This is a genomic window from Actinomadura geliboluensis (assembly GCF_043197915.1).
Lineage (GTDB): Bacteria > Actinomycetota > Actinomycetes > Streptosporangiales > Streptosporangiaceae > Spirillospora > Spirillospora geliboluensis.
In genome coordinates this window covers 1-55,267 of the sequence record NZ_JBICUA010000016.1, presented here as the reverse complement: position 1 = coordinate 55,267, position 55,267 = coordinate 1, and the positions used below count along the sequence as shown (strand labels likewise).

Annotated in this window: 55 protein-coding genes, 1 tRNA gene and 1 pseudogene; 19 read left to right on the top strand and 38 right to left on the bottom strand. The window is 71.9% G+C overall.

Annotated features, from left to right (window positions below; translation table 11 throughout):
• Window positions 1-64 precede the first annotated feature (64 nt).
• The 4 genes from fmdA to ACGFI1_RS38765 form a co-directional block, all read right to left on the bottom strand.
• Window positions 65-1,312, bottom strand: coding sequence for a formamidase (fmdA, locus tag ACGFI1_RS38780; RefSeq protein ID WP_138641896.1), 1,248 nt, complete (start codon window positions 1,310-1,312; stop codon window positions 65-67).
• A gap of 44 nt (window positions 1,313-1,356) precedes the next feature.
• Complete coding sequence (locus ACGFI1_RS38775; RefSeq protein ID WP_449202388.1) at window positions 1,357-1,977, bottom strand: AmiS/UreI family transporter; 621 nt, start codon at window positions 1,975-1,977, stop codon at window positions 1,357-1,359.
• Between the two features lie 11 nt (window positions 1,978-1,988).
• Window positions 1,989-2,270: an FmdB family zinc ribbon protein gene (locus tag ACGFI1_RS38770; protein WP_392792670.1), complete on the bottom strand. Its 282-nt coding sequence runs from the start codon at window positions 2,268-2,270 to the stop codon at window positions 1,989-1,991.
• Window positions 2,271-2,489: 219 nt separating this feature from the next.
• Entirely contained in the window at window positions 2,490-3,536 is a 1,047-nt protein-coding gene (locus ACGFI1_RS38765) for a substrate-binding domain-containing protein (RefSeq protein WP_392792669.1), read from the bottom strand.
• A 66-nt stretch (window positions 3,537-3,602) separates the two neighbouring features.
• On the opposite strand from ACGFI1_RS38765, the gene ACGFI1_RS38760 reads away from it, so the two are divergent.
• A complete protein-coding gene (locus tag ACGFI1_RS38760; RefSeq protein WP_387076728.1) occupies window positions 3,603-4,040 on the top strand; it encodes a MarR family winged helix-turn-helix transcriptional regulator in 438 nt (145 codons plus the stop codon).
• Here ACGFI1_RS38760 and ACGFI1_RS38755 read toward each other — a convergent pair.
• Window positions 3,996-5,018 (bottom strand): NAD-dependent epimerase/dehydratase family protein, encoded by a 1,023-nt coding sequence (locus ACGFI1_RS38755; RefSeq protein ID WP_392792667.1) that lies wholly within the window; start codon window positions 5,016-5,018, stop codon window positions 3,996-3,998. The two genes, ACGFI1_RS38760 and ACGFI1_RS38755, sit on opposite strands and share 45 nt — an antisense overlap.
• 295 nt (window positions 5,019-5,313) lie before the next feature.
• Here ACGFI1_RS38755 and ACGFI1_RS38750 point away from each other — a divergent pair, with 295 nt between their 5' ends.
• The 4 genes from ACGFI1_RS38750 to ACGFI1_RS38735 all read left to right on the top strand — a co-directional run bounded on the left by ACGFI1_RS38750 (window position 5,314) and on the right by ACGFI1_RS38735 (window position 7,223).
• Window positions 5,314-5,691 carry a hypothetical protein gene (locus ACGFI1_RS38750; RefSeq protein WP_240807725.1) on the top strand — a complete coding sequence of 126 codons (378 nt, stop codon included), beginning with the start codon at window positions 5,314-5,316 and terminating at the stop codon, window positions 5,689-5,691.
• 67 nt (window positions 5,692-5,758) lie between these two features.
• Entirely contained in the window at window positions 5,759-6,373 is a 615-nt protein-coding gene (locus tag ACGFI1_RS38745; RefSeq protein ID WP_392792666.1) for a hypothetical protein, read from the top strand.
• A gap of 11 nt (window positions 6,374-6,384) precedes the next feature.
• Window positions 6,385-6,834, top strand: coding sequence for a roadblock/LC7 domain-containing protein (locus ACGFI1_RS38740; protein WP_301173765.1), 450 nt, complete (start codon window positions 6,385-6,387; stop codon window positions 6,832-6,834).
• A gap of 47 nt (window positions 6,835-6,881) precedes the next feature.
• Window positions 6,882-7,223, top strand: a complete 342-nt coding sequence (locus ACGFI1_RS38735; RefSeq protein ID WP_387078385.1) for a hypothetical protein — start codon at window positions 6,882-6,884, stop codon at window positions 7,221-7,223.
• Window positions 7,224-7,288: 65 nt separating this feature from the next.
• On the opposite strand, the gene ACGFI1_RS38730 is transcribed toward ACGFI1_RS38735, so the two are convergent.
• From ACGFI1_RS38730 to ACGFI1_RS38680, 11 genes are all read right to left on the bottom strand, one after another.
• Window positions 7,289-7,894: a DUF305 domain-containing protein gene (locus tag ACGFI1_RS38730; RefSeq protein WP_392792664.1), complete on the bottom strand. Its 606-nt coding sequence runs from the start codon at window positions 7,892-7,894 to the stop codon at window positions 7,289-7,291.
• Window positions 7,879-8,661: a lytic polysaccharide monooxygenase gene (locus ACGFI1_RS38725; protein WP_392792662.1), complete on the bottom strand. Its 783-nt coding sequence runs from the start codon at window positions 8,659-8,661 to the stop codon at window positions 7,879-7,881. Before ACGFI1_RS38725 ends, ACGFI1_RS38730 begins: the two co-directional genes overlap by 16 nt.
• A 200-nt stretch (window positions 8,662-8,861) precedes the next feature.
• Window positions 8,862-11,459 (bottom strand): ATP-dependent chaperone ClpB, encoded by a 2,598-nt coding sequence (gene clpB / locus ACGFI1_RS38720; RefSeq protein WP_392792661.1) that lies wholly within the window; start codon window positions 11,457-11,459, stop codon window positions 8,862-8,864.
• Window positions 11,460-11,482: 23 nt separating this feature from the next.
• Window positions 11,483-11,932 carry a heat shock protein transcriptional repressor HspR gene (locus ACGFI1_RS38715; protein ID WP_392792660.1) on the bottom strand — a complete coding sequence of 150 codons (450 nt, stop codon included), beginning with the start codon at window positions 11,930-11,932 and terminating at the stop codon, window positions 11,483-11,485.
• 122 nt (window positions 11,933-12,054) lie between these two features.
• The gene (gene dnaJ / locus ACGFI1_RS38710; RefSeq protein ID WP_392792659.1) at window positions 12,055-13,227 is read right to left on the bottom strand and encodes a molecular chaperone DnaJ; all 1,173 of its coding nucleotides are present in this window, start codon (window positions 13,225-13,227) and stop codon (window positions 12,055-12,057) included.
• A gap of 90 nt (window positions 13,228-13,317) precedes the next feature.
• Complete coding sequence (grpE, locus tag ACGFI1_RS38705; RefSeq protein WP_338072557.1) at window positions 13,318-13,959, bottom strand: nucleotide exchange factor GrpE; 642 nt, start codon at window positions 13,957-13,959, stop codon at window positions 13,318-13,320.
• Window positions 13,960-14,032: 73 nt separating this feature from the next.
• Entirely contained in the window at window positions 14,033-15,892 is a 1,860-nt protein-coding gene (gene dnaK, locus ACGFI1_RS38700; protein ID WP_301173766.1) for a molecular chaperone DnaK, read from the bottom strand.
• Window positions 15,893-16,214: 322 nt separating this feature from the next.
• Window positions 16,215-16,889 carry a response regulator gene (locus ACGFI1_RS38695; protein ID WP_387078373.1) on the bottom strand — a complete coding sequence of 225 codons (675 nt, stop codon included), beginning with the start codon at window positions 16,887-16,889 and terminating at the stop codon, window positions 16,215-16,217.
• Complete coding sequence (locus ACGFI1_RS38690; RefSeq protein WP_392792658.1) at window positions 16,886-18,010, bottom strand: sensor histidine kinase; 1,125 nt, start codon at window positions 18,008-18,010, stop codon at window positions 16,886-16,888. Before ACGFI1_RS38690 ends, ACGFI1_RS38695 begins: the two co-directional genes overlap by 4 nt.
• On the bottom strand, window positions 18,007-18,726 hold the full coding sequence (locus ACGFI1_RS38685; protein ID WP_392792657.1) for a hypothetical protein: 720 nt from the start codon (window positions 18,724-18,726) through the stop codon (window positions 18,007-18,009). The genes ACGFI1_RS38690 and ACGFI1_RS38685 overlap by 4 nt, the downstream gene beginning before the upstream one ends.
• Window positions 18,723-19,442 (bottom strand): ABC transporter ATP-binding protein, encoded by a 720-nt coding sequence (locus ACGFI1_RS38680; protein WP_387078364.1) that lies wholly within the window; start codon window positions 19,440-19,442, stop codon window positions 18,723-18,725. The genes ACGFI1_RS38685 and ACGFI1_RS38680 overlap by 4 nt, the downstream gene beginning before the upstream one ends.
• A 158-nt stretch (window positions 19,443-19,600) precedes the next feature.
• Between ACGFI1_RS38680 and ACGFI1_RS38675 the strand changes: the two genes are divergently transcribed.
• The 5 genes from ACGFI1_RS38675 (at window position 19,601) to ACGFI1_RS38655 (ending at window position 26,784) form a co-directional block, all read left to right on the top strand.
• Complete coding sequence (locus ACGFI1_RS38675) at window positions 19,601-22,954, top strand: S8 family serine peptidase (protein ID WP_392792655.1); 3,354 nt, start codon at window positions 19,601-19,603, stop codon at window positions 22,952-22,954.
• A gap of 77 nt (window positions 22,955-23,031) precedes the next feature.
• The gene (locus ACGFI1_RS38670) at window positions 23,032-23,643 is read left to right on the top strand and encodes an RNA polymerase sigma factor (RefSeq protein ID WP_138637343.1); all 612 of its coding nucleotides are present in this window, start codon (window positions 23,032-23,034) and stop codon (window positions 23,641-23,643) included.
• Window positions 23,636-24,835 carry a CU044_5270 family protein gene (locus ACGFI1_RS38665; RefSeq protein ID WP_392792654.1) on the top strand — a complete coding sequence of 400 codons (1,200 nt, stop codon included), beginning with the start codon at window positions 23,636-23,638 and terminating at the stop codon, window positions 24,833-24,835. The genes ACGFI1_RS38670 and ACGFI1_RS38665 overlap by 8 nt, the downstream gene beginning before the upstream one ends.
• A 126-nt stretch (window positions 24,836-24,961) precedes the next feature.
• Complete coding sequence (locus ACGFI1_RS38660) at window positions 24,962-25,567, top strand: RNA polymerase sigma factor (RefSeq protein ID WP_386874368.1); 606 nt, start codon at window positions 24,962-24,964, stop codon at window positions 25,565-25,567.
• Complete coding sequence (locus ACGFI1_RS38655; protein ID WP_392792652.1) at window positions 25,564-26,784, top strand: CU044_5270 family protein; 1,221 nt, start codon at window positions 25,564-25,566, stop codon at window positions 26,782-26,784. Before ACGFI1_RS38660 ends, ACGFI1_RS38655 begins: the two co-directional genes overlap by 4 nt.
• Before the next feature lie 110 nt (window positions 26,785-26,894).
• On the opposite strand, the gene ACGFI1_RS38650 is transcribed toward ACGFI1_RS38655, so the two are convergent.
• Window positions 26,895-27,626 (bottom strand): TetR/AcrR family transcriptional regulator, encoded by a 732-nt coding sequence (locus tag ACGFI1_RS38650; protein WP_386874370.1) that lies wholly within the window; start codon window positions 27,624-27,626, stop codon window positions 26,895-26,897.
• 108 nt (window positions 27,627-27,734) lie between these two features.
• On the opposite strand from ACGFI1_RS38650, the gene ACGFI1_RS38645 reads away from it, so the two are divergent.
• Window positions 27,735-29,216: an MFS transporter gene (locus tag ACGFI1_RS38645; protein ID WP_392792649.1), complete on the top strand. Its 1,482-nt coding sequence runs from the start codon at window positions 27,735-27,737 to the stop codon at window positions 29,214-29,216.
• An 18-nt stretch (window positions 29,217-29,234) separates the two neighbouring features.
• On the opposite strand, the gene ACGFI1_RS38640 is transcribed toward ACGFI1_RS38645, so the two are convergent.
• On the bottom strand, window positions 29,235-30,800 hold the full coding sequence (locus tag ACGFI1_RS38640) for a 3-hydroxyacyl-CoA dehydrogenase (RefSeq protein ID WP_392792647.1): 1,566 nt from the start codon (window positions 30,798-30,800) through the stop codon (window positions 29,235-29,237).
• A gap of 94 nt (window positions 30,801-30,894) precedes the next feature.
• Between ACGFI1_RS38640 and ACGFI1_RS38635 the strand changes: the two genes are divergently transcribed.
• Complete coding sequence (locus ACGFI1_RS38635) at window positions 30,895-32,103, top strand: acetyl-CoA C-acetyltransferase (RefSeq protein WP_392792646.1); 1,209 nt, start codon at window positions 30,895-30,897, stop codon at window positions 32,101-32,103.
• A gap of 19 nt (window positions 32,104-32,122) precedes the next feature.
• Here the strand turns inward: ACGFI1_RS38635 and ACGFI1_RS38630 are convergent, their stop codons facing one another.
• From ACGFI1_RS38630 to ACGFI1_RS38620, 3 genes are all read right to left on the bottom strand, one after another.
• Window positions 32,123-33,001, bottom strand: a complete 879-nt coding sequence (locus ACGFI1_RS38630) for a DUF2182 domain-containing protein (protein ID WP_392792645.1) — start codon at window positions 32,999-33,001, stop codon at window positions 32,123-32,125.
• Window positions 33,002-33,011: 10 nt separating this feature from the next.
• Window positions 33,012-33,662 carry a DUF1326 domain-containing protein gene (locus ACGFI1_RS38625; protein ID WP_392741041.1) on the bottom strand — a complete coding sequence of 217 codons (651 nt, stop codon included), beginning with the start codon at window positions 33,660-33,662 and terminating at the stop codon, window positions 33,012-33,014.
• A gap of 111 nt (window positions 33,663-33,773) precedes the next feature.
• Window positions 33,774-34,373: a TIGR03086 family metal-binding protein gene (locus ACGFI1_RS38620; protein WP_392792644.1), complete on the bottom strand. Its 600-nt coding sequence runs from the start codon at window positions 34,371-34,373 to the stop codon at window positions 33,774-33,776.
• A gap of 293 nt (window positions 34,374-34,666) precedes the next feature.
• Between ACGFI1_RS38620 and ACGFI1_RS38615 the strand changes: the two genes are divergently transcribed.
• A complete protein-coding gene (locus ACGFI1_RS38615) occupies window positions 34,667-36,823 on the top strand; it encodes a (Fe-S)-binding protein (RefSeq protein ID WP_392792643.1) in 2,157 nt (718 codons plus the stop codon).
• Between the two features lie 88 nt (window positions 36,824-36,911).
• On the opposite strand, the gene ACGFI1_RS38610 is transcribed toward ACGFI1_RS38615, so the two are convergent.
• Window positions 36,912-38,651 (bottom strand): BTAD domain-containing putative transcriptional regulator, encoded by a 1,740-nt coding sequence (locus ACGFI1_RS38610; protein WP_392792642.1) that lies wholly within the window; start codon window positions 38,649-38,651, stop codon window positions 36,912-36,914.
• A gap of 152 nt (window positions 38,652-38,803) precedes the next feature.
• On the opposite strand from ACGFI1_RS38610, the gene ACGFI1_RS38605 reads away from it, so the two are divergent.
• Both ACGFI1_RS38605 and ACGFI1_RS38600 read left to right on the top strand, forming a co-directional pair.
• Window positions 38,804-39,589, top strand: a complete 786-nt coding sequence (locus ACGFI1_RS38605; RefSeq protein WP_392792641.1) for a hypothetical protein — start codon at window positions 38,804-38,806, stop codon at window positions 39,587-39,589.
• A 129-nt stretch (window positions 39,590-39,718) separates the two neighbouring features.
• Window positions 39,719-40,462 (top strand): ZIP family metal transporter, encoded by a 744-nt coding sequence (locus ACGFI1_RS38600; protein ID WP_364544365.1) that lies wholly within the window; start codon window positions 39,719-39,721, stop codon window positions 40,460-40,462.
• 117 nt (window positions 40,463-40,579) lie between these two features.
• Here the strand turns inward: ACGFI1_RS38600 and ACGFI1_RS38595 are convergent, their stop codons facing one another.
• The 4 genes and pseudogenes from ACGFI1_RS38595 to dcd form a co-directional block, all read right to left on the bottom strand.
• Window positions 40,580-41,467 (bottom strand): glycine betaine ABC transporter substrate-binding protein, encoded by an 888-nt coding sequence (locus ACGFI1_RS38595; RefSeq protein WP_138639123.1) that lies wholly within the window; start codon window positions 41,465-41,467, stop codon window positions 40,580-40,582.
• 91 nt (window positions 41,468-41,558) lie between these two features.
• Window positions 41,559-42,275, bottom strand: a pseudogene (locus ACGFI1_RS38590) (ABC transporter permease); the annotation flags it as partial.
• Window positions 42,276-42,435: 160 nt separating this feature from the next.
• Entirely contained in the window at window positions 42,436-43,680 is a 1,245-nt protein-coding gene (locus ACGFI1_RS38585) for a quaternary amine ABC transporter ATP-binding protein (protein WP_392792640.1), read from the bottom strand.
• A gap of 191 nt (window positions 43,681-43,871) precedes the next feature.
• Window positions 43,872-44,447: a dCTP deaminase gene (gene dcd, locus ACGFI1_RS38580; protein WP_171069237.1), complete on the bottom strand. Its 576-nt coding sequence runs from the start codon at window positions 44,445-44,447 to the stop codon at window positions 43,872-43,874.
• An 81-nt stretch (window positions 44,448-44,528) separates the two neighbouring features.
• Between dcd and ACGFI1_RS38575 the strand changes: the two genes are divergently transcribed.
• A tRNA-Gly gene (locus tag ACGFI1_RS38575) sits at window positions 44,529-44,599 on the top strand.
• A 90-nt stretch (window positions 44,600-44,689) separates the two neighbouring features.
• On the opposite strand, the gene ACGFI1_RS38570 is transcribed toward ACGFI1_RS38575, so the two are convergent.
• The 9 genes from ACGFI1_RS38570 to ACGFI1_RS38530 form a co-directional block, all read right to left on the bottom strand.
• A complete protein-coding gene (locus ACGFI1_RS38570; RefSeq protein ID WP_392792639.1) occupies window positions 44,690-46,039 on the bottom strand; it encodes a tyrosine-type recombinase/integrase in 1,350 nt (449 codons plus the stop codon).
• Window positions 46,039-46,281 carry a helix-turn-helix domain-containing protein gene (locus tag ACGFI1_RS38565; RefSeq protein WP_240808220.1) on the bottom strand — a complete coding sequence of 81 codons (243 nt, stop codon included), beginning with the start codon at window positions 46,279-46,281 and terminating at the stop codon, window positions 46,039-46,041. Before ACGFI1_RS38565 ends, ACGFI1_RS38570 begins: the two co-directional genes overlap by 1 nt.
• Window positions 46,278-47,675 carry a replication initiator gene (locus ACGFI1_RS38560; RefSeq protein WP_392792638.1) on the bottom strand — a complete coding sequence of 466 codons (1,398 nt, stop codon included), beginning with the start codon at window positions 47,673-47,675 and terminating at the stop codon, window positions 46,278-46,280. The genes ACGFI1_RS38565 and ACGFI1_RS38560 overlap by 4 nt, the downstream gene beginning before the upstream one ends.
• A gap of 99 nt (window positions 47,676-47,774) precedes the next feature.
• A complete protein-coding gene (locus ACGFI1_RS38555) occupies window positions 47,775-48,065 on the bottom strand; it encodes a hypothetical protein (protein ID WP_392792637.1) in 291 nt (96 codons plus the stop codon).
• The gene (locus ACGFI1_RS38550) at window positions 48,065-48,490 is read right to left on the bottom strand and encodes a hypothetical protein (protein ID WP_392792636.1); all 426 of its coding nucleotides are present in this window, start codon (window positions 48,488-48,490) and stop codon (window positions 48,065-48,067) included. Before ACGFI1_RS38550 ends, ACGFI1_RS38555 begins: the two co-directional genes overlap by 1 nt.
• Window positions 48,491-48,508: 18 nt before the next feature.
• Window positions 48,509-49,342: a DUF2637 domain-containing protein gene (locus tag ACGFI1_RS38545; protein WP_392792634.1), complete on the bottom strand. Its 834-nt coding sequence runs from the start codon at window positions 49,340-49,342 to the stop codon at window positions 48,509-48,511.
• A complete protein-coding gene (locus tag ACGFI1_RS38540; RefSeq protein WP_392792633.1) occupies window positions 49,339-49,653 on the bottom strand; it encodes a hypothetical protein in 315 nt (104 codons plus the stop codon). Before ACGFI1_RS38540 ends, ACGFI1_RS38545 begins: the two co-directional genes overlap by 4 nt.
• A 108-nt stretch (window positions 49,654-49,761) precedes the next feature.
• On the bottom strand, window positions 49,762-51,102 hold the full coding sequence (locus ACGFI1_RS38535; protein ID WP_392792631.1) for an FtsK/SpoIIIE domain-containing protein: 1,341 nt from the start codon (window positions 51,100-51,102) through the stop codon (window positions 49,762-49,764).
• A gap of 14 nt (window positions 51,103-51,116) precedes the next feature.
• Window positions 51,117-51,503 (bottom strand): SCO3933 family regulatory protein, encoded by a 387-nt coding sequence (locus ACGFI1_RS38530; RefSeq protein ID WP_392792629.1) that lies wholly within the window; start codon window positions 51,501-51,503, stop codon window positions 51,117-51,119.
• Window positions 51,504-51,628: 125 nt separating this feature from the next.
• On the opposite strand from ACGFI1_RS38530, the gene ACGFI1_RS38525 reads away from it, so the two are divergent.
• Window positions 51,629-52,015, top strand: a complete 387-nt coding sequence (locus ACGFI1_RS38525) for a GntR family transcriptional regulator (RefSeq protein WP_392792628.1) — start codon at window positions 51,629-51,631, stop codon at window positions 52,013-52,015.
• 284 nt (window positions 52,016-52,299) lie between these two features.
• On the opposite strand, the gene ACGFI1_RS38520 is transcribed toward ACGFI1_RS38525, so the two are convergent.
• From ACGFI1_RS38520 to ACGFI1_RS38510, 3 genes are all read right to left on the bottom strand, one after another.
• A complete protein-coding gene (locus ACGFI1_RS38520; protein ID WP_392792627.1) occupies window positions 52,300-52,638 on the bottom strand; it encodes a hypothetical protein in 339 nt (112 codons plus the stop codon).
• Between the two features lie 86 nt (window positions 52,639-52,724).
• Window positions 52,725-52,967 (bottom strand): hypothetical protein, encoded by a 243-nt coding sequence (locus tag ACGFI1_RS38515; protein ID WP_392792626.1) that lies wholly within the window; start codon window positions 52,965-52,967, stop codon window positions 52,725-52,727.
• A 30-nt stretch (window positions 52,968-52,997) separates the two neighbouring features.
• Window positions 52,998-53,234: a hypothetical protein gene (locus ACGFI1_RS38510; RefSeq protein ID WP_392792624.1), complete on the bottom strand. Its 237-nt coding sequence runs from the start codon at window positions 53,232-53,234 to the stop codon at window positions 52,998-53,000.
• Window positions 53,235-53,351: 117 nt separating this feature from the next.
• On the opposite strand from ACGFI1_RS38510, the gene ACGFI1_RS38505 reads away from it, so the two are divergent.
• Both ACGFI1_RS38505 and ACGFI1_RS38500 read left to right on the top strand, forming a co-directional pair.
• On the top strand, window positions 53,352-54,131 hold the full coding sequence (locus ACGFI1_RS38505) for an aminotransferase class IV family protein (RefSeq protein WP_392792622.1): 780 nt from the start codon (window positions 53,352-53,354) through the stop codon (window positions 54,129-54,131).
• A gap of 27 nt (window positions 54,132-54,158) precedes the next feature.
• Window positions 54,159-55,151 (top strand): SUMF1/EgtB/PvdO family nonheme iron enzyme, encoded by a 993-nt coding sequence (locus ACGFI1_RS38500; protein ID WP_392792620.1) that lies wholly within the window; start codon window positions 54,159-54,161, stop codon window positions 55,149-55,151.
• Window positions 55,152-55,267: the final 116 nt, after the last annotated feature.

Here is a 55,267-nt window from a genome sequence, read left to right as displayed (position 1 = left end):
TCCCGTGCCGCGCGGCCCGGCCCCTGCCCGAGGGCACGGACCGGGCCGCGGTCTCAGAGGCGGGTCAGGACGAGACGGCGCACTGGCCGCGGTCGGCACGGCGCGGCCCGTCGGCCGTCGGCCGGATGTCGAAGTCGAAGATGGCCGTGGGCAGGTAGAGCGAGCAGCAGGCGTTCGGGATGTCGACGACGCCGCTGACGCGCCCCTCGATCGGCGCGGCGCCGAGCAGCAGGTACGCCTGCTCGCCGCTGTAGCCGAACGTCTTGAGGTACTCGATGGCGTTGAGGCAGGCGTTCCGGTAGGCGAGGGTGGCGTCGTTGTAGTGGTTGGTGTCGGTGCCGTGGTCGACGGAGATGCCGACGAAGCTGATGAACTCCGAGTAGCGCGGCTCCACGTTGCCCGGCATGAACACCGGGTTGGTGGTCACGCCGTACTTCTCCATGCCGCCCTTGATGATGTCGACGTGGAAGTCGATGAAGCCGCCCATCTCGATGGCGCCGCAGAAGGTGATCTCGCCGTCGCCCTGGCTGAAGTGCAGGTCGCCGCCGGACAGCATGCCGCCCGGCACGTGGACGGGGTAGAAGACGCGCGAGCCGCGGGTGAAGTTCTTGATGTCGTGGTTGCCGCCGTTCTCGCGGGGCGGGACGGTCCGGGCCCCTTCGGCGCCGACCTTCGCGAGGGCGTCGCCGGTGAGCGTCCCGGCGAGGGTGCCGTCCGTGAGGGGCGGCAGTGCGAGCGGTGGCACGCGCAGGGGGTCGGTGTCGATGAGGGCCTGTTCGCGGGCGTTCCAGCGGGCCAGCAGTTCTGGTGACGGGGCCGTGCCGAACAGGCCGGGGTGGGTGATGCCGGTGAAGCGCACTCCTGGGATGTGGCGCGAGGTCGCCTGCTGGCCGTGGAAGTCCCAGATGGCCTTGTAGGCGTCGGGGTAGTAGTCGGTGAGGAAACCGCCGCCGTTCTGCTTGGCGAAGATGCCGGTGTAGCCCCACCCCTGGCCGGCGATGCCTCCCGTCTCCTGCGGGATGGGGCCGAGGTCGAGGATGTCGACCACGAGGAGGTCACCGGGTTCGGCGCCCTCGACGGCGATGGGCCCGCTCAGCATGTGGCAGGGCGACAGGTCGACGTCGCGGATGTCATTCGCGGAGTCGTTGTTGCCGATCTGGCCGTCCGTCCACTCCCGGCACTCGACGCGGAACTCCGCGCCGGGCCGGACGGTCGCCGCCGCCGGGATGTCGGGGTGCCACCGGTTGTGGCCGGGCACGTTCTGGTCGCGCATGGACCGGGCCTGGTCGACGCTGAAGACGACTTCGGGCATGGGGTACCTCCTGAAGCGGATCGGGCGAGAAGAAGAAGACGAGATCAGGGGCCGGCGACGGGCTCCGGCGGCGCGCCGGCGGGCACCCGTCCGGGACGGGTCAGGACCCAGAGCCCGGCGAGGACGGCCACGGCGCAGCCGGCCAGGACGGCGGCGAACACGGCGGACGTCGAGTAAGTGTCGGTCAGCAGCAGGAACGCGGGCAGCGTCGTGGTGCCCGCGGCGTTGGCGAGCGTGACCCAGCCCGTGTAGCGGGTCAGCTCCTCCCGCTTGAGGCCGAGGACGAGGAAGAACAGGAACCAGAGGAACGACCAGCAGAGCCAGATGACCCCGAACGGGTGGTCCCGGACGTCGAGGAAGTTGATCGCGGCGAAGCCGAGCGCCGCCAGCGCGACGAACAGCGAGAACCAGCCGGCGCCGGTGGTGTCGAGCCCGGCGAGCAGGCCGATGCCGACATAGAGATAGGTGAACCCGAACAGGTAGATCCCGGCCGCCGCGGTGATCGCCGCGAGGTCGTCCCCGGCGGCGACGAGCAGCAGTGTCGGCAGCACCACCTGCAGCGCGCCGACGAAGAGGTTGAGGAGCGCCGCCGAGCGGGCCTCGACGCGTCCGAGCATCATCAGCGCGTTGACGAACAGGACCGCGCCGACGTAGAGCAGGCCCACGCTTCCCATGGTCAGGGCCGGGGGAGGAGCGCGTGCCGGGGATCGGCGGGCGGGGTGGGACGGGGGCGTCCCGGCGGCGGCGCCGAGACGATCTTCGGCTCGTGCCTGCTGGCCTCCTGGGCGTCCAGCGCCCGGGTCAGCGGCGCGCCGGGCCGGGTGAGCGCCGGGGCGGTGTAGACGCGGCGGGCGGTGCCGCCGCAGTCCGCGCACGGGTTCTCGGGGCGTGCGCCGCCCATCGGCAGCGCGAGGTCGAAGGGTCCGCACCGGGCGCAGCGGTACTGATAGATCACCATGACGGGCCTCCAGCCGCACGGATTACTTCCCACAGAAACTATTCGGATGTGAAGTAATAGTCAATGGGTGTGCGGCCGGATCCCGCCGGCCCGCCCCCGCGCCGGTCAGGCGGACGCGAGCGCGGCCTTCGCGCCCTCCAGGAAGACCTGACTGTGGTGGGTCGCCGCCATGATGGGGCTCTTAGTTTCTGCCGAAACTATTTCGACGGGAAGTAAGGGTCAAGGGGTGAGCTGGCACAGCACGTCGAACTCCAGCCCGTCGGCGGCGGCGAGGAAGACCCGCTGCCGCAGGTGCCGGTCCCGCACCTCGACGGGCCCGCGCGGCCCGTCGTAGCCGATGCCCTCGGCGACCGCGCTCATCCGGCGCACGTCCGGCTCGCCGCTGCGCCGGAACAGCTCGCCGAGCAGCCGCACCCCCTCGTAGCAGGACTCGCCCATGCTGTTGAGCGGCGGCGCCTGCGCGCCGAAGCGGCGGTGGTAGCGGGCGCCGAAGTCCAGGCCGTCCCCGGTCGGGAGCGTCTCGAAGAACCCCGCCGCCGCGTACAGCCCGCGCGTGCCCTCCACACCCGACGCGAGCAGCATGTTCTCGTCCATCAGCGGGCTGAACCGCAGGTGCGGCAGCCCCGCCGCGCCGAACGCCCGGTTGAACGCCACCGCGTCGTCGCCGACCAGCAGCATGAGGACGCCCTCGCAGCCGCTCGCGTCGATCCGGCGCAGCGGGCCGCTGAAGTCCTCTGTGCCGAGCCGGACGAAGATCTCGTCGCACAGCACCGCGCCCTGCTCCGCCAGGTACGACCGGACGGCGTGCGCCGAGACGCGCGGCCAGACGTAGTCGTCGCCGATGACCGTCCAGCGCCGGATGCCGAACTCCGCGGCGAGCCGCCGCAGCGCCGGCCGCAGCTGCCCGTCGGGCGTCTCCCCGGTGAGGAACACCCCCGGCGAGCGCTCGCCGCCCTCGTACAGCGCGGTGTAGACGTACGGGACGCGCCCGGCGAGGCGCGGCGCGAGGCACTGCCGGACGGCCGAGATGTGCCAGCCGGTGACCGCGTGCACGGCGCCCGAGCCGACCAGCGACCCGACCCGGTCGGCGACCACCGGCGGCGGCGCGCCCCCGTCCACGAGGACCAGCCGCAGCCGGCGGCCGAGCACGCCGCCCTCGGCATTGATTTCTTCCTGTGCCAATCGAGCGCACAGCTCGGCGGAGGGCCCGAAGAGTCCCGCGGGCCCCTGCAACGGCACCACCAGGGCGACGTTCAGGTCGTCCATATCCGGGACGGTAGCCCATGGGCGGCCGAAAATACTTTCTACGAGGCGGTAATCTTGGTTGTTGCGATGACTACGACAGGTGTTCCGCAGCACGAGCTGGACCTCCCGCGGGTGCTGGCGCGCGTCGAGCGCGACATCACCGCCCGGCTCGGCGCCGCCCTCAAGACCGCCGGCTCGACCGTGGAGGAGTGGCGCGTCACCTCCCTGCTGTCCGACGGTTCCGGGCATCCGATGACCGAGATCGCCGAGCACGCCCTGCTGCCCGCTCCCACGCTCACCAAGGTGGTCGACCGCCTGGTGTCCGCCGGCCTGGTCTACCGCCGCCCGGACGAGGAGGACCGCCGCAGGATCCTCGTGTTCCTGTCCGAACGCGGCCAGGAGGAGGTCACCCGCCTGACCGCCGCCGTCGAGACGGAGTGGGTCCGGGTCCAGGACGCGGTGGGCCGCGAAGAGCTGGCCCTACTCCGCGCCCTCCTCACCCGGATCTCCACCCATCTCCCCTGAGCGCAGCGTCTCGGCCTCCTTGTCGGGGGCCAGACCCACCACTGGACGGTCGGGGCGCTGTGGTGCCCGTCCGCCTATCGACTGGAGCCACTGCCAGGTGTCGGCGACCGTCTCCTGGACGGGCCTGCAACGCAGCCCTGCGGCGAGGGCCTTGTCGGCGCTGGCTTGGTGCATGGTGTCGTGGGCCTCGCCGGGCGGAAGCCAGACCGGAAGGTCCGTCCACGGCTGGATGCCCGCTTTCAGGATGGTCTCCGGGGCCGTCCAGACGAGGTTCGCGTTCGAGCCGGTCACGTGGATGCAGGCTTGGAGCAGCTCCTCCATCGTCGTGTGGGCCGGTTGGCCGACCAGGTTGTAGGGGCCGCCTAGGCCCTGCTCTGCGGCGTCCAGGGTCCATGCAGCCAGGTCGCGTACGTCGATGTACTGCAAGCCCAAGTCGCGTGGTCCAGGGGCCAGGACGTCACCGCCTTGCGCGATGCGGTTCAGCCACCACGGCAGGCGCCCGATGTTCTCGTAAGGGCCCAGGATGAGACCGGCCCGCATCAGCAGGGCCTTGTCTCCGAAGGTGTCGAGCGCAGCGAGTTCGCTGCCTCGCTTGGCGGCGGCGTAGTCCACGTCGCCGGCGTCTGGAGAGCCGTCCACCACGGCCGTCTCCTCCGTGAGGCCAGGCGGCGTGGGGAACCGGTAGACGGAAACGCTGGATATGTAGACGTAGCGCCCGACCCGGCCCGCGAGAAGGCGCGCGGCGTCGCGGACGGCGGACGGTGCGCCCGACCAGGTGTCGACCACCGCGTCCCACTCGCCGTCCGCGAGGGCTTTGAGTCCGTCGGCGGTGGTTCGGTCGCCGTGCAGTGACCGCACCCCGGCGGGCGGGTCGTGGCGTCCGCGATGGAAGACGGTCACGTCCCAGCCGCGTGCAAGGGCGTCCTCGGTGATGGCCCGCCCCACGAACTCCGTCCCGCCCAGCATCAGAAGCCTCATGAGGAGAACTCTGCCTTCCGTACGTTACGTACAGAACCCCTGCACGCTCACAGCGGAATCACCGCGCCGTCCTGCGGCGGGCCGCGTAGGGCGGTTGTGGGTGGCGCGGAATTGGCGGGTTCGGGTGGGCCGATTCTGCGGATGGAGTGGTGCAGCCGGGCTGACCGGTTTGGATACGGGTCGGTATTCATACCCCAGTCGGGGGATGTGGTTGGGATTCACCTAGTTGGTGTTGCTGGGGGCAAAATTGTGGCTATGGTCGAGTTCCTGCAACTCTCATTCGGTGGGGGAATGAGTGCGGATTGACGACTGCCTTGCCCGGATGATGACGATCCCGGGGGCCCAGCGGGTGACGCTGGTGGACTGCGCCAGCGGGCTCGCCGTCGCGGCGGCGGGCCGCGAGGACATCGTTGACCAGCATGAGGACGCGGCGAGCGCCACCGATGTGGTGCGGGCGGTGCTGGCCTCGCCGGCGCTCAGCGCGACCGCGGCGGGCGATGACATCGAAGAGATCATCGTATGCGGCGCCGCGGGATATCACCTCTTGGCCCTTTCCGGAGCCGACGTCGACGGGCATCTCTTCGTCCATTTACTGCTCGACCGGGAGAACGGAAATATCGCGCTCGCGCGGCTGCACATGCGGAGCCTCGTCCGTGAAATGGCGGACGGGTGACATGGGCGGCGACATTTGCGGTGCGCTCGCCGCACAGGAGCGGGAAAGGCGCACCGGTGTGCTCCGAGTGGGCGACGATGGCGCGTTCCATCTCGCCGGCGGGGCCGTGGTCCACGCCGAGAGCAGGCACGTGCCGGGCGCCGGTGACCTGCCGGGCGGGCCCGATCCCGAGCTGCCGGCGCTGCTCGCGCTGTTCGACGCCGCCTACTTCCTGCTCGGTTCGGCGGCCGAGCCGGTGTTCACGGAAGGCGTGGAGGAGCCGGCGGGCGGCCCGCTGCGGATCGGCGTGGCGACGCTCGTGCACGAGCAGCGGCGGCGCCGCGCCCGGCTCGACGCGGCCTGGCCGGGCGGGAGCGTCGACGCCGCGCCCGTCGTGCCGGTCCGGCGGGTGCGGCGGCAGCGCGTCATCCTGACCGGCGTCCAGGCGGAGATCCTGCTCAACGCCGACGGGCGGCGCACGCCCGCGCGGCTGGCCCGCGACCTCGGGCGGACGGCGTTCGGCTGCCTGCTCGCCGTCCGCGGCCTGGCCGCGGCGTCGCTCGTGGAGACGGAACCGCCCGCAAGGGCGGAGCCGCCCGTGGCAGCGGTGCCGCGGGGGTGGGACGCGGGGGCGGTCGAGTGGGCCGCGCCCGATCACGAACTGCTCGACCGGCTGCGGACGGCACTGGTGGAGCTCGGCTGACCGGACGACCGGTGAAACGACTGATCGAAGGGCTGGCGAAGGTGGCGAAACGAGCGGGGACGGGGACGGCGGCGCGGATCCCCGAGGCCGAGGTGGCGACGGAGCTGCGGGCGCTGCGGGCGCGCGTCCCGCAGCTCACCGGCAGCCTGGTCGCGTCGGCGGACGGGCTGCTCATCGCGCACGACCTGGCCGCGGCCGTCGAGCCGACCGGGATGGCGGCGGTGACGGCCACGGGCCTGTCGCTGGCGCACCGGATCGCGCTGACCGCGCACGGCGGCGCGTTCCACGAGGTGGTGATCCGCGGGGTGGACGGCTACGTGGTGATCTACGCGGCCGGCCCGACCGCGTCCCTCACCGTCCTCGCGGAACCGACCGTCAACGTGGGGCGGCTGCATCTGGAGTCGCGCCCGGTCGCGCGCGCCGTCGCCGCCCACCTGTCGACCCCGCGCCGAAGGCAATGACAACGAAAGGGGAGCATGTGTCCAACCTCGACCTCTCGCTGAAGGACATGATGACGATCGACGGGGCGATCGGCGCCGCCGTGGTCGACTACAACAGCGGCATGGCGCTCGGGCATCTGGGCAGTTCCAAGACCCTCGACCTCGAGGTGGCCGCCGCCGGGAACACCGAGGTGGTGCGGGCCAAGTTCCGCACCATGGAGCAGCTCGGCCTCAAGGAGGACATCGAGGACATCCTCATCAGCATCTCCAGCCAGTACCACGTCATCCGCCCGGTGACCGGACGCAAGGGCAAGGGCCTCTTCCTCTACATGGCCCTCGACAGATCCCGCGCGAACCTGGCCATGGCCAGGCACCGGCTCCGCGACATCGAGGAGAACCTGGAGGTGTGACGGCGGGCGGCCCGTCCACCGTCGCGCACGCGGTGGACGGGCACGCCGTCCGATGCGGGGGGCCGTCAGGTGTTGAGCAGGCGCAGCATCTGGCGGATCTCGGCGGTGCGCGACTCCACGATCCGCTTCGCGAACGCCATCGCGTCGGGGCTCGCGCCCTTGCTCTGCTCCGCCCGCGCCATCTCCACCGCGCTGCCCTGGTGGCCGATGAACAGGTTGAGGAAGGCGGGCTCGAAGCCGGTGCCCTTCGTCCTCCGCAGGGTGCCGATCTCCTTGGCGCCGGTGGCGGGCGCGGCGCCGTGGTGCAGGTGCGCCTGCGTCGCCGCGCCGGACGTCGTCGGCTTCGACCACTTGCCGAGCCACGCCTTCATGAGCTTCAGCTCCTCCGACTGGGTCGCGTCGACGGCCGCGGCCAGCGTCCGCACCTCCTTGCGCGGGGCGCGTTCGGCGGCCAGGCGCACCATCTCCAGGCCCTGCTTGTGGTGGGCGACCATCATCTGCAGGAAGACCACGTCCTGGTCGTTGTAGCCGGCTGCCGGGGCGCTGGAGGCCGCGCTCGCCGGCTTCGTCTTCGCCGGCTCGCCGCTGCACGCCGTCAGCAGGACGGGCGCGGCGAGAGCGGCGGCGGCCAGCAGGAGCGCGCGGCGACCGGCCGTCACAGTGGCAGCCACAGGGCCAGCGTGAACTGCGAAGGCTCCCAGCCCTGGAGCGCCGTGTGGCCTTGGCGGCAGCGGAACTGCGCGCCGTTGAACGACACGACGTCGCCCGTCTTGTACGTCTCGCCGGCCCGCCACGTCCCGCCGGCCGCGGGCTCGCCGGTCGGCGCGGGCGGGCGGCTGCTCGGCGGCGGCGCCGGTGCGGTCGGAGCCTGCGTCGTGGGGCTCGGCGCCGGTTCCGGTTCCGTGGTGGGCTCCGGCTGGGAGCCGCCCCCGCCCACGTTGAGGTCGATGCAGCTGTAGAACGCGTTCGGGGTGTCGCCGATGTTCCACACCGCGAGGACGGTGCGCTTCCCCGGGAACTTGCTGAGGTCGACCTTGTGCGTGACGACCGCGTCCGGCTGCTGGTTGCCGCCGTCGAACGTCGCGACCTTGGTGTTCCCGATGAAGTACTCCCAGTTGGACGTGCGGTGCCGCGCGGTGAACACCCACCGGAAGTCGACGCTGGTCCCGACCGACGCGGCGGGCCAGTTCCGGCTCTCGTCCGCGAGGACGGCGAACTGGCCGAGGCCGCCGTCGCAGCTCTTCAGCCCCTTCGGGCCCTCGACGCTCTGCGGTTCGAACTGGATGGGGCCGCAGTCGGGGACGGCGCCCGTCGCACACAGCGCCTGCCGGCTCGGGGGAGCGGAGACGTAGCCGTGCGCCGAGGCGGGGGCGGCGACGAGCACCGGCGCCGCGACGGCCGCCGCGGCGGCGAGGGGGTAGGCGACGGACCTGCGCATGAGGAGATCTCCCAACGGTCGTCCCGCGGCCACCGGATTTCGGCGTGCCGCAATGCCGTCGGACGCTAGCGGGGGAATCCCTAAAGAAACTTTAATAATCTTCGAAGGGACCGTGAAGGCGCCTCCCGCCCCTGCTCACCGCCCCGCACGCTGGGAAGACGAACGGGCCGGCGCGGTGCGCGCCGGCCCGTCGGGACCCGTTACTTGGTGAGGGTCAGGCCGCTCTTCGGGGCGACCGTCAGGCGGTCGGCGGCCTCGTCCAGGTCGACCACGATCTCGTCGCCGTCGCGGACCTCGCCGGAGAGGAGCTCCCTGGCGAGCTGGTCGCCGATCGCCGTCTGCACGAGGCGGCGCAGCGGGCGCGCCCCGTACAGCGGGTCGTAGCCGGTCAGCGCCAGCCACTCCCGGGCCGCCGGCGTGACCTCCAGCGTCAGCTGCCGGTCGGCGAGCCGGTCCGCCAGCTTCTCGACCTGCAGGTCCACGATGCGGGTCAGCTCGGTCGTCGACAGCGCGTCGAACAGGATCACGTCGTCGAGGCGGTTCAGGAACTCCGGCTTGAACGAGTTCCGGACGGCGTTCCACACCGCCTCCCGCTTCGCCCCGTTCTCCAGCGTCGGATCGACCAGGAACTGCGACCCGATGTTGGACGTGAGGATCAGGATCGTGTTGCGGAAGTCGACCGTGCGGCCCTGCCCGTCCGTCAGCCGGCCGTCGTCCAGCACCTGCAGGAGGATGTCGAACACCTCCGGGTGCGCCTTCTCCACCTCGTCCAGCAGCACCGCCGAGTACGGGCGGCGCCGGACGGCCTCCGTGAGCTGCCCGCCCTCCTCGTAGCCGACGTATCCGGGCGGCGCCCCGACCAGCCGGGCGACGCTGTGCTTCTCGGAGTACTCGCTCATGTCGATGCGGGTCATCGCCCGCTCGTCGTCGAACAGGAACTCCGCGAGCGCCTTCGCCAGCTCGGTCTTGCCGACGCCGGTCGGGCCGAGGAACAGGAACGAGCCGGTCGGGCGGTCCGGGTCGGAGATGCCCGCGCGGGCGCGGCGCACCGCGTCCGACACCGTGCGGACCGCGGCCTCCTGCCCGATCAGGCGGTGGCCCAGCTCGTCCTCCATGCGGAGCAGCTTCGCCGTCTCCCCTTCGAGCAGCCGGCCCGCGGGGATGCCCGTCCAGGACGCGACCACGTCGGCGACGTCGTCCGGGCCGACCTCCTCCTTGACCATCGCGTCGCGGTTCTCCGCCGCCTCCGACGCCTCCTCCAGCTGCTTCTCCAGCGCCGGGATCTCACCGTAGGTGAGCCGCGCGGACGTCTCCAGGTCGCCGTCGCGCTGGGCGCGCTCCGCCTCCCCGCGCAGCTGGTCGATCGTCTCCTTGATCTCGCCGACCCGGTTCAGGCTCGCCTTCTCCTTGTCCCAGCGGGCGACGAGGCCGGTCAGGTGCTCCTGCTTGTCGGCGAGGTCCTTGCGCAGCCGGTCGAGCCGCTGCCGGGACGCCTCGTCGGTCTCCTTGGCGAGGTTCAGCTCCTCCATCTTCAGCCGGTCCACCGCGCGCTGCAGCTCGTCGATCTCCACCGGCCGGGAGTCGATCTCCATCCGCAGCCGGGACGCGGCCTCGTCCACCAGGTCGATCGCCTTGTCCGGCAGGTACCGGGAGGTGATGTAGCGGTCCGACAGCGTCGCCGCCGCGACCAGCGCCGAGTCGTTGATCTGCACCTTGTGGTGCGCCTCGTAGCGGCCCTTCAGCCCGCGCAGGATCGCGATCGAGTCCTCCACCGTGGGCTCGCCGACGAAGATCTGCTGGAAGCGGCGCTCCAGCGCCGGGTCCTTCTCGATGCGCTCGCGGTACTCGTCCAGCGTCGTCGCGCCGATCATGCGCAGCTCGCCGCGCGCCAGCATCGGCTTCAGCATGTTGCCGGCGTCCATCGCGCCCTCGGCCGCGCCCGCCCCGACGACGGTGTGCAGCTCGTCGATGAACGTGACGATCTGCCCCTCGGACTCCTTGATCTCGTTCAGCACGGCCTTCAGCCGCTCCTCGAACTCGCCGCGGTACTTCGCGCCCGCGACCATCGCGCCGAGATCCAGCGAGACGAGCTTCTTTCCGCGCAGCGACTCCGGCACGTCGCCCGCGATGATGCGCTGCGCGAGGCCCTCCACCACGGCCGTCTTGCCGACGCCGGGCTCACCGATCAGCACCGGGTTGTTCTTCGTACGGCGCGACAGCACCTGAACCACTCGGCGGATCTCCGCGTCCCGGCCGATGACCGGGTCGAGCCGCCCGTCGCGCGCCGCCGCCGTCAGGTCGACGCCGTACTTCTCCAGCGACTGGTACGTGCCCTCCGGGTTCTCGCTGGTGACGCGGGCGTGCCCGCGCACCTTCTCGAACGCGTCCAGCAGCGCCTGCGGCGTCGCCCCGAACTCCTTCAGCAGGCCCGCCGCCGGGCCGCCGTCCGCGGCGAGGCCGACCAGCAGGTGCTCGGTCGAGACGTACTCGTCCTCCAGCTGCTGCGCCCGGTTCGCCGCCGTGTTGATCGACCGCTGCAGCAGGCCCGACAGCCGCGGCGACGACACCGTCGACCCCTGCGCCTTCGGCAGCGCCGCGAGCTGCTCCTCCGCCCGCCGCCGGATCGCCTGCCAGTCGGCGCCGACCGCCTCCAGCAGCGGCACCGCCGTCCCGTCCGGCAGCGCGATCAGCGCCGCCAGCAGATGCTGCGGCTCCACCTCGGGATGCCCCTCGGCCGCCGCCCTGCGGACCGCGACCGACACCGCCTCCTGGCTCTTCTGCGTCAGCTTGTAGTCCATGTCCCCAGTCCCCGTGAAAAGTCCTATTCGGAGTTGCGCTCGCGCCAGACCACGACGCTCGTGTGCCGGATCGGCACCAGGTCGGAGCCGGGCGTGCCCGGTTCCCCGTGCCGCCGCTGCTGCGCCAGCCGCGCCGCGACGGACCGGGTCGATTCGAGTTCGTTGGCGAGCTCCTCCAGCGCCGCGTGCGCCTTCGCGAGCTCCTCGCGGAGCCGCACGTTGTCGCGCTGCAGCTCCAGGATGTGCTTGATGCCGGACAGGTTGATGCCCTCCTCCTGGGAGAGCCGCTGGATCTCGCGCAGCATCACGATGTCGCGCATCGAGTAGCGCCGCCCCCGCCCGGCCGTGCGGCCGGGGGACACCAGCCCCATCCGGTCGTAGGTGCGCAGCGTCTGCGGGTGCAGCCCCGACAGCTGCGCCGCCACCGAGATCACATAGACCGGAGTGTCATCACCGAAGGGGTCAGTGTTCATGGCTCACTCCGTTCGCCCGCGCCCGGGAGAACATCGCGCCGCCTTCCCTCGTCGCGTGCTCGCTCGTTCCTCGCTGCGCGCGCTCCTCAGTCCAGGCGGCGCGCTCCCGACCGCTCATTCCTTCACTCCTGTCTGGCCTGCTGCAGGATGTCGGCGCGGAGGTCGTCGCCGCCGCCCGATTCGCGGAGCTTGGCCAGCGCCTCGCGGGACTGCTCGTCCAGCTTCTGCGGGACGTGCACGTCGACGGTGACGAGCAGGTCGCCCTTCGTGCCGTCGCGCCGGGTCGCGCCGCGGCCCTTCACGCGGAACTTGCGGCCGTTGGGGGTGCCCTCCGGCAGCTTCAGCGTGACGGGCTGGCCCTGGAACGTCGGGACGCGGATCTCGCCGCCGAGCGCCGCCTCGGGGAAGGTCACCGGGATCGTCAGGGTGAGGTTGTCGCCGCTGCGGCCGAACACCGGGTGCGGGCGCACCTTGATGTTCACGTACAGGTCGCCGGCCGGGCCGCCGTTCTCGCCCGGGGCGCCCTTGCCCTTCAGCCGGATCTTCTGGCCGTCGGCGACGCCCGCCGGGATGCGGGCCTGGATGGTGCGGGTGCCGGTCGCGCGGCCGCTGCCGTGGCAGATCGGGCACGGGTCGTCGACGACGAGGCCCCGGCCGCGGCACTCGTGGCACGGCTCCTGGAAGCCGAAGTTGCCGAGGTTGCGGGTCTCGTGCCCGGTGCCCTCGCAGTTCGGGCAGACGCGCGGCACGGTGCCGGCCTTCGCGCCGGTGCCCCGGCACGCGTCGCAGGCCGCCTCGCTGGTCAGCTTGATCGGGACGGTCACGCCGTTCATCGCGCGGCCGAACGACAGCGTCACCTCGGTCTCCACGTCCGCGCCGCGCCGGGCGCGCCGCGTCGTCCCCGTGGTGCGGGTGCCGCCGCCCCGGCCGAACAGGCCGCCGAACAGGTCGCCGATGCGCTCGCCGGCGCCGCCCGTCTGCGTCCCCGTGCCGCCCTGGCCGAACAGGTCGCCGAGGTCGAACCCGAAGCCGCCGCCCTGCTGGCCGCCGCGGAACCCGCCCGGCATCGACCGGACGGTGTCGTACTCCTTGCGGCGCTTCTCGTCCGACAGCACGTCGTAGGCCTCGGAGACCTCCTTGAAGCGCTCCTCGGCCTCCGTGTCGCCCTTGTTGGCGTCCGGGTGGTACTTGCGCGCCAGCTTCCGGTAGGACTTCTTGATCTCCTCCTGCGAGGCCGTCTTCGCCACACCGAGGACCTTGTAGTAGTCCTTCTCCAGGTAGTCCTTGGTGCTCACGGCGCCCCGCCTTCTGCTCTCGCCACTTGCCACATGTCCTTCACGCCCCCGACCGGGCCCGCCCCCGGATGGGAGCGGGCCCGCGCGGGCTCATTCGCCGTCGTCGCCCGGCTCGTCACCGGGCTCGCCCGGGCCGGCGTCCGGGTCGGGATCGGCCACCGCGACGCGCGCCGCGCGCAGTATCCGCTCACCGATCCGGTACCCGGGCTGGAGGACGTCGACGACGCTCGTCTCGGTCACGTCCGCCGAGAGCGAGTGCATCAGCGCCTCATGCACGGTCGGGTCGAAGGGCTCGCCCTTCTCGCCGTACCGCTCCAGGCCGAGCTTGCCCGTGACCGCCTCCAGGCTCTCCGCGACGGACTTGAACCCGCCGGTGAGCTCGTCGTGGTCGCGGGCGCGGCCGATGTCGTCCAGCACCGGGAGCAGCTCGGTCAGCACCTGCCCGAGGGCCTGCTCGCGGACCGCGACCCGGTCGCGCTCGACCCGCTTGCGATAGTTGTCGTACTCGGCCTTCAACCGCTGGAGGTCGGCGAGCCGCTCCGCCAGCTGGGTCTTCAGCGAGGAGACCTCCTCGTCGGAGACCTGCTCGGCGACCCCGTCCACCGGGGCCTCCGGGGCGGACGGCGAACCCGCCGCCTGCCCCCGGACCTCCCCCGTCTCGGGATCGATGCGCCGCTTGTCGCGGATCACCGGGCCCTCCTTCTCCTCGCCCTCACCGGAGGAGGACGTCACGATGCACCACCCTTCTGGGGGGCGACCCCCAGACCCCCGAAGCGGGGGGCCGAAGACCCTCGCTTCGCTGCGGTCATCGGCCCTCCTCCTTCGGCTTGTCCTCGTCCACGATCTCCGCGTCGACGACCTCGTCGTCCTGCGGGCCCTGCGCGTCGGCCGTCGGACCGTGGTCCTCGGCGCCGGCGGCGGCACCCTCGGGGTTCTGCGCGTACATCGCCGCGCCCATCTTCTGGGAGACCTGCGCGAGCTTCTCGGCGCTGCCCTTGATGGCCTCGACGTCGGTGCCCTCCAGGGCCTTCTTGACCTCGGCGACCGCGTCGTTGACCTCGGTCTTCAGGTCCGCGGGGACCTTGTCGTCGTTCTCCCGCAGGAACTTCTCGGTCGAGTACGCGAGGGTGTCGGCCTGGTTGCGGACCTCGGCCTCCTCCTTGCGCTTGCGGTCCTCCTCGGCGTACTGCTCGGCGTCCCGGACCATCTGCTCGATGTCGTCCTTCGGCAGCGCGCTGCCGCCGGTGATGACCATCGACTGCTCGCGGCCAGTGCCCTGGTCCTTCGCGCTGACGTTCACGATGCCGTTCGCGTCGATGTCGAAGGTGACCTCGATCTGCGGGACGCCGCGCGGCGCCGGCGGCAGACCGGTGAGCTGGAAGGTGCCGAGCTTCTTGTTGCGCGCGGCGATCTCGCGCTCGCCCTGGTAGACCTGGATCTCCACGGACGGCTGGTTGTCGTCGGCGGTGGTGAACGTCTCCGACCGCTTGGTCGGGATCGTGGTGTTCCGCTCGATGATCTTGGTGAAGATGCCGCCCTTGGTCTCGATGCCGAGGCTCAGCGGGGTCACGTCCAGCAGCAGGACGTCCTTGACCTCGCCCTTCAGCACGCCGGCCTGGAGGCTGGCGCCGATCGCGACGACCTCGTCCGGGTTGACGCCCTTGTTCGGCTCCTTGCCGCCGGTCAGCTCCTTGACCAGCTCGGACACCGCGGGCATCCGGGTCGAGCCGCCGACCAGCACGACCTGGTCGATCTTGTCGACGCCGATGTTGGCGTCCTTCAGCACCGACTGGAACGGCGCCTTGGTCCGGTCGAGCAGGTCGGAGGTCATCCGCTGGAACTCGGCCCGGGTGAGCTTCTCGTCCAGGTGCAGCGGGCCCTCGGCCGACGCGGTGATGTAGGGCAGGTTGATCTGCGTCTCGGACGAACCGGACAGCTCGATCTTCGCCTTCTCCGCGGCCTCGCGCAGCCGCTGCAGCGCCATCTTGTCCTTGGACAGGTCGACGCCGTTGGCGTTCTTGAACTTCTCGACCAGCCAGTCGACGACCTTGTTGTCCCAGTCGTCGCCGCCCAGGTGGTTGTCACCGCTGGTGGCCTTGACCTCGACCACCCCGTCGCCGACCTCCAGCAGGGAGACGTCGAAGGTGCCGCCACCGAGGTCGAAGACCAGGATGGTGGCCTCCTTCTCCTTCTCCAGGTGGTAGGCCAGCGCCGCCGAGGTCGGCTCGTTGATGATCCGCAGGACGTTCAGGCCCGCGATCTGGCCGGCCTCCTTGGTGGCCTGCCGCTGGTGGTCGGAGAAGTACGCGGGCACCGTGATGACCGCGTCGGTGACGGTCTCGCCGAGGTAGGCCTCGGCGTCCCGCTTCAGCTTCTGCAGCACGAACGCGCTGATCTGCTGCGGGTTGAAGTCCTTGTCGTCGATCTTGGTCTTCCAGTCGGTGCCCATCTCGCGCTTGACCGACCGGATGGTGCGGTCCACGTTGGTGACCGCCTGGCGCTTGGCGACCTCGCCGACCAGCACCTCTCCGTTCTTGGCGAAGGCGACGACGGACGGCGTGGTCCGCGACCCCTCCGCGTTCGCGATGACGGTGGGCTCCCCGCCCTCCAGGATCGCGACGACCGAGTTGGTCGTCCCGAGGTCGATGCCGACCGCACGTGCCATGTTCTCGTCCTCCGTCGTTTCCGGTGTTATCGCAGCCCCGGTCGCCCCCAGGGCGCGGCCGGTTCGTCTTCTCCGTCGCAAGGTTGCCCGGACCGGCGCCCCCGTGTCAAATGACTTGAGTCGACCCGGCTCAACTTTGCTGACGACCTCTACAACAGGACGAGTGAGCCACCTATTCCGGTTCCCGGACGGCGGCTCCGCGGCCGCAGTTCGCCCGGACGGAGGAGGGCCGCGCGGTTCCCGTCCTCCGCGAGGACGAAGCCGCCGCTCCTCTGATCGGCGGGGCCGGTGACCGGCCTACCCGGTGACCGGACGACGGGGCCTACAGGGAGTCGGGGCGGCGGCCCGGGACGACGATGCCGTGCTCGTAGGCCAGCACGACGGCCTGGACGCGGTCGCGGAGGTGGAGCTTGGCGAACACGCTGCCGACATGGCTCTTCACGGTGGCCTCGGTGACGACGAGCCGCGCCGCGATCTCCTGGTTCGACAGGCCCTGCGCCACGAGCAGCAGCATCTCGCGCTCGCGCGGGGTCAGCGCGGCCAGCAGGTCCGGCGCCGGCCGGACGGGGTCGGCGCGGCCGGCGTAGTCCTCGATCAGCCGGCGGGTGATCGACGGGGACAGCAGCGCCTCGCCCTGGTGGACGACGCGGATCGCCTCCAGCAGCCGCTCGCGGGGCGCGTCCTTCAGCAGGAACCCCGACGCCCCCGCGCGCAGCGCGCCGAACACGTACTCGTCGAGGTCGTAGGTGGTGAGGATCAGCACGCGGGGCGGGTCGGAGACGGCGGTCAGGTGGGCGGTGGCCTCGACGCCGTCCATCCGCGGCATCCGGACGTCCATCAGCACGACGTCGGGCCGCAGCTCCGCCGCCCGGTCGAGGGCCTCGCGGCCGTCGCCGGCCTCGCCGACGACCTCCAGTTCGGGACGGGTCTGCAGGAACAGCCGGAACCCGATCCGGATCAGTTCCTGGTCGTCGACGATCAGCACCCGGATCGTCATGCGCGGCCCCCGATCGGCAGCCGCGCGGCGACCCGGAACCCGCCGCCGGGTGCGGGGCCCGCCTCCAGTTCGCCGCCGAGCACGGCGGCCCGCTCCCGCATCCCCACCAGGCCGTGCCCGCCGGGGCCGGGCGGTTCGCCGGTCCCCGTGCCGTCGTCGTGCACCCGCACCTCCAGGTCCGCTCCGCCGTAGCTCAGCTCTACCGTGACCGTGGTCGCCCCGGCGTGCTTCAGGGCGTTGGTCAGCGCCTCCTCGATGATCCGGTACGCGGACAGCTCGACACCGCTCGGCAGCCCCATCCGCTCCCCGGCGATCTCCAGCCGGACCGGCAGCCCGGCCGCGCGGTAGCCGGCGACCAGTTCGTCCAGGTCCGCGAGCGACGGCTGCGGGCGCGTCTCCGCCGGGTCCTGCCCGCGCAGCAGGACGAGGATCCGGCGCAGCTCCGCGAGGCTCTGCTCGGCGCTGGTCTCCACCCGCTCCAGCGTCTCCGCGGCCACCCGCGGTTCGGTCTCCAGGACGTCGCGGGCGCCGCGCACCCCGATCAGCATCACCGTCACCGAGTGGGCGACGATGTCGTGCAGTTCGCGGGCGATCGCGCCGCGCTCGCGCTGCGCCGCGATCAGGTCGAGTTGCTCCCGTTCGCGTTCGAGGGTGGCGGCCCGCTCCTCCACCGCCCGGACGTAGCGGCGGCGCGTCTGCATGTAGGCGCCCAGCATCCACGCCCCGATCGACACGGGCGGGCTGGAGACGCTGTCGACCTCCAGGAACACGGCCACCGGTGCCAGCACCGCGAGCGAGACGCGCCGGTCGCGCGTCTCGGCGAGCGACCACAGTGCGACGACGGGCAGCGCGCCGCCGGGGGAGTACCCGGCGGCCGTCAGCGCGGCGGCGGACGCGACCGTCACCGCGATCACCGTCACCCCGAACCGGCGGCGGGCCAGCAGCATCGCGCCGGTCAGGACGGTCACCGCGATCGGCAGGGGCACGGCCTCGGTGCCGTCGTTGAACAGCAGCCCCACTTCCACGACGGTCGCGGCCGCGGCGAGCGCGATGTCGAACAGCACCGGGCGGTGCGCGGCCCGCAGGCCCCGCACCGCCCGGATCCTCTCCGCGACGTTCACGCCAGGTCGCGCCGTCGTTCGCACATGACCGCGACCAGGACCGCGAGGACCGTCCAGAGCGCGAACACCGCGCCGGCCTCCGCGACCGTGAGCGTGGTGTTGTGGGTTCCGCCCGTCATGACGCCCGCCGCGCCGAACGGCGAGAGGTTCGACTCGGCCTCCCACGCCCCGCTCACCAGGGGCTGCACCACCAGGGCCAGGATCAGCAGCACCACCGCGCCGACGACCGGGCTGCGGATCAGCGCGCCGAGCGCCGCGCCCAGCACGGTCGCCAGCACGAGCGCCAGGACGTTGCCCGCCACGACCTCGGTCACCTGGCCGGACGTCAGGTCCGGGCCGGGCTGGTCCGCCAGCAGCGGCAGCGCCACCCCGGCCGCGACGGCGTTGATCAGCAGCGCCAGCCCGAACCCGGTCAGCGCGTACGCCGCGATCCGCACCGCCAGGACCCTCCCGCGCCCGCGCCGGGCCACCAGCGCCGTCGGCGCGGCGGTCCGGTGGCGGTACTCGCCCGCCGCGCCGACCAGCCCCCACAGCAGCAGCAGGACGGGCAGCCCCGCCAGCGCCTCCTTCTTCTCCGCTATCTCGTCGAGCGTGCCCGACGCCTTGGCGACGAGCACCGCGTTCAGGGCGGCGAACGCCGCCCCGCCGACCGCGAACCCCCACACGGCGCGGGTCGTCACCGCCTTGAGCAGTTCCCCGCGAAGCAGGCCGATCATCGCTCCAACCCTCCGGTGAGCTGGAGGAACACGTCCTCCAGCGACTCCACCTCACTGATCGGTCCCTGGTGGACCAGCCTGCCACGGTCGATGACGACCACGTCGTCCACCGTCTGCGCGGCCTCCGCGAGCAGATGGCTCGACAGCAGCACCGTGCCGCCCTTCGCGGCCCTGTCGCGCAGCATCGTCCGGAGCCAGCGGATGCCCTGCGGGTCGAGGCCGTTGGCCGGCTCGTCCAGCACGAGGATCTCCGGGTCGCCGAGCAGCGCGGCGGCGAGCCCGAGCCGCTGCCGCATGCCCAGCGAGTAGGCGCCGACGCGGCGGCCCGCCGCCGACGTCAGCTCGGCGGTCTCCAGGACCTCCTCGACGCGGCGGCGCGGCAGCCCCGCCGCCAGCGCCAGCGCCCGCAGGTGCGCGCGGGCCGTCCGGGCGGGGTGCGCGCCGCACGGCTCGATGTGGACGCCGATCCGGCGCGCGTCCGGCGCGAGCGACGCCACCGGCCTGCCCAGCACCGACACCGTGCCCGCCGACGGCCGCGCCAGCCCCACGAGCGCCTTCATCGCCGTCGTCTTGCCGGCGCCGTTCGGGCCGAAGAAGCCCGTCACCGCGCCCGGCCGGACGCTGAACGTCAGATCGTCGACCACCGTCCGCCGCCCGTACCGCTTCGTCAGCCCCTCCACCCTGATGGCCGGGGTGGCCTTCGTCTGTGCAGTCATGGCGCCCAGCTTCGGCCGCCCGCGCCTCCCGGTCATCCGACCACGGTCGAAACCCGTTCTCCGACCCCGGCATGACGGCCGCGGCGAACACGACCGGCCGCTGCGGGTGATCAACATCGACCGTCCCGGTGCGGGACGGCGATCCCAGAGGAGACTCGATGACGCACAGACGCCGAAGCCGGGCCCTGCTCGGCCTCCTGCTCGCTGCCGGGGCGCTGGCGGCCGTACCCCCGCCCGCGCAGGCCGCGCCGCCGCCGGCGGGCGGCCTCGACCCGGGCAAGGCATGGAAGGTCACGCTGCTGACCGGGGACGCCGTCAGCGTCCGGACGGTCAAGGGCAAGCCCCCGCTCGTCTCGGTGACCCCCGCGCCGGGCCGGGAGAAGCGCTCGTTCCGCAAGGAGATCCGGCCGGACGGGCACGTCGTCGTCACCCCGGTCGACGTCGCCGGGCTGGTCGGCCGCGTCCTCGATCCCGAGCTGTTCGACGTCACCGCGCTGATCGCGCAGGGCTACGACGACGCGCGCAGCAGGGACCTGCCGCTGATCGTCCAGCGGGAGAAGGGCGCCCGGTCCCTGTCGGCGCTCGGCGGGACGCTCGGCGAGGGCAGGGACCTGCCGAGCATCGGCGCCGTGGCCGTGCGGCAGCCCAAGGACGGCGCGCCCGGCCTCGGCAAGAGCCTGGCCGCGATGCGCGGCCCGTCCCTGAAGGCGACGGGCGGCATCCGGCACATCTGGCTGGACGGCAAGGTCAAGGCGAGCTTCGCCCCGACCGCGGCCGCGCCCGAGACCCGCCGGATCGACCGGAACCTGCGGCAGGTCGGCGCCCCGGCGGCGTGGCGCGCCGGGTACACCGGGAAGGGCGCGAAGGTCGCCGTCCTCGACACCGGCATCGACGCCGGGCACCCCGACCTCAAGGGGCGGGTGGCGGAGGCGGAGAACTTCTCCGAGTCGCCCGACACCGTCGACCGGTTCGGGCACGGCACGCACGTCGCCTCGACCATCGCCGGGACTGGCGCCGCCTCCACCGGGAAGCGCAAGGGCGTCGCACCGGACGCGGACCTGCTCATCGGCAAGGTCCTCGACGACGACGGGTACGGCACCGACTCCAGCGTGATCGCCGGGATGCAGTGGGCCGCGCCGCGCGCCGACATCGTCAACATGAGCCTCGGCGGCGCCCCCACCGACGGCGACGACCCCGTCTCCCTGGCGCTGACGAACCTCACCGCCGAGCACGGCGCGCTGTTCGTCGTCGCCGCGGGCAACGACGGCACGTTCGCGTCGGTCGGCTCGCCCGGCACGGCCGAGGCCGCGCTCACGGTCGGCGCGGTCGACGCCCGCGACCGGCTGGCGGAGTTTTCCAGCCGCGGCCCGGTCGGCGTCACCGCCAAGCCGGAGATCGTCGCGCCGGGCGTCGACATCGAGGCCGCCCGCGCCGCGGGCACCGCCGAGGGCACCCCGACCGGGGCGCACTACACGAGGATGTCGGGCACGTCGATGGCGACGCCGCACGTCGCGGGCGCGGCGGCGCTGCTCGCCGCGAAGCACCCCGACTGGACGCCCGCCCGGATCAAGGCGGCCCTCGTCGGCACCGCCGACCCGGCCACCGGCGGCGACGTCTACCAGCTCGGCGCCGGACGGCTCGACATCGGCGAGGCCGTGCGCAGCCCCGTCCTCGCGGCGCAGGGCATCGCCGGTCTCGGGACCTCGAAGTTCCCCGCGCATCCCCGCCTGTCCACGGAACTCGGCTGGACGTCGAACACCGGCCGTCCCGTCGACCTGCGCCTCAGCGTCACCGTGACCGACCGCAAGGGCCGCACCGCGGACGGCGTCGCGACCGTCCCGGCCGGCGTGACCGTGCCGGCGGGCGGTACCGCGAAGGTGCCGCTGACCGTGGACGCCTCCCGCGTCGGTGACCGTCCCGGCCTCTACACGGCCGTGGTCACGGCCAATGGCGGCGGCGCCGTCCTGGAGACGCCCGTGACGTTCTACGTCGAGCCCCCGGCGCACACCCTCACGGTCAAGGCCACGCCGCTGCCGGACACCGACCCCGCGAACTTCTCCGCCTCCGCCACCGTGGTCAACCTCGACGACCACTCGCTGTACTCCGAGTGGGTCGACGCGTCCGAGGGCGAGGCGAAGCTCCGCGTTCCGGCGGGCCGCTACGCCGTGCTCGGCAACGTGGACGACTTCAGCGACTGGCGGTCGGCGCTCGTCGGCGACCCGGAGGTGGTCGTCGACCGGGACGTGAGCGTGACGCTCGACGGCGCCGCCGCCGTCAAGGTCGGCGCGAGCGTCGAGGGCGTCGAGACCACGACGGTGATGGCGGCCGCCGACATGGTGCAGGACGCCGGCGACGGCCTCTGGTACTACTCCGTGTTCGCCTTCGACCCCGCCAACGCGCCCGTCTACGTCCAGCCGATGGAAGGCGTGACGAAGGGGACGTTCAAGGCGGCCACCCAGCACCGGCTGACCGCGCCCGGAGCCGTGTACGACATCGTCCACCCGCTGGGCAACGGGATCCCCGCCGACCCGGCGCACACCGTCACCGCGGCCGAACTCAAGCGGATGGCCCGCGTCGAGCAGAAGTTCGCCGCGTTCGACGGCGACACCGGCGCGCCCATGAGCGAGAAGCGGTACGGCATCAGCGCGGAGGGCCTCCTCAACTTCGAGGCGAGCGGTCCCGTCGAGCCCGGCACGTCCCGGACCGACCACGTCTCGGCCGGCTCCGGCATGCTCTGGGGCGACCTGGGGTTCATCAGGTTCGGCGAGGAGGACTGGGTCGACCAGGGCGCCTTCACCGAGATGAAGCCCGGCGAGCAGGTCGCGCACCGGTGGGGCCGCCAGCCGCTGCGGCCCGGACCGTACTCCGGCACCGGCGTCACGCCCAGCTTCTGCGCCCGCTACCCCACGGCCCGCACCGGGCAGAACATGCGGATCTCGCTGGTGGACCTCCAGGTCCGCCCGGACGGCTTCGACTGCTTGATGCACGAGGTGAAGGGGCACCTGGAGCTGTTCGCCGGCGATAAGAAGCTCGGCGAGAAGGACGGCCCGTTCGGCGACTTCACCGTCCCGTCCGGCGCGGCCGACTACCGGCTGACGTACGAGAACGACGCGTCGGCCGTCCTTCCGGTGTCGACCCGCACCTCGACGTCCTGGACGTTCCGCTCGCGCGCGACGCGCGGGAACGAGAGCGCCAACCTCGCGCTCCTGCTCGTCGACTACGACCTGAACCTCGACATGCGCAACCAGCCCGCCGGTGAGCCCGCCGTGTTCACCGTCGCGCGGCAGGCGGGCTCGGGCGAGGCGAAGGTCACCGGGCTGCGGTTCTGGACGTCCGTGGACGACGGCAAGACCTGGCAGGGCGCCGATGTCACCGACCTCGGCGGCGGCCGGTACAGCGCCCCGCTGCCCGCGCCCGTGAAGGGCCAGGCCGTGTCGCTGCGGGTCAGCGCCAAGGACGCGGGCGGCAGCGGCATCGACCAGAGCATCATCCGCGCCTACCGCGTCCGGTAGGCGTCCCGGAGCGAAAGTGGCGAGGGGGTTCGGGTGATACGTCTGTGACCGCCATCCGTGAGACGAAAAGGCACCACATGACGGGGAACCCCCTCGCCGCGGAGCGGCTGGACCGGCTCGGCGCCGGTCTGGCCGCTCCGCGGTCGTCCCTGCACGATCCCGAAGGGTTCGGCGAGGTCTTCGACGCCCATTTCGCCGAGATCCACGGGTACGCCGCCAAGCGGCTCGGCCCCGACGCCGCGTCGGACGTCGCGTCGCAGACGTTCCTGGAGGCGTTCCGGAACCGGGACCGCTACGACCCGGCGCGGGCGAACGTGCGCGCCTGGCTGTACGGCATCGCGACCAACCTCATCGGCAAGCACCGGCGCAGCGAGGTGCGCGGGCTGCGGGCCCGCGCCCGGCTCGGCCCCGCCCCGGCAGAGGAGGGGCATGCCGACCGGGTGGACGCCCGCGTCAGCGCCGAGGGCCTGCGGGGGCGGCTCGCCGGCGCGATCGCCCGGCTCTCGGACGGCGAGCGCGACGTCCTGCTGCTCGTCGCCCTCGCCGACCTCACCCACGAGGAGGTCGCGGCGGCGCTGGACGTCCCGTACGGGACGGTCGGTTCGCGGCTGAGCCGGGCCAGGAAGAAGGTGCGCGAGGCACTCGGCGGGACGAATCCGATGCGCGAGGGGGACGGCGACCATGGATGAGCTGCAGATGATCCGCGAGGCGTACGGGGAGCCGGAGCCGCCGACCCTGGAGGAGATGACCGAGGCCCGCGCCGCGATGCTCGGGACGCCGCCGCGCACGGGCGTCCGGTTCGGGTGGCGGCTCAAGGCCGGCATCGGCCTGGTCGCCGCGGGCGCGGCCGCCGCGGTCGCGATCACGGCCGTCGGGTCGGGTTCGCCCGCCCCGCCCTCGCCCCCCGCCGCGGCGGACCCGGGCCGGCGGGCCGTGCTGGCGGCGGCGGAGCGGGCCGAGGCGCAGCCGGCCGGCGGGTACCGGGGGTACTGGTACTCCGACACGGTCGACGGCCAGTCGTACGTCATCCGCGCGAAGTCCGGTACCTACGCGATCAGCGCCATGCGCACGCAGACGTTCCAGTGGATCGGCGAGAAGCGCGGCATGGGCGAGGCGTTCTTCATCCGCCGCCTTCCGGCCCGCCCGGTGAGCGCCCAGGACAGGGCGCTCTGGAAGAGGGCCGGGTCGCCGTCGGAGTTCCGGGTCTGGCTGAACGACCACTACGCCACCTGCACCACCGAGGCGACGGGATGGCGGTCGTCCGGGCCGGGAGCCGACGTCGACCCGAAGGGCGGCGGGAAGTTCTACGAACTCGGACGCGGGGGCTCCTCGGTCGAGGACGTCCGGAACCTGCCGTCCGACCCGTCCGAACTCGCCGAGAAGTTCCTCAGCCGGACGGCGATCGGCGGCCCGCGCCAGGCGGAGGCGAAGCCACCGCGGAAGAAGGCATCCGACATCTCCGACGAGGAGCTGCCCCACATGCAGTTGCGGCGGGCGATGTCGATCCTGACCGGCCCGCTGCCGCCGAAGACCCGGGGCGGGCTGATGCGGGCGCTGGCGGCGCAACCGGGCGTCCACGCGCTCGGCCGCGTCACCGACCCGCTGGGCCGCCCGGGCGTCGCGCTGGCCACCGGCGACCGCAGCGCCACGGTCGGCCCCGACTTCGGCACGCCGAAGGCCGAGCAGGGGACCTACGCCTACCGCAGGGTGATCGTCTTCGATGAGCGCACCGGTGCGCCGCTGTCCCTGCAGGAGGAGCTGACGAGGCCCGGCGGGCCGTACGCGGAGATGCAGCCGGGCTTCGTCATCGCCTACGAGGCGCAGCGCGGCTCCGGCTGGTCGGACGCCAGGCCGAAGCCGCCCGCGAAGCCGCCCTTCTGATCGGGGGACGCGCCGCCCTCCGCCGGATGTCCGGTGGAGGGCGGCGCGGCCGTGAAGGCGGATCGGGAGATCGGCTGAGAACCGGGTGACCGAGCAACCGAGCACCCCCACAGCGAGGATCACTCCATGGCCCAGCAACGCCCGCCGGACCCCGGCGGGGACGACCCCGACGCGGAGGCGATCGTCCGGTCGCGGCGCGACCCCGCCGCGTTCGCCGAGATCTTCCACCGCCACTTCGCCGCGATCCACGGCTACGCGGCACGGCGGCTCGGCGCGGACGCGGCGGACGACGTCGCCGCCGAGACGTTCCTCGCCGCGTTCCGCAAGCGGGACCGGTTCGACCCGGAGCGCGGGACCGTCCGCCCCTGGCTGTTCGGCATCGCGACCCGGCTGATCGGGTCGCACCGGCGCGCGGAGGGCCGCCGCTACCGGGCGCTCGCGCGCACGCCCGCCGAGTACGCCCACGACGGCCACGAGGATCTCGTCACGGCGCGGGTCACCGCCGGCGGCGCGGGCGCGGAGCTGGCCGGCGCGCTGGCCCGGCTGCCGCGCGGGGACCGGGACGTCCTGCTGCTGGTGGCGCTGGCCGACCTGTCCTACGAGGAGGTCGGGCAGGCGCTCGGCCTCAAGACGGGCACCGTCGCGTCCCGCCTGCACCGTGCCCGGCGCCGCCTGCGGGAGTCGCTCGGCGGAACCAACCCCGCGCTGATCGTTGAGGAGACGCCCGCATGAGCACGAACGAGATGGACCGGGTCCGGGACCTGCTGCGCGAGCCCCCGCCCCCGTCGGCGACGAGCACGGCGAAGGCGCTGACCCTGCTGGAGGACGAGATGGCGGGCCGGCGCGTCCGGGCGGGACTGCGCGTCCGGGCGGGGCGGCGGCGGCTCGGGTTCGGGTGGCCGGCCGGGCTGGGGGCCGGGCTGGTCGCCGCCGGCGCCGCGGCGGCCGTCGCGGTCGCGCTCACCGGCCAGGGGACGCCCGGATCGCCGGGGTCGCCGGACACGCCCGGCGGCGTCGACCTCAACAAGCAGGCGGTGCTCGCGGCGGCGGCCAAGGTCGAACTGACCCCGACCGGCAAGTACTGGTACACCGACCGCATCGACGGGCAGTCGTACATCATCCGGGCGAAGACCGGCACGTACGCGATCGTCGGCGCGGCGAGCGAGTCGTTCAACTGGACCGGCGTGAAGAAGGGGACCGGCGAGGCGTACTACGGGCGCGACCTGCCCGCCCGCCCGCTCACGGCGCAGGACGAGGCGCTCTGGAAGAAGGCCGGGTCGCCGTCGAAGTTCCGGGTCTGGTCGAACGACCACTACTACACCTACAGCGCCGAGGCGACGAAGTGGCGGTCGGACGGCCCCGAGGTCGGCGTCGATCCGGAGGGCGGCGGCGAGTTCCTCGGCGAGCCGGCCGAGGAGTGGCAGAACCTGCCGACCGACCCGGCCGCGCTCGCCGAGAAGTTCCTGAGCGGCGAGGAGATGCTCCGGGGGATGGGCCCCCTCGCGAAGCGCGGCCGGAAGCCGACCGAGGAGGCGACGGCCTCCGCCGGGATCTGGCGGACGTCGGGGATCCTCGGCGGCACCCCCGTCCCGCCGAAGGTGCGCGCGGGCCTGATGCGGGCGCTGGCCTCCCGGCCGGGCATCCAGGCGATCGGCCGCGTCGCCGACCCGCTGGGCCGCGACGGCGTCGCGCTGGCCGCCCCCGAGCGCACCGCGGAGATCACCGGCGAGTACGGCGGCCCGAAGGCCGAGCAGGGCGACTACGGCCACCGGCTGGTGATCGTCTTCGATGAGAAGACCGGTGGCGTCCTGTCCGTCCAGGACACGCTGACCAAGCCCGGCGGGCCGTACGCGGAGATGAAGCCCGGCTTCATCATCAACTACGTGGCCGTCCGGTCGTCGGGCTGGACCGACACCAAGCCGAAGCCGCCCGCGGAACTGCCGTTCTGATGCCTCCGGACTGGGGGTGAGCGCTGCCGTTATCCCTTGGCGAGAACCGCCTCCCCCTGCCGATGCCCTCCGCCCACCGTCCGGGCGGAGGGCATCGTGCTTGAACCCCTCTAGGAGCGGCGGGCTTCGAGGCCGTCGAGGACGCAGGCGAGCCCGAACGCGAACCGCCCCTCCAGGACGTCGCCGGTCTCCTTCATCCAGATCTCGCGGATGTGGGACGCGAGGGCGGGCCGCTGCGCGTCCAGCTCCGCGAGGTAGGGGCCGAGCCCGCGGACCCAGTCGGCCGAGGACGTCCCGGACTGCCCACGCTGCCAGCTCGCCTCGCTCCCGGCCGCGCCGATCACGTAGTCGACCACGGCGGACCAGGCGTACTCCAGGCCGAACCCGGTGAACCCGGCGGCGCCGAACGCGCCGAGCACCTCGTCCAGGACGCGGGTCGCGTTCGGGCCGATCATCGGACGGCTGCCGAACAGGGTGACCGTCCACGGATGCCGGTGGATCATCGCGCGGAGGCTCCGCGCGTACCCGGTGGCGGACGCCCGCCAGTCACCGCCCGCCGGGACCTCCACCTCGGCCATGACCCGGTCGAGGGCGAGCTCCAGCAGCTCGTCCTTGTTCGCGACGTGCCAGTAGACCGAGGTCGCGCCGGAGTTCAGCCGGGTGCCGAGGCGGCGCATGCTGAGCCCGTCCAGCCCTTCGGCGTCCAGCAGGCCGAGCGCGGCGTCCACGATCTGCGCCCGGCTGAGCGCGGGCCGCCCGCGCCGGGCCCGCTCGGGACGCACCCAGACGGACGCCACCTTCTCCTCGGGCACCTGCTCCCCGGACGGCTTCTCCTCGGGCACGGGGGCCTCCTTCCGTTCTCGCACAGGGTACGAGACTTGAACACCGTGCGATCCGAGTCGTACAGTGTGCGAGTCTAATCGAACGGTGTACGAGAAAGGGGGCGACGCATGGCACCGCATCCGCGCCGCTGGCAGATCCTCGGCGTCCTGTGCCTCAGCCTCTTCGTCGTCGTGGTCGACAACACGGTCCTGAACGTGGCGATCCCGTCCCTGCTCCGGGAGCTGGACGCCACCACCGCCGACGTCCAGTGGGTGATCGACGCCTACTCGCTGGTGTTCGCCGGCCTGCTGATCACCGCGGGCAGCCTGGGCGACCGGCACGGCCGCCGCCGCGCGATGCTGATCGGCTTCGCGCTCTTCGGCGCCGGGTCGCTGCTCGCCGCCTTCGCCGCGAGCCCCGCCCAGCTCGTCGCGATGCGCGGCCTCATGGGCGCCGGCGGCGCGCTGCTGATGCCCGGGACGCTGTCGATCATGGCGCAGGTGTTCGGGCCGGACGAGCGCGCCAAGGCGTTCGCCATCTGGGGCGCCACGTCCATGGTCGGGCTCGCCGCCGGGCCGACGCTCGGCGGGTTCCTGCTGGAGCACTTCTGGTGGGGCTCGGTCTTCCTGGTGAACGTGCCCGTCACGGTGGTCGCCGTGGCCGGGCTGCTGCTGCTCGTCCCCGAGTCCCGGGGGCCGCGCCGCCGCCTCGACGTGCCCGGCGCCGTGCTGTCCACGGCCGGCATGGCGGCGCTGGTGTGGGCGATCATCTCCGGGCCCGCGCACGGCTGGACGGGCGCCCGCACGGTCGGCGGCCTCGCCGCCGGGATCGCCGCGCTCGCCCTGTTCGTCCTGTGGCAGCACCGCAACCCCGAGCCGATGCTGGACCTGCGCCTGCTCCGCGACCGGAACTTCGCCGGCGCCGCGACCATGATCGCGCTGTTCGGCTTCGCGCTCGCCGGGATGCTGTTCGCGCTGACCCAGCTCCTGCAGTTCGTCCTCGGGCACGGGCCGCTCAAGGCGGGGCTGGCGCTGCTGCCCGTCGCCGTCGCCGCGGCCGTCGGCAACGGCGTCGGCGCGTCCCTGGAGTCGCGGTTCGGCGCCCGCCCCGCCCTCGTCGCCGGGTTCGCCGCGGTGGCGGCCGGCTTCGGCGCCCTCGGCCTCACCTCAGCGGACGGCGGCTACGCCGCGCTCGCCGCCGGGCTCACCGTCCTCGGCCTCGGCGCGGGACTCGGCACCCCGCCCGCCTACAGCACGCTCATGGCCGCCGTCCCGCCCGAGGAGGCGGGGGTCGGGTCGGCGGTGAACGACGCCGGGCAGGAACTCGGCAGCGCGCTCGGCGTCGCCGTCCTCGGCAGCGTCGTCTCCGCCGCCTACGCCGCCGCCCTCCCGGACACCGCCGCCCGCGCCGCCCGCCACTCCCTGGGCGAGGCCCTCGCGCTCGGCGACCCCGCCCTCGCCGCCGCCGCGCGGGACGCCTTCGCCCACGCGGTCTCGGTCGCCTCCTTCGCGGCGGCGGGGGCGATGGCGGCCGCCGCCCTCTTCGCCTGCGTCGTGCTCCGCCCGCGCCGCCCGGTTCCGGCGGGCGCCCCCGAGCCCGTCAAGACCTGAGGGCGCCCGCTCGTCCCGTCAGGCGGTGAGGTCGGACGGGGCGGTGCCGGGGTCGGTGAGGGGGAGGGCGAGGGCCGCGCGTTCGGTCAGCCAGGTGCTCGGACGGTAGCGGGGGTCGCCGGTGCTGTCCTGGAGGCCCCGCAGGATCCGCAGGACGCGGTCGGCGCCCTCGTGCTCGCCCCACTCCAGCGGGCCGCGCGGGTAGCCGAGGCCGAGGCGGACGGCGGTGTCGACGTCCTGCGGGCGGGCGAGGCGCTGCTCGGCGATCCCGCAGCCCACGTTCACGATCGAGGCGAGGAGCCGCTGGGCGACCGGGGCCGGGGCGTCGCGGACGACCGTCACAGAACGTCCCGTGGCCGCGAGGGCGGCGAGCGCGGCGCGGCCCGCGTCCTTGTCGAGGCCCGGGTGCACCATCACGGTCAGGCGGGTGAAGAACCCGCCGAGCGGGTCCACGCCCAAGGCGCGCTCTACGGGCAGCCCCTCAGCGGCGCTGACCGTGCTCTGCCCGAAGGGCGCGACCAGAACAACGGCCCGGTCGGACGGCTCGCCACCCGACTCGACCTCTACGCCGGACGTGGAGAGCAATGCGCCGAGCGCGTCACGGACGTCCCCGTGCACCCACACAGGGCGCGGCTCCACCACCGGCACGGTGACCTCCGGCGGCTCTTGCTTGGCACCGTCCACGTACTTGTAGAAGCCCTCGCCCGTCTTGCGTCCGTGCAGACCGGCCTCTAGACGCGCCCGTCCGAGCCTGGACGGACGGAACCGGGGCTCGGTGTAGAACCCCGTCCAGATGGACTCCATCACCGGGTGTGACACGTCCATGCCCGTGAGGTCGAGCAGCTCGCACGGCCCCATCTTCAGGCCCAGGACGTCCCGCGCGATGCGGTCGATGTCGACGGGCTCGGCGACCTCCTCGGACAGGATCTGGAGAGCCTCCGTCACCAGGCCGCGCCCAGCGTGGTTGACGAGGAACCCGGGCGCGTCCGGCGCGAGCACGGGTTCGTGACCGAGGCGCCGGACGAGGTCGGCGAGCGCGCCCGGAATCCACTCCGCCGTACGCGCCCCCGGAATCACCTCGACGAGACGCATCAGCGGCACCGGATTGAAGAAGTGCAGCCCCGCCACCCTGGACGGATCCTCCAGCGCCGCCGCGATCGCCGTGACGGGCAGCGAACTGGTGTTGGTCACCAGGACCGTGTGCTGCGGGCAGACCTTCTCCAGGGACGCGAACAGTTCGCGCTTGGTGTCGATGTCCTCCCGGACCGCCTCCACCACGAGATCGCAGTCCTGGAACGGGGTGAGCGGCTCCCCGACCGGCCGGAGCCGTCCCTTGGCCGCCGCGGCCTCCTCGGCGGTCATCCGCCCCTTGCCCGCGAGCTTGTCGAACATGCCGCCGATGTACTCGGCCGCGCCGACCACGGCCTCCATGCGGATGTCGGCCAGCTCCACGGTCAGCCCGCCCGCCGCGGCGAGCTGCGCGATCCCGCGCCCCATCGCCCCGGTGCCGATGACGCGGATCGTCGTGACCCGCCGCGCCCAGTCCTCCACCGTCGCCTCCTCGATCGTCCGCCTCCACCGCATTCAACCCTCCATCGGACGCGAGCCCGGAGGCCGCCCTGCCGAACGGAGGCCGTAGCCTGCGGGGTACCCGGTAGCACAGCCTGGAGGAGCCACCATGCGCGACGCGGTGATCTGCGAGCCGCTGCGGACCCCGATCGGCCGGTTCGGCGGGGCGCTGAAGACCGTCCCTCCCGTCCAGCTCGCCGCCGCCGTCATCCGCGCCCTGGTGGAGCGCACCGGGCTGCCCGGCGACGCGATCGACGAGGTCGTCCTCGGGAACTGCTACCCCACGGCCGACGCCCCCGCCATCGGACGCGTCGCCGCGCTCGACGCCGGCCTGCCCATCTCCGTCGGCGGCTCGCAGGTCGACCGGCGCTGCGGGTCCGGGCTCCAGGCGGTGCTGGACGCGGCCATGCAGATCCAGACCGGCGTCAGCGACGTGGTCATCGCGGGCGGCGCGGAGAGCATGAGCAGCGCACCCTTCTATACGACGCAGGCGCGGTGGGGCGTGCGCGGGCCGTCCCTCGAACTGCACGACGCACTCGCGCAGGGCCGCGTCACCGCCGGCGGCGTCAACCACCCGGTGCCCGGCGGGATGCTGGAGACCGCCGAGAACCTGCGCCGCGAGTACGGCATCGGACGCGAGGAGCAGGACGAGCTGGCCGTCCGCTCCCACCGGCGCGCCGTCGCCGCCCAGCAGTCCGGCGTGTTCGCGGAGGAGATCGTCCCGGTGACCGTCGCGTCCCGGAAGGGGGACACGGTCGTCGACACCGACGAGCACCCCCGCCCCGACACCACGATGGAGAGCCTGGCGAAGCTGCGTCCCGTCCTCGGTAAGAAGGACGCCGAAGCCACCGTGACCGCGGGCAACGCCAGCGGCCAGAACGACGCGGCCGCCGCCTGCGTCGTCACCACTCCTGAGCGCGCCGCCGAGCTCGGGCTGCGGCCGCTCGTCCGGCTCGTCGCCTGGGGCCGTGCCGGGGTGCCGCCGGCGACGATGGGCATCGGGCCCGTCCCCGCCACGGCGAAGGCGCTCGCCGCCGCCGGGCTCACCCTTGCCGACATCGACCTCATCGAGCTGAACGAGGCGTTCGCCGCGCAGGTCCTCGCGGTCACCCGCGAATGGGGCCTGAAGGACGCCGACTGGGACCGCGTCAACGTGCACGGCTCCGGCATCTCCCTCGGCCACCCCGTGGGTGCGACCGGCGCCCGCATCCTCGCTACGCTCGCCCGCGAGATGCACCGCCGCGGCGCCCGCTACGGCCTGGAGACCATGTGCATCGGCGGCGGCCAGGGCCTCGCCGCCGTCTTCGAACGCGTCTAGCCGCAACCGGGCCGGCCGGCTAGGTCAGCGTCGGCGCGACCCCGGGAGCGGCGAGCAGCACCAGCCCGAAGACGATCATCGCGGCGCCGAGCGGCCGGCTCAGGCGCTCCCCGTGCCGCCAGACCTTCTCCGCGAGGATCACCGCGGCGATGACCCCCATCCAGACCAGGCTCATCATCCCGGCGGCGAGCAGCACGGCCATCAGCGCCCAGCAGCAGCCGAGACAGAAGGCTCCGTGGTGGACGCCGGCGAGCAGCGCGCCGCGGGGGCCCGCGGTGATCCGCTCGCCGTGCCGCACGACGACGGCGAGGGGCGAGCGGCACAGCCGCAGGCACGCCCGTTTCAGCGGGCTGAGCTGGTAGGCGCCCGCGAACAGCAGCACCGCGGCGCCCGCCCGCACGGCGGTCGCCGGGTCGCCCGCCGCCGCCACCGGCTGGAACACCAGGAACAGCCCGTACGCCGCCGCCCCGGCCGCCGCCCACACGGCCAGGTAGCCCGCCGCGAGGAGGTAGGCGGTCGTCCTCCCCGCGCCGCGCCGCCGCATCAGCCGGTCGATCCGGACGATCACCGGTGTCACCGCGGGCAGCATCATCGCGGCCATCATCACCAGCCAGGTGCCGAGGAACAGGCCCGCGCCGACGGACCGGTCCATCGGCATCCCCGCCATCCCGTCCCCGGAGCGTCCGGCGCCGCCGGTCAGGATCCCGGCGCGCATGTCCGGCATGGCCAGCCGGTGGACCGCCAGCCAGGCGAGCGCGGACAGCACGAGAAGGACCAGGACGAACAGTCCCTCCCGCATCCGCCCGCGCGCACCGGCCGGGGCATCGTGCGCGCGCTCGGCGCCGGATCCGCGCCGTCGCGGCGGGCCGTGGCCGAGGTGGCGCTCATGCGTCAGCATCGGCGGGCTCCTAGTCGGGTCCGGTCCAGTCGAACGGGATGTGCTTGCTGGAGCGGCCGTCCCACTCCCAGCTGAATCCGTAGGCGTCGGCCCGGTCGGTGATGGCGCGGCCCCAGGTGGCGACCTGGCCCGGACCGGTCTCCGCACCGGGAGGGTTGAGGGTCTGCACCCGCGCGCCCTCGGGCGTCGTGGGTCCGGTCAGCGCCTCGGCCCGCGCCACGACCCGGCCGGGCACCTCCGCGCCCCAGGTGGCGAGGTCCTCGTCGACCGAGATCGTGACGGGCGAGAACTCCAGCCCGCGCACCTCGGGGGCGAGCATCCCCACCAGCCGGGCCGGCCAGCCGCCGGCCTCCCCGCCGAAGATCTTCCCGAGCGCCGCGCGCTGGGCGTCGTCGGCGCGCTCGTCCAGGAAGACGGCCGCGTAGGCGTCGGAGTGCTCGCCCCATACGTTCCCGACGAACGAGCCCAGCATCAGGACGTTGAGGCCGTCGAGCGGGACCTCTCCGTACCGTCCTTCACGGATGCGCCATGCCAGCACGCCGTCGCAGTCGCCGTACGTGGGGGACTGCGCGTAGGTGCACGGGCACGGGATGGTGCATTTGCAGACATCGAACCAGTCGCCGGCGACGTGCCAGCGCGGGATGCCGGTGGTCTCGGTCATGATCCCCCCTCGGATCGGGACCGGACGCACCCCACCCACAATCCTCACAAACCGCCTGATCGGGGACCAGGCGAGGGAGGTAAAACCTGGCCCCCTCTGGGGGCGGCGGGGTCAGGCGCCGCCGGGCGTCCAGGACGGGTCGCGGCCGGTCATGGCGATGAGGCGGTCGAGGGCGGGCGCGTCGCCGGAGGCCGGCACGGCGGGGCCGAAGAGGCCGGGGACGCCCTTGCCGCCGCTCTGCTCGACGGCCGGGGAGACGAAGGCGAGGCACGACTCGATCTCGTCCGCCCCGGCCGTGTAGGGCTGGCCGCTGGCGCGGGCGACGTCCCAGCCGTGGACGACCAGCTCGTTCATCGCGACGTTCCCTGCGTCCGCGCCGGGCATCGCGATGCCGCCGGCCTCGGTCATGCCCTGCCAGGCGTCGGGGGAGCGCCATGCGGCGGCGAGCGCGTCGAGCTGCTCGGGGATGCGGGTGCGCCAGTCCGCGGGGAGGTCGGACGAGGCGGCGGACGGGGGCTGGGAGCCGCCCTCCGGGATGTCCTTGGTCGCGGCCTGGGTGAAGGCGAGGACCAGCCCGTCCACGTGGCCGATCAGGGCGGCGAGCGGGGTGTCCTCGCACGGCGTCGGGGCGGTGAGCTGGGCGTCGCGGACGCCGGCGAGCAGCTCGGCCATCCGCCGGGCGGCGGGGGTGAGGTCTGGCGTCGAGGTCATGAGGACTCCGTTCGACGTACCGGTGGCTGGGAACCGCCCTGGACGGGCGGGCTTTCCTGGTATGGACTCGGGAACCCGCTGATTCTCATCGGTGCACGAGATCTCTAAGGTGGACGGGCGGCACGGCCGCGGGTCGTGACGCTTCCGGGGTGCGAGGAAGGGGCCGGGAGCGTCCTGACCAGCGCAGGTGACGCATAAGCTACTACCGAGTAGTATTCGGGCCCCGGGTGAAGAGCAGTCTGTCGCGAGCCCTACGCTGACTGCCAGCACCCGTACCCCAGGAGGACGGAACAGTGTTCTGGATCACGTTGGTCATCGGGCTCGCCGGTACGGCGGTCGCTTTGGCGCTCGCCGCGCGGCGGGTGCTGTTCCTGTACACCATCGCCAAGAGCGGGCAGCCCGACCCTGAGCGGACGCTGCAGCTCAAGCGGGAGCCGCAGAAGGCGGTCGAGGGCCAGGCCGTGGAGGTCCTGGGGCAGCGCAAGCTGCTGAAGTGGACCGTGGCCGGTGCCGCGCACTTCGCGGTGATGTGGGCGTTCTTCCTGCTGGCGACCGTGTACCTGGAGGCGGCCGTCCAGCTGCTGTTCGGCCTGGAGGCGCACATCCCGGGCCTGCAGACCTGGGGGCCGATCGGGTTCGTGCAGGACACCATCGCGCTGGCGTGTCTGGCCGGCCTGATCGTGTTCACCGCGATCCGGGTGAAGAACTCGCCGAAGCGGCTGGGCCGCAAGTCGCGGTTCAAGGGCTCGCACCTGTCCGGCGCGTGGATCACGCTGTTCATGATCTTCAACGTGATCTGGACGATGTTCTTCTTCCGGGGCGTCGAGGTCGCGCGCGACAACTTCGGCTACGGCGGCGCCGCCTACTTCTCCCACCTCACCGGCAAGCTGTTCGACGGGATCGGCAGCGACGGCACCCTGGAGGTGCTGGAGTCGGTCGGGCTGCTGCTGCACATCGGCGTCGCGCTGGTCTTCCTGGTGTTCGTCGTCCACTCCAAGCACCTGCACATCTTCCTGGCCCCGCTGAACGTCATGTTCAAGCGCCGGCCGGACGGCCTGGGCGCCGCGCAGCCGATGATGTCGGGCGGCAAGCCCCTCGACTTCGAGGAGGCCGACCCCGACGAGGACGTCTTCGGCCGCGGCAAGATCGAGGACTTCACCTGGAAGGGCTTCCTCGACATGGCGACCTGCACCGAGTGCGGTCGCTGCCAGTCCCAGTGCCCGGCCTGGAACACCGGCAAGCCGCTGTCGCCGAAGATGCTCATCCTGGAGCTGCGCGACCACGCGCTGGCCAAGGCCCCCTACTTCACCGCCTCGGAGGAGCAGCGGGAGAAGTTCACCGACGAGCAGAAGCTCGCCATGCAGGTGGACAAGGAGCTCGTCGGCGACGACGGCGTCATCCACCCCGACGTGCTGTGGTCCTGCACCAACTGCGGCGCCTGCGTCGAGCAGTGCCCGGTCGACATCGAGCACATCGACCACATCCTGGACATGCGCCGCTTCCAGGTCATGATCGAGTCCTCGTTCCCCAGCGAGGCCGGCGTGATGCTGAAGAACCTGGAGAACAAGGGCAACCCGTGGGGCATGTCGGAGATGAAGCGCCTCGAATGGATCGAGGAGCTGGACTTCGAAGTCGAGGTCGTCGACGACAAGGTCTCCGAGGACACCGAGTACCTGTTCTGGGTCGGCTGCGCCGGTGCCCTGGAGGACCGGGCCAAGAAGACCACCAAGGCCGTCGCCGAGCTGCTGCACATCGCGGGCGTGAAGTTCGCGGTGCTGGGCCCGATGGAGGCGTGCACCGGTGACCCGGCCCGCCGGCTGGGCATGGAGTTCGTGTTCCAGATGCTCGGCCAGCAGAACGTGGAGACCCTCAACGACGCGGGGGTGAAGAAGATCGTGGCGACCTGCCCGCACTGCTTCAACACCCTGGCCAACGAGTACCCGCAGATCGGCGGGAACTACGAGGTCGTCCACCACACCCAGCTGCTGGCGCACCTGGTCGAGTCGGGCAAGCTCACCCCGGTCACCCCGATCGAGGAGAACATCACCTACCACGACCCCTGCTTCCTGGGCCGCCACAACAAGGTCTACAAGCAGCCGCGCGACATCATGGCCACCGTCCCGGGCGTCAAGACCCAGGAGATGCACCGCCACAAGGACCGCGGGTTCTGCTGCGGCGCCGGCGGCGCGCGGATGTGGATGGAAGAGCGCATCGGCAAGCGCATCAACACCGAGCGCGTGGACGAGGCCCTGGAGACCAACCCCGACACCGTCTCCACCGCCTGCCCGTTCTGCCTGGTGATGCTCGGCGACGCCATCAACGAGAAGAAGAACGAGGGCGCCGCCAAGGAGACCCTGGAAGTCGTCGACGTCTCCCAGCTCCTCATCCGCTCCATCAAGGGCGACGGCGGCAAGGCCGCCGAGGAGAAGGAGCCCGTCGCCGCCGAGTAGGGCACCGCGCGAAGCACGAAGAAGGAAAGGACCCCGGGCCGGGCACGGCTCCGGGGTCCTTCCCGTTTCGGGGGTCAGGGGCGAGGGGTCAGGGCCCGGGGGCCGGTTCCACGGACGGGGGCGCCGCCTCCGGTTCGGCGTCCGTCGCGTCGGGCGCCGGCGGGACGGTGATGAGCATGTCGCGCAGGGCGTGCACCGTCTCGTAGGGCAGGATGTTCCGCGTCGCGAGGTCGTCCACCGAGGCCAGCGGGCCGTGCGCCGCCCGGGCCAGCACGATCAGCTTCGCGTGGTGCGGGTCCACGCCGGGCAGCGCGGCGAGCAGGTGCTCGGGCGCCGCGTTGACGTCGACCAGCCCGCCGTCGTCGAACGTCCGGGGCAGGTCGGGGCGGCCGATGCCGAGCGTGCGGGCGATCGACGGGTGGTGCGCCGCCAGCGACCGGGCCTGCGCCCTGCGGACCCGCCCCTCGATCAGCCGGACGTCCGGCACGTGCGGCCCGGCGCTCGGATACGGGTCGGCCGTGAGGACCGCCAGGTGGACGGCGCCGCCGAGCATCGTGAGGATCAGCGCGAAGAAGACCGGGCCGTCCCACAGGGTCGGCTCCTCCGAGGTGATGCTCAGGATGCCGGTCACGAAGAAGGCCGACAGCGCCAGGTAGCCGCCCGCCATCAGTGCGAGCGGGCGGCTCCGCCGCCGTGCCGCGTAATAGGCGACGAGGGCGGAGGTCAGCATCCCGAAGCTCAGCACTGGCAGGGCCGCGAGGACGGCCCGCAGCGGCCACGGGACGTGCCGTCCGACCGGGGGCGCCCAGACCGGGTGCTCCGCCGGGAGGTGAGGTGCGGCCGGCGCGCCGAGGTGCGGGTGAGCGGCCGCCATCGGTGCTAACGGGGCCACTCCCACCGCGGGCGACGGATGCGGATCCAGCGGCGGATCGAGCGCCGGGTCGGGTGGGGCGAAGGGCGGCGCGGCCGGTGCGGCCGCTTCGGGACGTGCCGGCTGCTCGGCCGCCGCCGGCGGGCCCGCCAGGGACGGGCCCGCCAGGGACGGGTCCGAGCGCAGGATGCCGAGGTGCAGGCTCTGCAGGCGCTCGCCGGGCTCGACGCCGAACTCGGCCGCGAAGAAGTCGCGCGCGTCCCGGTAGGCGGCGAGGGCCTCGGCCTGCCGGCCGCACCGGTAGAGCGCCAGCATCAGCAGGTACCGGAATCCCTCCCGGAGCGGGAACTCGGCGACCAGCCGGAGCAGTTCGGGGACGAGCCGCGCGTGCTCCCCCACGTCCAGCCCCGCCTCGGCGCACGCCTCCAGCGCGGCCGCGCGCGTCTCCTCCAGGCGGTCGCGCGCCGCGTCGAAGAACGCGCCGTTCAGGCCCGCCAGCGCCGGGCCCCGCCACATGGCGAGCGCCTCGCGCAGCATCGCCTCGGCTCCCGCCGCGTCGCCCTCGTCGCGCACGGACCGGGCCGCCTTCACCCGCTCCTGGAAGACCTCGGCGTCCAGACCGCCCGGCGGGACGTGCAGCGCGTATCCGGCGCCGGTCAGCGCCAGCAGCCGCCCCGGAGCGCGCGGCGAACGGTCGGGCTCCAGCACGCGGCGCAGCCCGGCCACGTACTTCTGCACGACGTTCGCCCCGTTGTCGGGCGGCTCGTCCCCCCACACCGCCCGCACGATCGACGCCGTCGGCACCGGCCGGCCCGGCGTGAGCAGCAGGACGGCAAGGACCGCGCGCTGCTTGCCCGGGCCCAGATCGAGCTCCCGCCCGTCCCGCCACGCGGCCGTCCGGCCCAGGATCTCGAAGCGCGTCGACGGCCCCTCGTCCGGCAGCGCGACCACCTCCACTCACCCGCCCCGGGGCGCCGCGGCAGCCGTTCGGCAGCCCGGACGCAGTTGACCGCAGCATAACGACAGTGATCCGGCATGCGCCTGGAACAGGCTCTTTGTGGACATCGGGGGCGATGTCCCACCAAGTGTGTGAGAGAGAGGGGGCCCGGGTGCCTCATCACCGACTGCGGGCAGGCCGGGTGACGGCCGTGCTCGTCCTGGCGGTCGCGTCCGGAACGGCGGCCTGCGGACCGGCGGAGAAGACCGGAACGACGGAGAAGGCCGGGGCGACGGCGAAGACGTCCACCACGCCCGCGACGGGCACGGCCGGCGGTCCCGCGGCGGCGCCGGCCAACGGGGTGGAGAAGCTGGGGGCCGACGAGATCCTGCGACGCGCCCGCAAGGCCACGGACGGCGCGGGGTCGCTGCGAGTCCGCGGGCAGGTCCAGGACGGCGGCGACACGTACACGCTCGACTTCCGCTACGAGGGCGCGACGAAGTCGACCGGCTGGTTCCAGCAGGGGAACCAGCGCGTCGAGATCACGAGGATCGGCAAGGAGGTCTACCTCAAGGGCAACGACGCGTTCTGGAAGTCGATCGGCGGGAAGGGCGCGCTGCAGCTCTTCTCCGGCAAGTACCTCAAGACGTCCAACACCGCCGCCGACTTCAAGGACCTGTCGATCTTCACCTACCGCACGGCCCTGTTCAACGAGGCCGTGAAGTCCGCGGACACCTGGCGGAAGGGCAAGACCCTGACGGTCGGGGGAACCCCCGCGCTGAGCCTGACCACCGCGGGCGCCGCTGACGAGATCCACGTCGCGACGCAGGGGGAGCCGTACGTGCTGGCGCTGGCGGGCGGCCCAGAGAACCGCATCGAGTACACCGACTACGGGAAGCCGGTGACCGTCCAGCGCCCGCCCGCCGGGAGCATCGTCGACGAGAGCGCGTTCGACTGACTCCCCACTGAACGGCCGTCCGCTCGGCGGCGCCCGGGGCCGCGGGCGCCCGCGCCGAGCGGACGGCACCCCTTTGCGCGCGAGGGAGCGGCGAGGTTCTGAACGCGGGCGGCTTGGTAAGACACGGGAATGGCCGTGCTCGTGTCCGTCCTCGCGTTCGTGATGACGCTCGCCGGGGGCTTCGCCGCGATGCGGGTGCGCGACCGGCGGCATCTCGTCCTCGGCCTGGCCGGCGGGCTGATGCTCGGCGTCGTCGCCTTCGACCTGATCCCCGAGTCGCTGGCGATGACGCGGCAGCGCCCGCTCGGCGTCCCCGCGCCGATGATCGGGTTCGCGGCCGGGTTCGTGCTGCTGCACGTCGTCGAGCAGGCCGTCGCGATCCACCGCGCCCACGAGGACGAGTACGCGCCGCACGTGCACGCCCACGGCATGGCCGGCGGGGCGGGCGGGCTGCTCGCCGCGTCCGCGCTCGTCCTGCACAGCCTGGTGGACGGCCTCAGCATCGGCCTCGGCTTCCAGTCCGGCACCGACGTCGGGATCTTCGTGGCGCTCGCCGTGATCACGCACGACTTCGCGGACGGCTTCAACACCTTCACCGCGGCGTCGCTGCACCGCGCCGACCGCCGTCCCGCCGTCCTGCTGCTGCTCCTGGACGCCGCCGCGCCCATCGCGGGCGCCGCGCTCGGCATGCTCGCGACCGTCCCCGACGCCGTCCTCGGCCCCTACCTCGGGACGTTCGCCGGGGTCCTGCTGTACCTGGCCGCCGCCGAGATCCTGCCGGAGGCGCACAGCGTCCACCCGCGCGTCATGACCCTCTGCGCCACGGGCGCCGGGCTCGTCGCGGTCCTGTTCATCGCGGGCTTCGCCGGGTGACGCGGCCCGCGGAAGGCGAACGGCCGCGAACGGCGAAGGGCCGCCCGGCCATGCCGGACGGCCCCTTCACCCGCTATGGGGTAAGCACCCGCTACGGGCTCGGCTCGCGCCGACGGGTCAGCTCGTCAGGGACGTCGCGTAGCTCTGGTTCGTCTTGAGCCACTCGTCGACGGCCTGCTCGGGCTTGCCCTTGTACTTGTTCTCCATGAGGTCCTCAAGGGACCCCAGCTGCTTGTCGTCCATCTTGAACTTCTTCAGCCAGCCCGCGACCTCGGGCTGGTCCTTGCCGAAGTCCTTGCGGCCGACGGTGTAGATGGTGTCAGGCTTGCCCATCGCACCCTTCGGGTCCTTCAGGTCGCGGATGGGGTACTTCGCGTACGCCCAGTGGGGGCGCCACAGCGTGACGACGATGTCCTTCTTGGCGCTGATGGCCTTGTCCAGCTCCGTCAGCATCGCCGCCGTCGAGGACGTCGTCACCTTGAACTCGTCCTTCAGCCCGTACGCGGGGAGCATCTCCTCCTGGGAGACCCGGTACAGGCCGGAGCTCTTCTCGATGCCGACGATCTTGCCGTCGTACTGGCCGCCCTTGCCCTTCAGGTCCTCCAGGGACTGCAGCGGCGAGTAGTTCGGCACCGCGATCGTCAGCGGAGCCGAGTCGTACCAGCTGCCGACCTTCTCCAGCTTGTCGCCGTACTGCTTCCAGTAGTCCTCGTGGGTGCCGGGGAGCCAGGAGTCCAGGAAGAGGTCCACGTCGCCCTTCGACATGCCGGCGTACAGGGGGCCGGTGTCGAGGGTCTTCACGTCGACCTTGTAACCCTTGTCGGTCAGCAGGCGCTGCCACAGCGCCGTCGCGGCCTCGCCCTCGGCCCAGCCCGAGACCACGCCGATGGTGATGTTCTTGTCGTTCTCACCCCCACCCGAGTCGGAGTCGCCGCACGCGGCGGTGGTCAGTCCCAGCGTCAGCGTCAACGCAGCGACCGTCAGACCCTTCAACTTGAAACGCATGCCCATCCTTTCGTTGGCTTGCATGGTGGTGGGGGGAACGGCGCCCCGCGGGCCGGACGGGCCGGTCCGGCCGGAGGCGCAGGCCGTGGAATCAGACCGGGTTGGCCATGCCGCGGCGCCACAGGCCGCGCATCAGGCTCGGCCCCTCGCCGAGCGCACCGGTGAGGCGGTCCAGGTAGATGGCCAGGATGACGACCGCGATGCCGCCCTCGAAGCCCTTCGCGACGTCCACCCGGTTGATGCCCTCCAGCACCTCGCCGCCGAGGCCGCCCGCGCCGACCATGCCCGCGATGACGACCATCGACAGCGACAGCATGATCAGCTGGTTGACGCCCGCCATGATGGACGGCATGGCCAGCGGGATCTGGATGCGGGTCAGGATCCGGTTCGGCGGCGTGCCGAACGCCTCGCCCGCCTCCACCATCTCCGGGTCGACGCCGCGGATGCCGAGCTCGGTCAGCCGCACCCCGGGGGGCATCGCGAAGATCACCGTCGCGACCACGCCGGGCACGGAGCCGATGCTGAAGAAGAAGATCGCCGGGATCAGGTAGACGAACGCCGGCATCGTCTGCATGAAGTCGAGGACCGGCCGGACGATCCGGCTCACCACGTCGCTGCGCGCCGCGGCGATGCCGATCGGGATCGACAGCACGGTCGCGACCACCGCCGACACCAGCACCAGTGCCAGCGAGTCCATCGACGCCTCCCACAGCTCCATGCTGTCGACCAGCGCGAAGCCGAGGATCGTGAACAGGGCGAGGCGCCAGCCGCTGATGACCAGTGCGATGACGGCCAGCACCAGCGTCAGGCCGAGCGGCGGCAGCACCGTGAGGACGTCCGTGAGGGCGTCCACCGACGACTCGATCGCCGTGCCGATCCCGTCGAACAGCCACGACAGGTGGTCGGTGCACCAGTTCACCAGGTTGTCGAACCACTCGCCGACCGGGGTCCGGGGCAGCTCGATCAGCTCACTCACCGTCGCCGCCCTCCTTCGCCAGCGCGAGTTCCGGTTCGGCCTCGACGACCTCGTGCGAGTTGATCGCGCCGAGCGCCGCCAGCAGCGTCACCCGCGGGATCACGCCGAGCAGCGTTCCCTCCTCGTCCGCGACGGGCACCGGCAGGTCGCTCTCCGCGCACCGCGTGAACAGGTCCGCGACGGGGGTGTCCGGCGGCACCGGCTCCAGGTCCTCGGGGTCGATCAGGCCGTCCAGCTTCTGCACGTTCTCCTGCACCGCGTCGGCGATCCGCGCGGCGCGCACCCGCCCGACCAGCTTGCGGTCGCGCCCGACGACGAAGGCCGCCGACGTCTGGTGCTCGCGCATCGTCCGCAGGGCCGTCCGCGGCCCGGTCGACGCCAGCACCGTGACCAGCGGCTTCTCCATGACGGACGACGCCGTCAGCACCCTGGCACGATCCACGTCGGCGACGAACTGGGCGACATAGTCGTTCGCGGGATCGGTGAGGATCTCCTCGGCCGTGCCGATCTGCACGATCCGGCCCTCGCGCATCACCGCGATGCGGTCGCCGATGCGCATGGCCTCGTTCAGGTCGTGGGTGATGAAGACGATCGTCTTCCCGAACCTGCCCTGCAGGTCGAGCAGCAGGTCCTGGACCTCCCGCCGGATGAGCGGGTCCAGGGCGCTGAACGCCTCGTCCATCAAGATGATGTCGGTGCCCGCCGTGAGCGCCCTCGCGAGCCCCACGCGCTGCTGCATACCGCCCGACAACTGGCTGGGAAGCTTGTCCTCCCAGCCTTCAAGTCCCACCAGTCCCAGGAACTCCCGGGCCTTCTTCTCGCGTTCTTCCTTCGGGACACCGCGGACCTCGAGCCCGTACGCCGCGTTGGCCAGAACCGTCCTATGGGGGAACAGCGCGAAGTGCTGGAAGACCATGCTGATCTTGTTCTGCCGAAGCGCCCGCAGCGCCTTCGGCGACATCTTCGCGATGTCCTGGCCGTCGATCTCGACGCTTCCGGAGGTGACCCCGAGCAACCCGTTCAGCATCCGGATGAGGGTCGACTTCCCCGACCCCGACAGGCCCATGACCACGAAGATCTCGCCCTGCCGGACCTCGAACGAGGCGTCCACCACCGCCGGTGTGACCCCGAGGTCGCGGACCGCCTTCAGATCGGCGCCCGCCTTGAGTTTCCGCTGTGCCTCAGCCGTCTTGCGACCAAAGAGCTTGGTGACGCTTTCCGCGCGGAGTACTGACACGATCTCCTTCCGGGTTTCCACGTGCGTACGCGGAAACGGCTCGCTCAATCCGTCCAGACGCCCGGACGCGACGAGCCTCAGGCAAAGAGACTGTCAACCAGACGCCAAAGCTGTGCGTCGCCTGAAACTACCCGCCCAGAGAACATGTTTCATCTTTTGGTGAGTTCCGTCACGTTCAGGTCACAAATGGGCTACACCTTAGTCCGGTGGAAGTTCAGGTACGACCGCGACGGCGTCGGCCCCCGCTGGTCCTGGTACCGCGACCCGTACTTCGCCGAACCGTAGGGGTACTCCGCCGGCGAGCTCGTCCGGAACAGGCACATCTGCCCGATCTTCATCCCCGGCCACAACTTGATCGGCAGCGTCGCCACGTTCGACAGCTCCAGCGTCACGTGCCCGGAGAACCCGGGGTCGATCCACCCCGCCGTCGAGTGCGTCAGCAGCCCGAGCCGCCCGAGGCTCGACTTCCCCTCCAGCCGCGCCGCGAGGTCGTCGGGCAGCCCGAACACCTCGTACGTCGACGCGAGCACGAACTCCCCGGGATGCAGCACGAACGCCTCATCGGGCTCGACGTCCACCAGCCGCGTCAGATCCGGCTGCTCCACAGCGGGATCGATGTGCGGGTACTTGTGGTTCTCGAAAACCCGGAAGTACCGGTCGAGCCGCACGTCCACACTGGACGGCTGGACCATGCCGGGCTCGTACGGGTCGATCTTCACCCGCCCTGACTCGAGCTCGGCCCTGATGTCGCGATCGGAGAGCAGCACGCCTGAAAAGCTATCCCACCCCACACCCACACCGGCGATCCGGTACAGTATCCACAGCATGGACGCCCCCAAGGGCCCCACGCGGGTGTAGTTCAATGGTAGAACTTCAGCTTCCCAAGCTGACAGCGCGGGTTCGATTCCCGTCACCCGCTCACGACGAAGGCCCAGGTCAGGGACATGATCCTCGACACTGGGCCTTGATCGTTTTTGATTGACATCACTGTCGTGCAATTAGCGTGCAACTAGGCCACGGGCACCAGCGACCCCGCCGCCCCGTCATCGTCGTCCCCGTCCCGCTTCTGGTCGGCCTGGACGAGCGCGTTGAGCCCGTCCGCGATCGCACGGTCAGCAGTGCTCGACCGGTGCTGATACCGCAGCGCCGCCCGCTCGTTGTCGTGCCCCATGCGCGCCATCAGGTTGCGCAGCGAGACGCCCATGTCAGCGGCAAGCGTGTTCCCCGTGTGCCGCAGGTCATGGAAGTGCAGGTTCGGGACGCCGAGCGCCTCCACGACCGGCGTCCACCGGGTCAGCTTGTTGAACCCGCTACGCCGCAGCGGCCCGCCCTTGATGCCCGTGAAGACGAGGGCATCGTCCCCCTTCCTCGTGTACTTGGTCAGGTGCGCGACCAGGTGAGGGACGATCGCATCCGGAATCGCGACCGTGCGCAGGCCAGCCCGTGACTTGGTCGGCCCCAGGATCATCTGACCGTTCGCCCGCTCGACGTAGGCACCGCGGACCCGGACCGTGCGGTTGGCGATGTCGATGTCACACCGCCGCAGCGCCGTCACCTCGCCCCACCGCAGGCTTGCGAACGCGGCGAGGAGGATGAGCGCCCGCAGGCGATCGTCTCTGGTCACGTCCGCGCGCCCGTCTTCCGCCAGCTTCCACAGCGCCCGATCGGCGTCCGGCCGGGTCGCGAAGGTCTGCGGGAGCCGCCGCATGTCGCCGTCCTTGGCCCGGTACCGGACGCGGTACTCGCCGGAGTGGAGTTTGCGGATGTTGCCGACCGGCCGCACGCCGACCCGTTCGGCCAGGTCGAAGACTTGCGCCACGGTGAGGACGGGACGCTCGGCCGCTTCTTCGGTGCCGGCACCGCGCACGCGGCACGGGTTCCGAAGGAGGATCTTGTCCTCCTCGACGGCCGTCATGAGGACGGCCCGCAGCAGCCGGTACGCCTTTGCCGTCATGGTCCCCGACACCCCAGAGGCGAGGAGCGTCGACCGCCACTCACGGATCATGGCCGTACTCAGCTTGCCGAGAGGCACGGCGCCCAGGTGCGGGACGATGTACTTCCCGAGAAGCCAGGTGTACAACTCGACCGTCCGAGGCCGCAGACCCGCCCGCTGGTCGACCCACTTCGCGGCGTAGTCGCCGACCGTGACCTTGGCCCGCTCAGGGTCGGTCCACTCGCCGCTGAGGATCTGGGCCTCAGCGAGCGTCAGCCACTTCTCGGCGTCGCTCTTGCGCGCGAAGGTCTTGGGCGCCGTCCGGCGCTGCCCGTTCGGCGCGAGGTAGCTCGCTTGGAACCGCCCGGAGGGTAGTTGCCGGATGTTGCCGAAGCGCCGGTGTCCCGCCTTGTTGCCTTTGGCCATTACGCAGCCCTCCAGACGTCGGACGCGGTCATGGGCTCGACGAGACCGGCCGCGATGAACTCGTGAAGTGCGGATTCGGGGATGCGCACGAAGCGCCCGAGCTTGACGAAGCGGATGCGCCGTTCGGCGACGAGCCGACGAGGGAACCGCGGGGAGGTGTTCAGCCGCTCGGCCGCTTCCGTGATCGTCAACAGCCGTTCGTTCGGGTCGATCGGGGCTGTCTGGGGCCTTGCCTTGGTCAAGCTGCGCTCCTAGCGGTCGCTGCTGGCGGAGGTGGGAGAGGTCTTCCGGTGAGCGCGGCGGTGACGAGCGCCTCGCCGCGCGTGAGGCCCTGGCTGTGGAAGCGCCATTCGCCGATGGCAAGGACGAGGTCAGGGTCTTGGTCGCCGGGCGGGTGCCAGCCGGGGGACTGCTCGCGGACGTAGGCGATGCGTGCGGCCCGCAGCGCGCCGAGGGTGGTGGAGTAGCGGCGGGACTTGGTCGAGAAGTGGCCCCGGAACCCGAGCATGTGAGCCCACTGGACGAGCCGGAGATCGGCGAACTCCTCCAGGGCACCCAAGGTCAGGCATGCGTTCATGAGCCGCCGGGCGTGCGGCGTGATCGGAAGCTCGTCCAGGTCGTCAGAGGGTTGAAGCCGCCGGTCGAGGGTGCCGACGCATTCGGCGGCCTTGGTGGCGTACTTGGCGATGTAGCCCGCTACCGCCTGCTGCGTGAGCGTGCCCGAGGACGTGATGGCCCGGATGTCGACTTGCGCGCCCCAGGACAGGGACCGGGCCGGGATGCCGGGCGCGGCCGGAGTGGTGACCGACACCGCGCCGGCGGCGTGCCGGACGGCGTCCTCCAGCAGCCGGACGTTCGCCCAGCCGGGCGGGGATGTGGCCGGGCCGTCGGGGCCGTCGAAGCGGATGACCGCATGGAAGTGGACGACGCCGCGCCGCTGGTATTCGGCGACCTTGGCGAAGGAGACCGCCAACGTCTCGCGGAACTCTTTCTGTGTCAGCCCGGCTGACTTGGCCAGGTAGCGGCGCAGGGCGAGCGTGAAGCGCCGCCACAGTTCCGGCGCGAGGGCGTTGAACAGCACCGACCCGGCGTAGTCGTAGCAGTCGGGGCACAGCGGTTCGCCGAGCCGAGGGTCGTCGTCGGAGTGCCGGACGGCGCAGGAGGCCACCACGCCATGCGGGCACGGGGTGGCGCCCCGTCGAGGGTGGCAGCGTTCGACGCGTCCGCCGTTGCGCACCCGCCGAGCGTGGACGGGACCGAACGAGGGCGCGGTCAGCGTGATGAAGGCGGCCGGGTGGCCCGAGACGCTGTCGGGGATGCCCTTGCCGCCGGCAAGGCCCGCCCGGATGAGCTGGTAGGTGTCGGCCCGGTAGATCTCGGCGCACGCCGGGCACCGGGAGGCCCGCCGGGTCTTGCAAGCCACGGGAAGCGCACCGTCGGGTTCGGTGTCGGTGGAGTAGCTGTGCAGCAGTTCCCCGGTACCGGTGTGGACGTGCTGCACGGTGCCGGTCAGGAACACCGGCTGCGCGCAACCACCGGTTGCGCGAGCACGAGCGGCCCACCGCTCGAAGTCCGGCCGGTCGAGGATCTTCGCCATCAGCCGGGCATCGGTCGGCGTGACGACAGGGTGAGGCACGATGAAGGGGTCTCCTTACCGGTTTGTGCGGGACAGGGGATGGCCCCCGACGTGACGGCGTGACTTGGCGGTTGAGCGGTCACGCCGGGGGCGCTCAAGTCATTGGCAGTTGCCGAGGCCGGAGCAGTGCGGGCAGGTGTCGCCGTAGGAGTCCAGGCCGGTCCCGCCGCAGTTGCAGCACTGCCACCACTCGCCGACCGGCGCGAGCGGACGCGGGAAGGCGACGGCCGATCCGGTCGCGGAGTCCTGGGCGGTCACCTCGGTGGAGCCGCAGGCCGAGCACGAGGGACCGCTCCGCAGCGCGAGCAGGGTTGCCCAGCCGAGCCCGCCGGCGGTGACGTTGCAGGCCCGGCAGCGAAGCCGCCACGTCGACAGGTTCTCGACCGTCATCAGGCGGCCCGCCCGGTGTCCTCGCCGTTGCCGTCCTGCTCGTCCGGGTCGGTGTCGAGGACGATGTTGCGGCAGTAGCTGTCACGGGCGAGGGATTCGCGCTGGTTCCGTTCGGGGATGTGGACGATGGCGTAAATGATGCGGCCGAAGCGCTTGGTGGCGGTGTAGTGGCCGCCGTGCGGGCGGCCGTCGTCGACCTCGACGCCCAGGAGCGCCGCCGTCTGGTCGACGAGCGCGACGGCCGAGGCGTCGTCGTCGCGGGTGAACACGTGGTAGCGCTCGCCGTACTCGTCGACCGGAACGCCGGGGTTGGCCTCCAGGAAGTCAGCGAGGGCGCGCAGGCCGGTGATGGTCTGGTGCCGGGCGAACAGGTCACCGGGCACGATCGGGGGCGTCTGGCCGGTCGGGTTGCTGTGGGTGGTCATTGCGGGTTCCTCCAGTGGTTAGGCGAGGGATGCGGTTTCGGTGCGGAGTTGGCGGAGCAGGTCGGAGGCGAGCTGGTTGGAGACGCCGAGGCGGGCGCGGAGCGCGTCACGGGTGATCGGCCGCCCGTGCTCGGTTTCGTGTTCGGCGGCGACACGGCGCGCGAAGTCGACCAGCGGCCCCGCCGGACCTGACGAGGACGAGTCGGACGGCGTCGAGGCGGAGTGTTCGGCGGGGACGGGGATGGAGGTCTGGCCGTCCTGCTCGTCCTCGCCCCGCTCGTTGCCGTTGTGATGGACGGCCGGGACGGCGGCGGCGACCGTGGGCCGCTCGTCCTCCCACACCACCCACGGCGACGAGACCGAGGACGGGACGGACGAGCCAGCCGACGACGAGGACGGGGACGGGGTCGAGGGCGAGGACGGGCGGCCGAAGGAGTCCGGGACCGGCGAGGGGGGAGCCGCCGCGCGGGGGCCGGCCTTGCGGCGTTCGAGCATGGAGACGGCGACCAGGAAGGCGCCCGCTGGGGTGCCTGCGGTGATCCAGCCCCAGACCGAGGGGTCGGCCTGTGCCAGGTTGGCGGCCAGCGACAGCAGCACCCCGCCGACGAGAACGACGGTCGGCCAGGACAGGCGCCCCGTTGCGCGTCCGGTGCTCTTGTCGCGCTGCCGCTCTCCGGCCGCCATGACACAGGTCAGGTCGATGCACACCGCGATGGCCCAAGCCATCCAGCCGCGTTGACCGTGTTCGGTTGCTGTGTCGCGGATGTGGGTGAACGAGCCCGCCGCCGCGATACCGGCCAGCACCACCACCGGCCCCGAATCGGCGACCGCGCCGAGGACGCGCCGGGTCATGCCGCCCGCCGGACGTCGACGAGCGCCAGGAGTGCGGCCAGTTCGGCGTCACACCGGTGCGTGTCGGCCCAGTCGTCGACCTCGCCGCAGGACAAGGAGGCGAAGGAGTCGGCGCAGCGCTGGCACCGGGCGATGTGCAGGGAGCGGAAGTCGTCCCACTCGACCCCGACCGGCCACACGTCCCAGGACGACACCGCCGAGGACGAGCGGGACGGGGACGAGGACGACAAGGCGGACGGCGAGGACGGGGACGGGACGGCGACGAACCGGGGGCGAGGGCGGGGACGAAGGGCACGGACGCGGGCGACCATCGGGCAGCCTCCAGGGACGGGTTTCGGGCATGGGTCGGGTAGGGAGGTGGCGTGATCAGGGCTCACGCCGAGCCGGGAGAGAGAGGAAGGGAGAGGAAGTCGGGCCGGTTATGCGGCCGGGTCGACGGCCGGGACCGAGCCGATGAGGGCGTCCCAGTCCGGGGTCAGGTGCGCGTACTCACGCGCCGCCTGCTCGGCTTCACGCTCGGGGACGTAGACCGAGCGGGCGCGGTGCCAGGAGCCGTCTTGCCCAGCGACGATGCACACGCCGGGCGTCTCGGCGGGGATGGCGCGGGCGGCGTCCAGGGCGGCCGGGTCGAGGTCGCCGAGGGTCATGTTCGCGGTCTCCGGGTCGTTGACCCGGTGGCACACCCGCCCGGAGAGTTGGGCGCGCAGGGCGGTGACGCCGGGGCCAAGGTCGGCGCCGATGCGCTGCCCGCACACGATCAGATGCACGGCGAACGCCCGGCCGAGCTGGGCGACCCGCAGCAGCGCGGTAGCCGTCCGCGACACCTCCTCCTTCTCGGACTTGTCGGCCATCAGGAACAACTCGGCGACCTCGTCCACAAGGACCACGACCGGCACCGGCCGCAGGTGCTCGGGGAGCATCCAGACGTTGCGGGCACCGTGCGCCCGGCACAGCGCCATCCGGTTCTCGACCTCGCCGACCAGATCCGACAGCAGGTCGACCGACTCTTTGCGGGTGGTGGCCAGCGCCGACAGGCGCGGCGCGTACGGGGTGAACTCGACGCCGCCCTTGAGGTCGAAGCCGACCAGCGCGACCGGCTGAGGAGCCAGGCCCTTGATGAGCGCGTTGGCCAGGTTCGACTTGCCGGACTGTGTGGCCCCGGCGTTGAGCCAGTGCGGCACGGTGCGGAAGTCGATCAGCCAGTCACGCTCGTTCTCCAGCTTGCCCGGACGGACGGTCAGCAGTTCGCCGGTTTCGGGTTCGGTGGCCACGTCGACCAGCGGGTCACGCATGGTGGCCCACAGGGTGACGTAGCCGGGCCGGACGTCGACCACGCGCACCGAGTGGACGCGCCAGGCGTGCGCGATCCCCTCAGCCGCCTTCTCATAGTCCGCCGGGACCTGGCCGTCGTGGAGCCGCAGGCGCATGCGCCAGCCGAGCCGGGTGGGTCGCAGGATGCCCAGGCGGGGAGCGCGTTCGACGTCGACCCGCCGTACCCGCCGCCTCTGCTCGACCACCGTCGCCGCGGACCGGGACGCCGGCCCCACCACCGGGATAGCGTCCAGGGTGAGCCGGAACCGCCGCCGGTTACGGGTCAGCTTGCACCCGGAGGCGACGTGATGCCACGTCAGATAGACGAGCACCGCGCGGAGCGGGAAGCCGATGCCGCACCAGAACGAGGCCGGGTGGTACCGGCGCCAGGCCCAGAGCCCGGCCGCCGCAGCGGCCAGGACCCCGAGCACCAGGAGCAGGTCAGTCATGACCGGGCCGCCGTTCAGGCCACGCCCGCCGAAGCGGACGCATCCGACGACGCCGACGGGGAGGCCGACGAGGGCGAGACGGCCGACACGGGCGCGATGCGGTCGGCGCGGTAGGCCAGACCCCAGCGCTTCTCGCCCCCGAGGACCGCCTCCCACGGGAAGGCGACGAGGCCGACCGGCGTCACGACCTCCCCGATCGTCACCGACTGGTCGCCGACCACCGCGACGTTGAGCAGGTCCACCCGCCCCGCCACGTCGGCCGCCGACAGCCCGACCGTGAACACCGTGTGCCCGTTGCGATCCGTCTTCACCTCCCCTGTCTCCTGGTTGACCAGCTTGGGACGCGGCGGCGACACGCACACGAACGTCAGCGCCGACACGTCCACCGGAATGTTTCGCACGTCAGCCTCCAGGCCATCGCTGCTACCTACATTCCTAGGTTACATAGGAAAGTGAGTAGGTCAAGCGGGTGACCGAAACTTTCCTAGGAACCCACGAACCTGAGTGGGCCGGTTATGCTGCTGACATGGGAAAACCTGGTGCAGCGGACCGCCGGAAGGTCTATGTCCGCATCGCGGACGAGCTGCGTAGAGACATCGCAGGAGGGCGGTACCCGGTGGGGGAGGCGCTACCGTCCATAGCCAAGTTGGGTGAACGGTTCGGCGCGGCCGGCGCCACCGTGGAACGCGCGCTAGCGGTCCTGCGCGAAGAGAACATCATCATGAGCAGGCAGGGCACGCCGAGCATTGTTACGAGACGGCCGGAGAAGGAGGCGGGCGAACCCGCGGAGACGGCCGAAGGCCCAAGCGAAGAGTTCACTCTCCTTCTTGGACAGCTCAAGGAAATCCGGGAGCAGGTACGTCGCCTCAGCGTGAAGGTTGATGACCTGGACGAGCGAACGAGGGACCTCTAGGCCGACTGTCGCCAACCATCCCGCCCACCCACGAAAAGCGACGACCGCACGGCACAGGAACCCACGGTGCCCCACCGCTACCCCCGCGCCGCACGGCCGTCACGGCCACGGCCACCCGTCAGGGTGCGTGATGGCCATGACCAGCTCTCGCACCGACACCGCCTCAACCAGCCGCCACCCACGGTCACAGCGCACCAGCGCCCACAATGACCGCGTGTAGGGCCCCCGCCAGCACGTGACCCCGAAGCGGTCCGAGATCTCGGCGAGGGCCGCCCCGGCGTCCATCAGACCCCGTCCGTCCTCCAGGACGAGCCTGCCGCCGCGATCCACCGATCTAGCGACGTCATCACCCGCAGTACCGCCAGCTCCACATCCGAGCACGGCGCGAGCAGTTCCCCCGTACTGGACCGGTACCACCACCCCCCATCACCGCCGGTGACGGTGACGCTCTCACCCAGGCCCGCAACCTCCGGGAAGTGCACCCGCAGCGAGGGCAAGGTCTCGGCGTAACGGCGCTCCACCCGCCACCCGCGCCGCCGCAGCACCCGGCCGAGCCGGTTGAGCAGCCGCCGCGCGGTGAACGGCCGAGGCGACGCGACGAGTGCATCCGGGGGGATAGGCACCCGCCGCGCCGCCTCAGCCTCCACCAAGGCCGCCCCACCCAGCGCAGGGACGGCCCCATCCGGTGACGGCGGGGTCCAAGCCACCATCACCAGGCCCTTTTCAACACCGGACGCCCCGCACGCTGCCGCTCCTGCACCAGCGCCTCACGCAACGCCGCCGAGTCCGACCGGATCACCGTTGCATCCACGCCCGCGGCCGAGTCGTGCAGCGTCGCGACCCAGTCGCCGAGACGCCCGTCCCAACGCCGAGCCCGCCAGATCCGGTGACCGGTGAACTCCTCCTGAAGCCGACGAAGAGCCGGGTCATCGTTGTGCGCACGCGTTTCCATCGCAGGGTTCCTCAGTTGAAGTCGTTGGTCTCAGGCCGCCCCGGTCTCGTGGACCGGCGACGCCGTACCGGCCCGGTGAAGCCGAGCCGCGATCTGCCGTGTCCGGACGTGGAGTTCATCGAGTTCCGCAGTGACCTCGGCGAGTACCGCGAGAAGGGCCTGACGCTCTTCTTCGGTCAGCCCGCCGGCCCGCCCCGAGTCATTGCCGCGCAGACGCGGCATGGCGAGCCGCACCACCTTGTCTTCCGAACGCACACGACCGCTCATGTCAACCACGGTGTCGTGTCGGCCGCGCCTTTCCCATGTCCTGACACCGACGCAGCACTGAACTTGTCCTGCACCCGGCCATGTGAGCAGCCCATATCTACTGACAGACTGAGCCCTATGGCTGAACTCAACGGCATACCTGTCACCCCGGATGAGCTCAAAGCGCTAGCTCTGGTGAACTACGGTCATTTCACCTCGATGCGCATGGAAAACCAGCACATCAGAGGCTTTTCGCACCATCTAGAGCGACTCGTCCGAGACTGCCGCGTTCTCTTCGGCCACGAGCTGGACCGCCGACAGGTCCGCGACTACGTCCGACAGGCCACCGCCGGACGAGACGGCGCGTTCGTTGTCCGCGTGACGATCTACGACCCCGGCCTAGAGCTAGGCCACCCCGGAGCCCAAGCCGAGCCGAAGATACTCGTCACGACCCGGCCGTCCGGAGCATGGCCGATGTCCCCCATGCGGGTGCAATCCGTCCCCTACGTGCGCGAGCTGCCCGAACAGAAGCACGTCGGTCTGTTCGGCGCCCTATGGCACCGCCGCAACGCCCAACTCGACGGATTCGACGATTGCGTTTTCACCGACCCGGAGCTGTACGTCTCCGAGGGCGCAACGTGGAACATCGGGTTCTACGACGGACAGCAAGTCATCTGGCCCAACGCCGAAGTTCTTCCCGGCGTGACCATGCGCCTACTCCACCAGGTGCACGACGCGACATCCCTTGGCCCCGTCAACCTCTCCGACCTACCGCGCATGGAAGCCGCGTTCGCCACCAACACCGCCATCGGCGTACGAGCGATCACGGCCATCAACGAAGTGGAGTTCCCAGACGCGCACCCGATCTTGGCGACTCTCCGCAAGGAATACGAAGAGATCCCCGCCGAAGCCGTCTGAGCACCGCCCCGCTACGGAGAACCCGACATGCCCCCCACAGTCTCACGCTGGACCGGCAAGGAAGCCCGCGCCCTACGAGACGCCAAGCGCGTCAGCCAGGTGGAGTTCGCCGCAGAACTCGGCGTCAGCGAACGCATGATCGTCAGATGGGAGAAGGGGAACGTCACGCCCCGCCCCATCAACCAGCAGGGCCTTGACACCATCCTCGCCGCCTGTAGCCCCGACGTGCAGGCACGCTTCGCCGAGATGATCGGCTTGACGAGCCCGGCCACGTCCGCCCAAGATCCGGGCGTGTCCTCAGAGCAGCCAGCAAGCCCCCAGTCAGAGCCGGACGTGCCCGTCGGCGACGAAGACCAGGTCAGACACCCCATCGACGGGAAGCTGATGACGCTCGTCCCGGCCGGCGTCTACTTCGCAGGCGAGAACAGCGAACCCGTCTACCTCCCGGCGTTCTACATCGACGTGTTCCCCACCACAAACGCCGACTACGCCCGGTTCGTCGCAGCGACCGACCACAAGCCGCCGCAGCACTGGGAGAACGGCGTCACCCCCGAGGGACTCGACAACCACCCGGTCGTGTTCGTCACCTGGCACGACGCCCACGCCTACGCCCAGTGGTCCGCCAAGGCCCTCCCCAGCGCCCAGCAGTGGGAGAAGGCAGCCCGAGGGACACGAGGCGAGATCTACCCATGGGGCAACCAGCGGACCCCGGCGAAGGTCAACTGCCGAGAGGGCGGAAAGCGCAGCACGACCCCCGTTGACTGCTACGCGAGCGGCGTAAGCCCGTACGGCGTCTACGACATGTGCGGCAACACCTGGGACTGGTGCTCGACCGAGACCGAGCCGGGCCGCTACGAGCTGAAGGGAAGCGCGTTCACGAGCCCCTTCCTGCGCTGTGCCCCGTCGACGTTCAACGACGCCTCAGCAGACATGCTCGACGACGACACCGGCTTTCGCTGCGTGACCCCAGCCGAGACCATGCGAGCCCTGCTCAACGTGAGAGGCCAGTCAGCCACCTGACACCACGACCGGCGCACGGGGTGTCAGGTCTCAGGAGGTTGGTGACAGATCTGGCTCGGGAGATGGGTGACACTCCGGCTAGATGATCGCTTGTGGTCCACGTTAGTCCTTGCCTG

Bases quoted from the DNA above. Each gene is read 5' to 3' on its own strand.
- ACGFI1_RS38765 (WP_392792669.1), bottom strand. From the start codon at position 3,536: ATGGACGACCTGAACGTCGCCCTGGTGGTGCCGTTGCAGGGGCCCGCG.
- ACGFI1_RS38675 (WP_392792655.1), top strand. From the start codon at position 19,601: ATGACGCACAGACGCCGAAGCCGGGCCCTGCTCGGCCTCCTGCTCGCT.
- ACGFI1_RS38755 (WP_392792667.1), bottom strand. From the start codon at position 5,018: ATGAGGCTTCTGATGCTGGGCGGGACGGAGTTCGTGGGGCGGGCCATC.
- ACGFI1_RS38515 (WP_392792626.1), bottom strand. From the start codon at position 52,967: ATGGAAACGCGTGCGCACAACGATGACCCGGCTCTTCGTCGGCTTCAG.
- ACGFI1_RS38595 (WP_138639123.1), bottom strand. From the start codon at position 41,467: ATGCGTTTCAAGTTGAAGGGTCTGACGGTCGCTGCGTTGACGCTGACG.
- ACGFI1_RS38600 (WP_364544365.1), top strand. From the start codon at position 39,719: ATGGCCGTGCTCGTGTCCGTCCTCGCGTTCGTGATGACGCTCGCCGGG.
- ACGFI1_RS38670 (WP_138637343.1), top strand. From the start codon at position 23,032: ATGACGGGGAACCCCCTCGCCGCGGAGCGGCTGGACCGGCTCGGCGCC.
- ACGFI1_RS38535 (WP_392792631.1), bottom strand. From the start codon at position 51,102: ATGACTGACCTGCTCCTGGTGCTCGGGGTCCTGGCCGCTGCGGCGGCC.
- ACGFI1_RS38660 (WP_386874368.1), top strand. From the start codon at position 24,962: ATGGCCCAGCAACGCCCGCCGGACCCCGGCGGGGACGACCCCGACGCG.
- ACGFI1_RS38640 (WP_392792647.1), bottom strand. From the start codon at position 30,800: ATGCGGTGGAGGCGGACGATCGAGGAGGCGACGGTGGAGGACTGGGCG.
- ACGFI1_RS38625 (WP_392741041.1), bottom strand. From the start codon at position 33,662: ATGACCGAGACCACCGGCATCCCGCGCTGGCACGTCGCCGGCGACTGG.
- dnaK (WP_301173766.1), bottom strand. From the start codon at position 15,892: ATGGCACGTGCGGTCGGCATCGACCTCGGGACGACCAACTCGGTCGTC.
- ACGFI1_RS38735 (WP_387078385.1), top strand. From the start codon at position 6,882: ATGATGACGATCGACGGGGCGATCGGCGCCGCCGTGGTCGACTACAAC.
- fmdA (WP_138641896.1), bottom strand. From the start codon at position 1,312: ATGCCCGAAGTCGTCTTCAGCGTCGACCAGGCCCGGTCCATGCGCGAC.
- ACGFI1_RS38630 (WP_392792645.1), bottom strand. From the start codon at position 33,001: ATGCTGACGCATGAGCGCCACCTCGGCCACGGCCCGCCGCGACGGCGC.
- ACGFI1_RS38510 (WP_392792624.1), bottom strand. From the start codon at position 53,234: ATGAGCGGTCGTGTGCGTTCGGAAGACAAGGTGGTGCGGCTCGCCATG.
- ACGFI1_RS38540 (WP_392792633.1), bottom strand. From the start codon at position 49,653: ATGGTCGCCCGCGTCCGTGCCCTTCGTCCCCGCCCTCGCCCCCGGTTC.
- ACGFI1_RS38555 (WP_392792637.1), bottom strand. From the start codon at position 48,065: ATGACGGTCGAGAACCTGTCGACGTGGCGGCTTCGCTGCCGGGCCTGC.
- ACGFI1_RS38725 (WP_392792662.1), bottom strand. From the start codon at position 8,661: ATGCGCAGGTCCGTCGCCTACCCCCTCGCCGCCGCGGCGGCCGTCGCG.
- ACGFI1_RS38525 (WP_392792628.1), top strand. From the start codon at position 51,629: ATGGGAAAACCTGGTGCAGCGGACCGCCGGAAGGTCTATGTCCGCATC.
- ACGFI1_RS38545 (WP_392792634.1), bottom strand. From the start codon at position 49,342: ATGACCCGGCGCGTCCTCGGCGCGGTCGCCGATTCGGGGCCGGTGGTG.
- ACGFI1_RS38665 (WP_392792654.1), top strand. From the start codon at position 23,636: ATGGATGAGCTGCAGATGATCCGCGAGGCGTACGGGGAGCCGGAGCCG.
- ACGFI1_RS38760 (WP_387076728.1), top strand. From the start codon at position 3,603: ATGACTACGACAGGTGTTCCGCAGCACGAGCTGGACCTCCCGCGGGTG.
- ACGFI1_RS38655 (WP_392792652.1), top strand. From the start codon at position 25,564: ATGAGCACGAACGAGATGGACCGGGTCCGGGACCTGCTGCGCGAGCCC.
- clpB (WP_392792661.1), bottom strand. From the start codon at position 11,459: ATGGACTACAAGCTGACGCAGAAGAGCCAGGAGGCGGTGTCGGTCGCG.
- ACGFI1_RS38715 (WP_392792660.1), bottom strand. From the start codon at position 11,932: ATGAACACTGACCCCTTCGGTGATGACACTCCGGTCTATGTGATCTCG.
- ACGFI1_RS38570 (WP_392792639.1), bottom strand. From the start codon at position 46,039: ATGGCCAAAGGCAACAAGGCGGGACACCGGCGCTTCGGCAACATCCGG.
- ACGFI1_RS38500 (WP_392792620.1), top strand. From the start codon at position 54,159: ATGCCCCCCACAGTCTCACGCTGGACCGGCAAGGAAGCCCGCGCCCTA.
- ACGFI1_RS38695 (WP_387078373.1), bottom strand. From the start codon at position 16,889: ATGACGATCCGGGTGCTGATCGTCGACGACCAGGAACTGATCCGGATC.
- ACGFI1_RS38620 (WP_392792644.1), bottom strand. From the start codon at position 34,373: ATGACCTCGACGCCAGACCTCACCCCCGCCGCCCGGCGGATGGCCGAG.
- ACGFI1_RS38770 (WP_392792670.1), bottom strand. From the start codon at position 2,270: ATGGTGATCTATCAGTACCGCTGCGCCCGGTGCGGACCCTTCGACCTC.
- ACGFI1_RS38645 (WP_392792649.1), top strand. From the start codon at position 27,735: ATGGCACCGCATCCGCGCCGCTGGCAGATCCTCGGCGTCCTGTGCCTC.
- ACGFI1_RS38685 (WP_392792657.1), bottom strand. From the start codon at position 18,726: ATGATCGGCCTGCTTCGCGGGGAACTGCTCAAGGCGGTGACGACCCGC.
- ACGFI1_RS38680 (WP_387078364.1), bottom strand. From the start codon at position 19,442: ATGACTGCACAGACGAAGGCCACCCCGGCCATCAGGGTGGAGGGGCTG.
- ACGFI1_RS38505 (WP_392792622.1), top strand. From the start codon at position 53,352: ATGGCTGAACTCAACGGCATACCTGTCACCCCGGATGAGCTCAAAGCG.
- ACGFI1_RS38635 (WP_392792646.1), top strand. From the start codon at position 30,895: ATGCGCGACGCGGTGATCTGCGAGCCGCTGCGGACCCCGATCGGCCGG.
- ACGFI1_RS38550 (WP_392792636.1), bottom strand. From the start codon at position 48,490: ATGACCACCCACAGCAACCCGACCGGCCAGACGCCCCCGATCGTGCCC.